This window comes from Haliea atlantica, from assembly GCF_054779855.1.
In genome coordinates this window covers 1-56,051 of the sequence record NZ_BAAGXL010000027.1, presented here as the reverse complement: position 1 = coordinate 56,051, position 56,051 = coordinate 1, and the positions used below count along the sequence as shown (strand labels likewise).

Here is a 56,051-nt window from a genome sequence, read left to right as displayed (position 1 = left end):
CGCCAGACCCGGGGTCTGGATATCAGCTCCACCTTCGGGGCCGATCCCGCTGACCCCACGGGCTGGCAGATCGAAACCTTCGGCGAGGTCAACCAGAAGGTGCCGGCGGAGGAAATGCGTTTCCTGGTGCACTGGGGCGCACGTCTGTTCAAGGACATGGACGAGGTGCGTGTCGCCTACGATCACACCGACGACATCAACGCCGAGATGGCCCTGAACCTGCTCATGGACGACATGCGCAAGCGGGGCATCCAGTTCGAGGAACCCAGCGACCCGATGCAGGACCGCAGGTTCATTGCTCTGCTGAGTCAGGTCTACGACATTGGTGGCCCTACCAACATTCCGGCTGACGCGACGGACGAGGCGGCATGAACAGCGGCCTGCGGCAGTCGCGGTATATGATTAGTGGTAAGATAAACGGCTCGCTAAATCCATTTGTTATTAGATAATCAGGAGTAAAACGGAATGACCCAGGGCATGGATGTATTCAAGGGCGGCGTCGCCGTCATCACCGGCGCCGGCTCCGGCATTGGCGAAGGCCTGGCGCGGCTGGCGGCGAAGCAGGGGATGCGGGTGGTCCTGGCCGATGTGGCGATGGAGCGTGCGGAAAGCGTTGCGGAGGAGATTCGCGCGGCTGGCGCCGAAGCCCTGGTGGTACACACGGACGTGTCCGAGCCCGAAGCCCTGGACCGTCTGGCCGCGGTCACCCATGAGACATTCGGCGATGTCACCCTGCTGGTGAACAACGCCGGTATCGAGACCCTGGGCTTTTGCTGGGAGCTGCCGGCGGCGGTCTGGGAAAAGACCCTCAACATCAATATCCACGGTGCCATCCACGGGGTGCGCGCCTTCGCCCCGCGCATGCTCGAGGCGGGCAAGCGCGCCTGGATTGCCAATACCGCCTCAATCGGTGGCCTGGGCATGATGCCGATCCAGACCTCCTACGTGCTGAGCAAGCACGCCATACTGTCTTTCAGCGAGTGTCTCTACCTGGAGATGCAGGTGAAGAAGGCGCCGATCCAGGTCTCGGCGATTCTACCGGGGCCGGTGGCCACGCGGATCTTCGAGGATTCGAAGACCGGTGAGGACCCGGTCAATGCCCACCACCGGGAGATCATGCGCAACATGCTGAAGGCCGATGGCATCAGCGGTTACGAGGCTGCCGAGCGCATCCTGCCGCAGCTGGCCGACGGCAAGTTCTGGGTCTCCACCCACCCGGAAATCACCGCGGAGTTTGCCGCCAACCGGGCGCAGCACCTGTCCAGCCAGGCGGATCCGATGTTGCCGCCGGAGGTGCTGGCGGGGCTTGGCGTGGGCTGATGGGTCAGATCAATTTGCCACGGGGCCTGCTTTCAACAGTAAAACAGGCCCCGCTGGCCCAGCGCGGGCAGCGAGAAAGGACGCTGTTCAGCCCAGCGCCGGGTCTATCAGCACCTTGCAGTGAGGTGATGCACTGCGCAGCGACTCGAAAGTCTCCGGTAGCTGATCCAGGCTGACCGTGGCGGTATGCAAGGGCTGTGGCCTGGCTTCACCCCTGGCAATCGCGCGGATGACCGCCTCGAAATCCGACTCGTCGTAGGCCTGGCTGTAGCGGATGGAGACTTCCTTCAGCAGTGCGGGTAGGGGCGAGAAACTGTCGTCCTGCAGCACCACGCCCGCCACCACGATGCGGCCGCGAATCCCCACCAGACGCACGGCTTCCCGCAGCATCCCCGGCACGCCCACACATTCAAAGACGACCTGCGGGTTGCCGCCCGTGAGCCGGGCGAAGGCCTCTGCCGGATCCTGCTCTGCCGGATCAATCACTGCCGTGGCACCGACCTCCCGTGCGCGTTCGCGCCGGGTGGGGAAGCGCTCGCTGACGACCACTTGCCGGGCCCCGGCCATGCGCGCGAACAGGGTCACCGCGGCGCCGATGGGGCCGGCCCCGAGCACCAGCACTGAAGCGCCCTTGATCGACTCCGCCAGGCGCACCGCGTGGTAGCCCACCGAAAGGGGTTCGATCATGGCGCCCTCCTCAAAGCCGACACCCTCGGGCAGTGTCTGCAGCATGTCGGCGGGTACCCGCACATACTCCGCGTAGGCACCCGGGTGGTCGAGGGAGGTGCCGGCAAAGACCACCGACGGGCACAGGGCGTGGTGGCTACCGGCGCAGGCTTCACAGTGGTGGCAGACGTGCAGGGGCAGCGCCGTCACCCGCTGGCCAGAGCGCCAGGGGCCGCCCACGTCGTCGCCGAGGGCGACAATGGTCCCGGCGAATTCGTGCCCCATGATCAGCCCGGGCGGCATCACATCCGGATATTCCGTCATGTGCAGATCGGAACCGCAAATGCCCGCTCGGGCCACCTGCAACACCACCTCGCCCGCGGCCGGGCGGGGGTCGGCAACCGTCTCTATCGACAGGGGCTGGCCGGCCTTGTGAAATACCGCAGCGCGCATGACACTCTCCTTGCCTGATGGCTGTCAGATATCCGGGTGAGCGTATTCCGGGATTTGTGGGGGTGGCAGTTGTTCCTTGCCGTCGAGACTGTAGACCGGGAGCTTCTCGCGATAGGGGAAATGCAGGCTATGGGTGATAAGCCCGGTGCGCTCTGCCGCCGGCAGGTGACTCATGGCGAGGACGGTCTCGGTGAGGTATTCCACCGGTTCAGTGGGGTAATCCTCTGGGGTAAAGCGGTCTGCTCCCGGGGTACTGATCGCGGTGCTCGGCCCGACAACGTTGACGGCAATATTGTCATGCTCCAGCTCGGCGGCCAGGCCCTGGCTGAAGCGGTTGAGCGCCAGTTTGATTGCCGCGTAGATAGTGGCACCACCCAGGCGCTCCCAGTCGCCCCAGGGCTGAATCGGTCGCTGGGCGGTGACTGAGCCGATGTTGACGATCCAGCCGGCGCCCTGCTCCCGCATGACAGGGATGGCCTTCTGGCAGAGGATGAAGGGCGCCCGTAGGTAGTGCTGCACCGTGAGATCGAAGGTCTCCAGGGGCATGTCCTCCACCCGCGCGTAATGGGCGATGCCGGCATTGTTGACCAGGATATCCAGGCGACCGGCAGCCTCGACCGTGCGCGGCACCAGGGTTTCCAGATCCTCAACCGATTCGATGTCAGCGCGCAGGGCAATCGCCTTGCCACCGTTCTGTTCGATCAGGGAGACGGTTTCCGCCAGCGTGCCGGGAAATTCCGCCGACTGGTCGACACTGCGGGCGGTAACCACAACGGTGGCGCCGGCGCTGGCCAGTCGCTGGGCAATGGCCCGGCCGATGCCACGGCTGGCGCCGGTGATCAGGGCAACCCGGCCCTGCAGGGTGTTGGCTGCAGACATGAAAGACTCCTCGCTATGTGATGAGTTGGCGGTGGCAAAGATCAGTCGCGGCCGACGATCGTCGATTCCAGTGGGCAGAAGGCATGACACAGTCCTGTATCCACCACCCAGGCGTCTGGAAACTCCGGGTCGAAGCGCCGGTCCACCCAGCCCCAGTGGTAGGGGTGCAGCAGGTATTCGCCCATCAGATCATTGATGGTGGTGTACTCCTGCTGCCAGACATGGGTCCAGTGCGTGCCCGGGGAGGTCACGCGGCCCAGGCGCCAATTGCGGATCCCGCGCATGTAGCGCGGCATGCCGAGGGTTTCCTTTTCGAATTTAGCGACCTCTTCCGCCGCGGCACCGTCGCGGATTTGCAGCATCAGTGTGCGCCAGATGCCTCCTTGGATGTCGGGCTCGCGCAGGCCCTGCTCAATGGTCTGGTACTGCACACCGTCGGTGCGTTCAAAGCCGGGGACGCCGCTGAAGTCGATGGGGCGATCGGCGCTGTCGGCCTCGCGCAGCAGGTCTACGGTCAGCTGCCCCGCACCCCAGCAGCCCTCGAGGTTGAGGCCCACATGCCAGGATTGCAGGCCCGTTGTGTCAGCGAGCTGGCTGCGGATGGCGGCGTCAGCCTGGGCGGTATCGGCGCCCGGCTTCAGGTGAATCTGTAGGGTCTCGCAGATGCTCATGCGTCCTCCAGTGGCTGTGGCAGTGGCTGGGTGGCATCACCCATGACGTGGCGGCGGCGCTCCCGGCAGAGCTGATCGACCTCCGCCCAGAAGCGCATCACACCCTCATCCGCGGTGCCGCGCATCGTGTAGTAACCGTAGGCGTCGGTGACTTCCCACAGCAGCCAGAGCGTGTTGTTCTGACTCTCCAGCTGTACCGGTGGTGATACCCAGCGCTGCTGCAGACTGAGTGTCTGACGGGCGGGCAGACCGGGGAGATAGTGCTCCTCCAGTAACTGCAGCACCTGCGCGATGGCATCGGGTGCGAGGACGATTTCGTCCAGAATGTGTATCGTGCTCAAGCCGTTCTCCTTGTGGTCAATGGGGTGTCACGCCTGGCGCTCGTCGTGCACACGGCGTCAGGCGGCCAGCTCCTGGCCCGGCCCCGGTGCTTCCGGCGGGTACTGGCGCGGCGCGCCGACATCGTATGCGCGGGTTAGCAGGCCGATGAAAGCCGTGTCCCGCAACGGGTCGCTGGGCGGGTCGAACTGGTGGCCCTGGCGGCGCAGGTCGGTGATCAGCATGTCGAAGACCTGCTCGTGGCTGAGATCATCGGTTTGCTCCATCACCATCACCAGTTCCTCTTTGTCCTGGTAGATCTCGGCGCTCCAGTGGATCAGGAAGCGGAATTCCTCGGCGGGTATGCGCTGTACCACCTGGTCGCCCGTGGTGATTTGCCAGCCGTCTGGGGTCTGCGGGTCCGCACCGAGGAGGGACTCAAAGGCCAGCCCGGCCGGCTTTCGCTCGGCCCGGGGCCCGCAGGCTTCACCGCGGTGGTACATCATTTCGTTTTGCACCACCACGCCGCGGTTCCGCATGGGGGCCGAGACCCGCTTGGGCGCCTCCAGGGGGCCCTGTGGCCAGTAGGTGAACCCGCCGCCGATTTGCCCCGGATAGAACCAGGTGATGACCTGGGCGCGCTTCATCAGCCAGTGGTCAAACAGCCCGGACTTGGTCATGGTGTTCATCAGCCAGATCGGGGTGTTCTTCTGGTTGATGCCGCGGAACTGGGTGGCATCCAGGTGTGCCGGGTCGTGGCTGTCACAGGGGCCGTTGATGTTGAACAGCATATTGTCGGGGCGCGCGTACTCGGCCTTCCAGTAGTCCCTGACCAGGTCCAGGAACTTGCTGTTGAAGAAGCAGTCCTCCAGCTCGGGGTAGAGACAGGTGCCGTGCTTGGCGAAGTAGCCGCGGAAATTGCTGGTCAGGAAATGATCAAAGCTGGGTTCGACACCCTCCGGCAGGGCGCCGGACAGGGTGGCTACCACCTCCTGGGCCGAGGCGAAGTGCTGGGCCAGGATCAGCTGCCAAGGGCCGCGGTCGCGCACCACACCCAGCATGCGCTGGTACTGGTTTTCACTGTAGACCCCATCGAGGATGCGGGGCTCGGCTACGGGGCGGATACGGCTGGCAATGGCCTGCTGCTCTGGGTTCATGCGGGTCACCGGTTTTTTATGCAGTAAATTTATGGGTAATATATTCCAATAATAACTTATCTGTCATTAAATGTGCATTGCGGTGATGGGGTTGTCCAGCGGACCGAGCCTTCCTGAATGCCGCGAACTGTTGATGACAGTTTCCGATAATATTTTTCTGTGTGGAGTGACACCATGGCTGACAACGCATTCGCGTCCCTGTTTACCAAACTCATCGTCGATGACGAAGAGAAAATGACTGATTACTACTGTGCCGTCTACGGCCTCAACGTGGTCGCGCGCGTGGGCGGTGATGCCGGTGGCATGGGCGAGCCCTTCCGCGAGGTCATCCTGGGTACCGGCGAGGCGATGGATGGGGGCCAGACCCTGGTCATGTTCAACTTCCTGGATCGGCCCAAGCCCCGCGACCAGCAGGTCATCCTGGGTTTCGTGACCGACGACCTGGACGCCCTCAAGGCACGCATTGTCGCCAACGGCGGCAAACCGCTCGGGGATATTTTTGAACAGACCGACCACGGTGTGCGCGTGTTGTTCGCCGAAGACCCCGAGGGCGCCCTGACCGAAAATGTGCAGATGCTGGCGCACTAATCGCGCAGCGCGGCATCCGGCGAATACAGGCTGGCCAGGGTCTCGGGAGAGCTCTCGCAGACCTCGGCCAGCAGGTCCGCGGACAAGCCCACACCCGGGGGTGGCTCCAGCCGGGTGATCGCTTCTGAGGCATCGTCCAGCCACAGGCTGAGCATGGCCGCCCAGGGGAAGCGCTGCTCGCCCTCGGGGTAGTGCGGCGTGGTGTAGTCGACACTGATCCGGCTCAGCCCGTGGTTTTCCGCCAGCGCCTGGGCCCAGCCGGCGATGACCGAGCGGAAGGCGGTATCGTCACCCTGGCGTTGTAGCAGCAGTATCTGTCGCCGCCGGCCCGCCGGCGTCACCTCGCGCGCCGGACCCACCAGTATCAGTTCTTCCGCCGCCGCCGGGCGGATCAGTCGCTGGTTCATAAAGGCGCGTTCGTCGGCATCCAGAATCTCTCTCACCCGCCCGCTGTGAACGCCGGCGACGTCGGTGCTGTCGTCAAAGAAGAACTCGGTAATGACGTCGAAATCGACCGGTTCATCGCTGGCCAGCAGGTGATTGCGCACGTACTTGGCGAAGGGGAAGTAGCGGCTGCCCAGGGGGGCGTGGCGATTCTCGTAGTACTCGCGGAAGGCTTCGCGGGTCGTACCGGGCTTGCGCGACAGCAGGCAGACGGATTTCATGAATGATCCTTGTCAGGGTCGCGCGACTGGCGGCGACTATCGTTATCTTGTTTATAAACTATATACTGTTTGGCAATTACTGCGCAGCGCTGTCGGTAAAAAGCGCTCCGGCGATGCTCGCAGCCCGATAATCAACCATAACAGGGGACAGGACAATATGCAGGAGATGCGATTTGACGGCCAGGTCGCCATTGTGACCGGCGCCGGCGGCGGCCTGGGGAAGGCCTATGCGTCGCTGCTGGCCGAGCGCGGGGCCCGGGTACTGGTCAATGATCTGGGTGGCGACTTCCAGGGTGGTGGCGGCGACGCCAGTTACGCCGAAGCAGCCGCGGAGGCGATCCGCGCCGCAGGCGGCACGGCCGAGGCCAACACCGACAGTGTGGCCAGCTCAGTGGGCGCCCGCGCCATTGTGGCCGATGCCATGGAGCGCTGGGGCCAGGTGGACATCCTGGTCAACAACGCCGGCATTGTCAGCGGCGCCGGGCTGCTCGAGGACATCACCGACGAGCAGTGGGCAAAAGACATGGCGGTTTCCGCCAGTGGCACCTTCTATCTTTGCCGCGAGGTCTGGGCGCACATGAAGCAGCGCGACTATGGTCGCATCGTCAACGTATGCTCCGGTTCCTGGTTCGGTATGGGCAGTGGGGTGCCCTATCCAGCGGCCAAGGGCGCGGTCTGGGCGATGACCCGGGCATTGGCGTCCGCCACGCGCGCCCAGGGCCAGAACATCGCGGTCAACGCCATCATGCCGATCGCCGGCAGCCGCATGACTGCCCTGATGGGCGAGCACATCGACGCCCTGATGCAGCGGGATTTCCCGCCTGCCGCGGTGGCGCCGGTGGTGGCCATGCTGGCCCACGCATCGGTGCGCTGCAACGGCGAGATGTTCAGTGTGGGCGGCGGCGGTTATGCGCGGGTATTCGCCGCGGTCTCCGAAGGGTATCGCGGCACACAGAAGGACTGGAGTATCGAGGATGCTGCCGCGCACTTTGATGAGGCCATGCAGACCGAGCGCTTCCGCGTGCCGGCGGACTCCATGGATGATGCCGAGATGTACCACTCGGACGTGCCCTGGAGTGCCTTCCGGGAGTTCATCCAATAACGCGGATATGTGGCCCGCGTGCTAGTACTACAGCCCTGCGGCCTCGCCCAAGGCCGCACCCTCTCGCTGAATTGAAGGAGCTTCTGGAATGATCCGAGCGTTGGCTGTCAGCGTCTTGCTGCTGTCGTCACTATGGTCCGGCCCGGGTCGGGCGGAACAGCCCGCGCACGAGGTGACGGCAAGTGTGCATGCCGATATTGCCAGCGCCGCTGCCTGGCAGCTCCTGCAGGACTTCTCCCTCGCCCACCACTATGTGCCGGATATCGTGCGCACCGAACTGGTATCGGTGCAGCCCAACGGAGTAGGCGCCCACCGGCGCGTGCATGCCGCGGGTGGCGGCTACACGGATGAGACCATCATCGAATGGGATCCGCCGCGGGGCTTTCTCATGCGCCTGCACAAGGGCGAGGAGCCGCTGATGCCCTTCGCACTTTCCCGGTTCCGCTACCAGCTGACCCCGGAAGGTGAGGGTACCCGGCTCACCCTGACCCTCGTCTATCGCATGCGCTGGGGGCTGCCGGGCGAGAAACTGGGCCAATGGTTCATTGCCGACAAGGTGGCGGAGACGGTCGCCCTGACCGCGGCGGGCATGAAGCATTTCTACAAAACCGGCAACGCCGCGACCGATGCCGACCGCCAGCGCTGGCTTGCCGAGGTGCGTATGCACTGAAGGGCTGTCGAAGTCGCGAGGCGCCGCCGGTTAGCGGCGGTGCTTGCTATTAACTTCTAGATAAAATAATGTTCACATTTTCCAGTTGGTATCCGGGCCCCAACAGCCCGGCAGGGGATGATCGTTGATGAAAACCGCAATCACCGAGCTGCTTGGCATTCGCTACCCCATTATCCAGGGCGGCATGATGTGGGTGGGGCGTGCCGAGCTGGCCTCGGCGGTTTCCAACGCGGGGGGGCTGGGTATTCTGACGGCCCTCACCCAACCGAGCCCCGAGGCCCTGGCAGAGGAGATTGCCCGCTGCCGTTCGCTGACTGACAAGCCTTTTGGGGTCAACCTGACGGTGCTGCCCACCGCAAACCCGCCGCCCTATGCGGACTATGTCGATGTGATTGCGAGCAGTGGCCTGAAGGTGGTTGAAACCGCGGGGAATGTGCCGGCGGAATTTTTCGAGACCTTCAAGCGCGCGGATATGCGGATTCTGCACAAGTGCACGGCGGTGCGGCATGCCCTGAGTGCCGAGAAGAAGGGCGTGGATGTGGTGAGTATCGACGGCTTTGAGTGTGCGGGGCACCCGGGTGAGGATGATATCCCCAGCCTGGTACTGATTCCTGCCGCAGTCAGTGCGTTGAAGATTCCCGTGATCGCCTCCGGTGGTATCGCCGACGGTCGCGGCATGGCGGCGGCGCTATCCCTGGGCGCCCAGGGTGTCAACATGGGTACCCGTTTTATGCTGACGCGGGAGGCGCCGGTGCACGACAACATCAAGCGGGCAGTGGTGCAGGGCACGGAGAAGGACACGCTGCTGATCTTCCGCACGCTGCGCAATACCGGGCGCGTGTTCCGCAACGCCATATCCGAGGAAGTCGTCAGTCTCGAGCGGCGCCCGGGTGGCTGCGAGTTCAAGGACATCCAGCACCTGGTAGCAGGCGCTCGCGGGCGGGCCGCACTCGAGTCCGGTGCGGTGGATGACGGCGTAGTCTGGGCCGGTCTGGGCATCGGCCTGATGCAGGATATCCCCAGCTGTGACGAGCTGCTTGAAAGAATGGTCGCCGAATGCCGGGAGCATTTGACCCGGGCGCTCGGCTGGGTGGCCTGAGGGGATAAGGGGGCCCCACAAGCCGCGTGCTGGCGGTTTGTGGGGGGCTAGCTTTGGTAAAGCGCGCTGTGTGCCAGGCGCAACTCCCGTTTCAGAATCTTGCCGGAAGGGTTGCGCGGCAGATCGCTCGCAAACACGACCCGTTTCGGCACTTTGAAGGCTGCCAGCCGTTCGTGACAGAAGGCGATGACCGCGGCCTCGTCGGGGCTGCTGTCGGGTTTCGGTACCACCACGGCAGTCACCGCCTCCACCCAGCGCTCGTGGGGCAGACCGATGACCGCAACCTCTGCCACCCAGTCCAGCTGGTAAATGGCTTCCTCAACTTCGCGTCCGGAGACATTCTCACCGCCGGTCTTGATGATGTCTTTCTTGCGGTCGACGATGGTCAGGTAGCCCTCCTCGTCGAGGGTCGCCAGGTCGCCACTGTGGAACCAGCCGCCGGCAAAGGCCTCGGCCGTTTTCTCCGGATTCCTGAAGTACTCGGTCAGCAGCTGCGGTGAGCGGTGAACCACTTCACCGATCTCGCCGGGTGCCACGTCTTCGCCGGCGTCATTGACCACACGGGTTTCCACATGCAGCACGGGCCTGCCCGCGGAGCCGGCCTTGCGCAACTGGTCCTCGGGTTTCAGGATGGTTGCCGTGGGGGCGATCTCCGTCTGACCGTAGAGGTTCCACAGGCGCAGTTCAGGCAGGCGCCGCTGGATTTCCCGCAGGATCTCCACCGGCATGATGGAAGCGCCGTAATAACCCTTGCGCAGGGCGGACAGGTCGGCAGTGTCGAAGCCCGGATGCCGCAAGAGCGAGATCCACACCGTCGGGGGCGCAAAGAAGGAGGTGACCCCTTCGCCCTCCAGCAGCTTCAGCAGATTGTCCGGGTGATTGTCGGCGGTGATGATATTGCTGGCGCCGACGTGAATCGATGGACCCAGGAAACAGTCCAGCTGGGCACAGTGGAAAAGGGGCAGGGCGTGCAGCAGCACATCGTCGCCGGCCACTTCGGCGTCAGCCAGGATACTGCCATACTGCCACAGCACGGCGGCGTGGCTGAGCACAGCGCCCTTCGGCGCGGACTCGGTGCCGCTGGTGTAGATGATCTGCGCCGGGGTAGTGTTGTCGATACTGGGTCGCTGGGTCAGGGCCGGCCCGGCGGCCAGGGCATCCAGCGCCTCGAAGCCGGCGGGTGGGGCGCTGCCGAGGGCCAAACTGTAGCACTTCTCCACCGCCGGGCACTCGCGCGCCGCGGCCAGCGCCTTGTCCGCCTCGGTGTCACCCACGAACAGCAGCTTTGCGCCGCTGTGGTTGATGATGTACGCGGCTTCTTCGGCATTGAGCATGAAATTCACCGGTACCAGCACCGCACCGCGGGCAGCGATGGCGTAGCGCAGGGCCGCGAAGGCATTTGAGTTGCGCGAGAGAATGGCCACCCTGTCACCGGGCTCGACGCCCTGGGCGGCGAGCCCGCCGGCGAGGTTCAGACAGAGGTCGTTGAACTCCCGGTAGGTCCAGTTCTCACCGTGCTGCCGGATGGCCAGCTTGTCGGGATGTCGCGCCGCGGTACGGCGCAAGGTGTCGTACAGGGACTGCTGGCGCAGATTATCAGCGTGCATGGGTTACCAGACCTTTCACGGTTGTTCTGTCGGTGGCCGGCCGCGACTCATGCGGCATCAATGTACAGCGGGGTTACCGGCGCCTCTTCCGGGTACTGCATCGGGCCACCGGTATCATAGGCGGCATTCAGCGCCTGGATGAACTCGCCGTCGTGTAGCGGGTCCGAGGGCGTCTTGATGTCGATGCCCTGGGCGCGGACATCGTCGATCATCATTTCGATGGCGCGCTCCTGGGTCAGGTCGTCGCTGCCGTCCATGTTCTTCTTCAGCTCCTCGAAGTCCTCGAACACCTCCGCGGACCAGTGCACCAGGAAGCGCAGTTCGCGGGTATGGTGGCGGGCGATGACGCGATCACCGGTCTTCAGCAGCCAGTGGTCGCGATCCGCGGGGTCGCCGCAGAACACGCTGTCAAAGGCCAGGCCGTCGGGGCGTTGCTGCGCCAGCGGGCCGTTGGCTTCGCCGCGGTGGAACATCATTTCGTTCTGCACCACCACGCCACGGTTGTAGATCGGCGGCTGCAGGCGCTGGGGTGGCTGCATGGGGCCCTCGGGCCAGAAGGTGAAGCCGCTGTCCGGGCAGTGGGAAAACCAGGTGATGACCTGGGCCATCTTGATCAGGTAGTCCTTGAACAGTCCGGACTTGCCCATCACGCTGCACAGCCAGGTGGGGGAGTTCTCGTAGCGAACCCCGCGGAAGCTGGGGCTGTCCAGGTGCCCGGGGTCGGTGTTGCCGCAGGGACCGTTGACATTGAACAGCATCATCTGGGGCTTGGCGTATTTTGCCCCCCAGTAGTCCTTGGCCATGTCCAGGAAACGTTCGTTGTAGAAGCAGTCGTGGATCTCCGGGTAGAGCGCCGCCGAATAGTTGGCGTAGAAGCCGCGGAAAGTGGGGGTCATGAACCAGTCCAGACTGATCTCCTGGCCTTCCGGGGAGCCGCCGGACATGGTGGCCAGCAACTCCTGGGGCGAGGCGAAGTGCTGTGCCAGAATCAGCTTCCAGGGGCCGTGGTCACGCACCACCCCCAGCAGCCGCTCGAGCTGGTCCTGACTGTAGACGTTGTCGATTTCCCGCGGCGGGGAGGCCGGGCGCAACACCCGGGCCAGAGCTTCCTTACGTTCCTGCGTCATCATGGCAAATAGCCTCTCGCGCGACTCTTGTATGTGTATGTGCCCGGGCGCCGGCGTGTCGCGTTTCCGCGGCGCGCCCGTAGGCTGTGGATCTGCAATTATATTATAGCTAAGTAAATAGAATCGAGTTGATCCAGATCAATGGCACAGTATTAGCTTATTACTAATATAAATGCAAATTCATTCTTCGTGAGAGGCGCCGTGATGACTCAGCGCATGCAGGAACCCGGGCGGGTGCAAGGCCTGCCAATTACCGACCACCAGGGCCTTCAGCAGGCCCTGCAGGAGGCCAATCTGCCTTCGCTCCTGATGGTCTACGTGCAGCTTAGCGGTGACGAGGCCATGCTGGATGCGTTTGCGTCCCATCTGCAGTCCATCTACACCACGGAGGTGAGCGAAGTGCCCGAGGACCTGGCCACGGACCTGCGCCAGCGCCTGTTCGCCCTGCTCACGGCGGAGGAGCCGATCAACGAGCCGCCCCTGAGTACCGACTTTGTGCGGCACATGATGAGTGTCAGTGTGGGGGAGGCCGTGGACCCGGAGCTGGTGCCCGTGCTCTATGACCAGATGGGCTTCGAGCGACCGGTGCCTCGCAAGGAGCAGCCCGGGCGCCCGCAGCCGCCGGCGGACTTCCGGGTGCTGGTGATCGGCGGTGGCATGAGCGGGATCGCTGCGGGGGTGAAGCTGGGTGAGGCTGGCTACAATTATGTGATCGCGGAAAAGAACAGCGAGCTCGGCGGAACCTGGTGGGAGAACCGTTACCCCGGTGTCGGCCTCGATACCCCGAGCCACTTCTATGCCTATTCCTTCGCACAGAGCCCGGACTGGAGTCACTATCACCCCAAGGGTCCCGAGATCGAGCGCTATCTGCTGAACGTGGCAGACCAGTACGGCGTGCGCGAGCGAGTGCAATTCAATACCCGGGTGACGGCGCTGCGCTGGGACGAGCACGCCAGCCTGTGGCGCGTCAGCCTGGAGAGCCAGGGCGAGGTGAGCGAGGAAAGTTTCCAGGCGGTGATCAACGGTCACGGCATTCTCAACCGCTGGCGCATGCCGGATATCCCCGGGCTGAAGGATTTCCAGGGCGTCGCCATGCACACGGCTGGCTGGGACCCGGAAGTGGACCTCAAGGGCAAGCGTGTGGCCATTATCGGCACCGGTGCCAGTGGCGCGCAGCTGGCGGTGGCGATAGCGCCCGAGGCCTCTCAGCTGACGGTATTCCAGCGCTCCCGCCACTGGGTGATGAACAACCCGGAGATTCACCTCGGGGTGACCGAGGGTGTGAAATTCGCACTGCGCCACATCCCTCACTACATGGAGTGGTTCCGCTTCCGTGTGTACTGGTTTACCGGCGACGGTTTGTACGGCAATGTGCTGCGAGACCCGACGTGGGAGGACCAGAGCCTGTCGATTTCCGCCCAGAATGACGGTGCCCGCCAGTACGCGCAGGCCTACATGCAGCGGAAATTCGCCGATCGTCCGGATCTGCTGGAAAAGATGCAGCCCGACTACCCGATCTTTGGCAAGCGTATCGTGCTGGATGCGGACGGTGGCTGGCTGGATACCCTCAAGCAGCCCAATGTCAGCCTGGAAACGGCCGGTATTGAGCGCATTGTCGAAAACGGCATCATGACCCGGGATGGCCGGCTCATCGAAGTGGATGTGATTGCCCTGGCCACGGGCTTCGAGCTGGCGCCGGCCCTGGGCAGCATGCAGGTCTTTGGCCGCGGCGGGGTGGAAGCCGGCGCGGTGTGGGGGCGGGACGAGGCGCGCTCCTACCTGGGTATCATGGTGCCCGGCTACCCGAACTTCTTCATGACCCAGGGCCCCAACAGTGCGCCCAACCACGCCGCCGGGGTCAATATGGTGATCGAGTCCCAGGTCAACTACATCATCGAGGCCCTTGATCTGCTGGTGGCGCGGGGTGCAAAAGCACTGGAGCCGACGGAGGCCGCCTACCGGGAGTGGAACGAACGGGTGGATAGCCAGATGCAGAACATGGTGTGGCTGCACCCGAAGGCCAGCAGCTATTACCTCAACAGCAAGGGCCGCAACTGGGTCTCCTGCCCCTTCCGGCTGGCGGATTACTGGTCGATGGTGCGGGAGCCGGACCCGGAGGCGCTTGTGCTGAAGTAAGTGCCCGCCTATCCGCACGGCAATCGGTCTTCGGGATCCGAAGCACAGTTTTTGCTGGAAACTTTCAAAATCTGAAAGTATCTTGCATTTATGGAAACGTTAACCCGCATCATCAGCAGCGCTGGCTTGCGTGGCAGGGTGCTCAACGAGCACCAGCTGGCCCGTTTGGTGGAGGGTACGCCGCAGCGACGCTATAACCTGGTCAACCGAGCCCTGCGTAGCGGGGAACTGGTGCGCCTGAGACGGGGGCTGTACCTCGTCGCAGCTGATGTCTCGGGTTCCTGGCCACACCCCTTCGTGGTCGCCGAGAGCCTTTCGCCCGGTGCCTATATCTCGCTGTTCAGCGCCCTTTCTTACCATGGCTGGGTTCCCGAGTCCGTGCCGGTCACCCAATGCATCACCCCGCATGCGCGCCGCAGCGAGGTTTCCAGCGCGGAAATGGGGGAGTTCCGCTTCTATCCCCTGGCGATCAGGCACGGCTATTTTCTCGAGGGGGTAGAGCGCCTGATGCTTTCGGGCTCTCCGGCACTGGTGGCTAGCCCCCTGAGGGCCTTGCTGGACGACTTCTGTCTGCGCAAGCGAGAGTGGACGAATATCGTCCAGCTGACTGAAGATCTGCGTATCGGGGAGGACGTGGTGCGGTCGATCGACAGGCGTGAGCTGGAACGCCTGCGGCCGGTCTACAAACATCGCCGCATGCAGCGGGTCATCGACGGACTGAGCGGGGAGATCGGCGAATGATTGCACTATTACAGCAACGCCTGGCTTCCTACCGCTGTACTGACGCCCGCGGTGAGGAGCAGGCGCTCAAGGAGATTCTTCAGGAGCTGGTGCTCTATGGGCTTTGGCGAGCGGACTTTTTCAGCATTGCTGCCTTCCAGGGCGGCACAAGTCTTCGCATTCTCCATGATCTGCCACGTTTTTCGGAAGACCTGGATTTCATACTGAAGGTTCCGGACCCCGACTTTGCATGGCCGACATATTTTGGCGCGCTCGAGGAGGTGCTGGCGGAGTTCGGCGTCGAGGCAGAGCTGCTCGACCGCGGCAGGGCAGACCGTGCAGTGCGTCAGGCCATGCTCAAGAACAACTCTATTGGGCATCAACTGAATCTTGGCTTTGTCGATGCCCGCGATGGGCGAAAGCTCAAGGTCAAGTTGGAAATCGACAGCAACCCGCCGCCGGGTTCAGACTTTTACTACCGCTATCTGGATTTCCCCCTGGACTTTGAAATCTGCTGCCAGGATCTGTCCAGCAACTTCGCCCTGAAAATTCATGCATTGCTGTGCGGGCCCTATGTGAAAGGGCGCGACTGGTTTGACCTGGCCTGGTACGTGCGCCAATCGGTGCGCCCGAACCTGCCACTGCTCTCCGCGGCCCTGCAGCAATACGGGCCCTGGCAGGGCCAGGGGGAAGAGGTTGGTGCCGCCTGGCTGGAGGTCGCGCTGAAGGAGGTGGTAGACCGGATAGACTGGCGTCAGGCGGCGTACGATGTCGAGCCGTTTCTTTCACAGCCGGAGCAGCGCAGCCTGTCCCTGTGGAGCGCCCGATTTTTCCACGACAAGGTGGAGCGTCTTTGTCAGGCAGGGGAATAATCCGGCTTGGGGGCGCAGGCACAGCCCAGACCGTTTTGTACTCCTGGCTGATCAGGCACCAGCGCCAGCCGACAGCGACTGGCGGTAGGCGCGGGGGGATATCCCCCCGCTCCAGCGCTTGAAGGCGGTGGTGAAGTTGCCGGCTTCCGAATACCCGAGCATAGTGGCAACTTCGGTGATGGAGAGCTTGCGGTTGCGCAACTGCTCCCGGGCCTGCTGGAAGCGGACATCCTGTTGCAGCTCGGTGAAGCTGGTCCCGGTCTCCTCGAGACGCCGGCGCAGCGTGCGCGCCGAGGTGCCCAGTTGCCGGGCGATGGATTCAATGTCCTGCAGGTAGCCAGGTCGCTGGAACAGTTCGTCGCGTACCCGTCCGGCAATATCCCGGTTGTCGGCCAGCTCCGAGAGCTGCCTTTCGCACTCCCGGACACAGAGCTCGAAGGCGGCGGCATTGCGGTAGGGGTTGGGGCGGTCGAGCTGTTGCGCGGAAAAGGTGACACTGTTGCTGGGAGCACTGAACTCGACCGGGCAGCGAAAGAAGTCTTCGTAGGCCCGCGCGTGACCGCCGTCGCCGTGTTCGAAGGTCACTTTCAGCGCCGTGTGCAAATCATCCATGGCAGTGCCGCGTGCGCCGATGGCGGAAGAGGCCAGGTCGCGATCGGCGAAATAGGTCTTGAGTACAGGGTCGAGATTGAGGCCGGTCGCGGTGAACTGGAGTATGCCCATGCCGTCCCTTTCCATGAAGTGCAGGGCCTGGAGGGTGTAGGTCAGCCGGTCAAAGCGGTCGGCGAGCCGCAGGCTGGTTCGAATATCCGGGGCGGCCATCATGGCGTAGCCAAACATGCCGTAGGCCTGGAGCGGAAACAGGGCTGACATCTTCAGGCCGAGTAGCGGATCGTCCATGATTTCTATCAGGCGTCGGTAGAATTGCAATTGCCGGTGCATGCTGAAGGCCGCATTTTCCCGGCCAAAGTCGAGGGGGAACTCCCGCCACAGGCTATCGGGAATGGGCATGCCCAGGGTGGGCATCAGTTCGCGGGCGATCCGGATGCCGTTGATGTGGTGGTCGGTCGCGTACATGGCCCCTTATGCCCAGTAGATGCAGGAAAATACCGATCAGATTCGGGATAGTATGCGGATGATGGCCGATATTCAAAAGTTGTTGTCCTCTCGCCACATGGCAAAATGCGCAGCAGTGAGTAGAGTTCCCGGTATCCCGCACTGGAGCGCCCCGCCTGCCCGTGCAAGATAAGAACTGTCTGGGAGAACATGCCATGAACATGAGTGTTTCAGGGAAGGACCTTCAGCCCACGGGGGCCTGGACGACGGAGGGTCGCCAGCCCCGCATTGCCATTATCGGCGCGGGCTTTTCCGGCATCGGTGCCCTGATCAAATTGCGCCAGCAGGGCTACACGGACCTGACCTGTTTCGAGAAGGCCGGGGAAATTGGCGGCACCTGGCGTGACAATCACTACCCCGGCCTGTCCTGCGATGTGCCCTCCCACTTTTACTCCTACTCCTTTGCGCTGAACCCGGACTGGAAGCACCGCTTCTCCTACGGCCCGGAGATCCTGGCCTACATGAACCAGGTGGCCGACAAGTACGGCGCGAAGCGGGATATTCGCTTCAACTGCGGAGTCAGCGATCTGACCTACCTGGGGCCGCAGTGGCAGCTGACCACGGAGCAGGGTGACGTGGAGCGCTTTGACCTGGTAATTGCGGCGACCGGGGTCCTGGTCAATCCGGCCTATCCGGATATCCCGGGGTTGGACAGCTTCGCCGGGGAGCAATGGCACTCGGCGCGCTGGCGTGACGACGTCCCCCTGAAGGGCAAGCGGGTCGGCATTATCGGTACGGGCTCAACCGCCTGCCAGATTGTCGGGGCGATTGCCGGAGACGTGGGGCACCTGGATGTCTTCCAGCGTACACCACACTGGATCACGTCGATGCCCCAGAAGCAATATTCCGCCACCTGGCGATTCCTGTTGCGCAGGGTGCCGGGCCTGCAATTGGCGATTCGCAACTTCATGCGCTGGCTGATGGAGCACACCTTTGCCCGGGCCACCCTGGGCGATGAAAAGCAGCAGAAACGGGTGCAGGATGCCTGCCTGGCCTTCCTGAAGGAGCAAATTCCCGACCCCGAACTGCGCGCGCGGGTAACCCCCGACTACAAGGCCACCTGCAAGCGCATGATCATGTGCTCCGACTACTATCCCGCGCTGCAGCAGGACAATGTCGAGCTGGTCACCGAGCGCATCGATGCAGTCGTCCCGGGGGGCGTGAAGACAGGCGATGGCAAAGTGCATGAGCTGGATATTCTGCTGCTGGCGACTGGCTTCCACGTGTCGGATTTCATTCTGCCGACCCGGGTCACTGGTGAGAATGGCCTGGAATTATCCGCGTTCTGGCGGGAGGCGCCCCGTGCCCATCGCGCACTGACCTTCCCGGGTTTTCCGAACTTCTTCATGCTGGAAGGCCCAACCGGCGTATTTGGCAATACCTCGCTGATCGACATTTCTGAGCATCAGATTGACTGTGTCATCGCGATCCTGGACAAGATGAAGCGCGACCAGGTGGCTGTGGTCGCGCCGAAGCAGGAAGCCTACGAGGCTTACAACCAAGCAATGTCCCGGGATATCGGCAAGTCGACCTGGGCGACCGGCGGCTGCGACAGCTGGTACCTGGATGCAACGGGGACGCCGAATATCTATCCCTGGCTGCCGCAGCAGTACCGCGAAGACATGCTCAATCCGGATTTCAGCGAGTACCGCTTCGAGCCGTTGAAGGTAGCGGTGTAACGGCGGAGCGGGGCCGGGTTGCTGTCGGCCCCCGCGCATGTGCTTTACTCCGGAAGGTCGGGTACCCAGGCGACGCCGTTGATGTGGCCGCCGCCATCGACATACAGGGTATTGCCGGTCATGTAGCGGGCGTCCTCGCTGGCCAGGAACGCCGCTACACCGGCAATATCCCGTTCCGGGTCGCCCATCCGCCCCATCGGATTGGCGGCTTCCATGGCCGCAGCGAGTTCCGGCTGGGCTTCCCGGAAGCGACTGAAAGCCGAGGACACGGCGGCCGGGCAGATGACGTTGCAGCAGATGCCGTAGGGGGCCCACTCCCGCGCCGCGGAGCGGGTGAGGGTGCGCAGTGCCTCCTTGCTGATGTTGTAGCTGGCGGTGCCCATGTGGGCGTTGACGCCGTTCAGCGAGCAGATATTGATGACACGGCCCCAGCCGCGCTCGCGCATGTGCGGGTAGGCGGCGAGCATGGACCACTTGCCGGCCCAGAAATTCATCCGCAGATTTTGCTCGAAGTCCTCGTCGGCTTTCTGCTCCAGGCGTTCCGGGGGCTGGCCGCGATAGGCGTTGTTGATCAGGATATCGACGCTGCCCCAGGTGGCCACGCAGTGGGCGACCATGCCCTCGACGTCCTCCCGCCGGGTGACGTCGACGTGGCGGTACTCGGCCTGGCCACCGGCATCGCGGATCGCTCCCGCCACCGCCTGGCCTTTCTCGTCGTCGATATCGGTGACCAGTACCGCCGCGCCCTCTCTGGCCAGGCGCTCGGCCATGGCGCGGCCGATGCCATCACTGGCGCCGGTGACGATGGCGCTGCGCCCTGTCAGTTTCTTCTCTCCCATGACCCTTCCTCGGTTCGGTGTGATTATCGTCTGTGGATGACCTGTGTCGCGGGCGCTGCCCTGATCTCGCTCACCGCGCGCGACTGTGTCAGTCAGTGTGAAAGCCGTTCCAGTGGAGCACTTGCTCAACCGGTCGCCGCCAGGCGGGCCTGAAATCGGTGCCCAGGGTGTAGGCAACCGGAAACAGACCGGCCTGGGTGTGGTCCTCGGGGATGCCCAGCAGCGCGGCCATCTCGGCTTCCCGGTTCAGGTGGCCGGTGGTCCAGGCACTGCCCAGGCCCCGCGCGCGCAGGGCCAGCATGAAGCTCCAGGCGGCCTGGAGGATGGAGCCCCAGAAGCTGGCCTGGGCAAACACATCCAGGCCTTCGGGGCGCCCGCGAATGACCGGTACCACCAGCGCCGGTACCTCGGCCATGTGGTCGCGCAGGTACTGCACGGAGTCGCCAACCCTCTCGAAACCGGGCACGGCGGCCCCGACATACTTGTCCCCCACGGCACTGCCCAGGGAGCGCACATAGTCCTCCAGTGCGGCATCGTAGATACCTGCCATCCGGGCAATGGTCTTGCGATCATCCACCGCGATGAAGGACCAGCGGTTCAGGTTCGAGCCATTGGGCGCCTGCAGCGCCAGCTCCACGCACTCGGTGATGATCTCCCGGGGAACCGGGCGGCTGAAATCCAGGCGCTTGCGCACGCTGCGGGTGGTGGACAGGACTTGGTCCGGTGTCAGGTTCAGCATGGTGCCGCCTCGCGTAGGGTAGCCTCGCTGTGGATCATTCGGTCTCGCGCTCCCAGATCAGCACCGCCCGGGTGCCGTGCTCGTTGACGGCAGTGGCGGATAGCGTGAGCCGCGTGCCCTCCAGCGCGTAGCGCCGGGGGAATTCACTGCCCGCCCAGGCCAGCACCGAGGCACCTTCCAGGTGGTGGGTGACCAGTTGCTGTGCACTGTCCACGCTGTAGCGGCCGAAATAACTGGAGTAGCAGGCGTAGGAGAGCGCCAGGTCCGGGCTGACCCCCGGCGGCAGTTGCTCCGCAGCTGGCGGCTGGGTACCGGGCTGTGACAGGTGCACCGACATGTGGCCGCCGGGACTGTAGACCAGCAGGCCGGCGGGCTGCTCGCCCATGGGATGAATCACGCTGCCGTCGGGCTGTTCCAGCTGGTAGGCCTTCAACAGCCAGCAGCCCACTAATCGCTGTGTATCAGTCATGTCGAATTACCACCTTGCCAATGTGCCCGCGCCCGGCGAAATAGCGGTAGGCCTCGGGTGCTTCGTCGAAAGGGAAGACCCGGTCGATATGCGGGCGCAGCTGGTGCAGGCTCACTGCCTGCAGCATGTTTTCGAGATCCGCCAGGCTACCCATGGAGTTGGCGAACAGTGTCAGGGCCTTGTGGATGATCGGGATCATGTGCAGATAGTCCACGCTGCCCATACCTCCCACAATGCCGATCAGGGCCAGCCTGCCGCCGGGGCGCACGGCCTTGATGGATTCCGGCAGGGTGCCGGGGCCACCGAGCTCCACCGCCAGGTCGACGCCGCGGCCGCCGGTCAGTTCGACGACGCTGTCACCCCACGCGGAATTTTCCCGGTAATTGATTACCGCGTCGGCACCCCGCTCGCGCAGAAACTCGGCCTTTTCCGCCGTCGAGGTCAGGGCAATGGCCCGGCAGCCCGCCAGTTTGGCGAACTGCAGCAGAAACAGGGCGACACCGCCGGTGCCCTGGACCAGCACGCTCTCCCCCGGGGCGCAGACCCGCCGGTGGGGTGGCCCGCCCATGATGCTGTTCCAGGCGGTCAAGCCGGCGCAGGGCAGGGCGGCGGCCTCCTCGTCGCTCAGGTGCTCCGGTGTCGCCGCCAGCCCGGTCTCGGGCACCAGCGCATAATCCCGCAGGGTGCCGTCGATCATGCCACCCAGCACCGCACCGTAGTTCGGCGGGCGCAGCTCGCCGGCCAGCCAGTTCTGGTGGGGATTGGCGATGACGCGATCACCCGCCTGCCAGCGCTGGACGCCCGGGCCCACCGCCGCGACTTCGCCGGCACCATCCAGCAGGGGTATCAGGCCTTCGGCATGGGGCATGTGCCCGGCGAGAAAACTGAGATCGGCATAGTTGAGTGCGCTGGCGCGCAGGCGCACCAGCACCTGGCCGGGACCGGGTTCGGGGGTGTCGGATTCGCGTTGCGCCAGCCCGAGGGCGGCGCCGGGAATATCCAGGGTGGGCGCCTGGGCGGAAAGATGGTAACTGTGCACGGAAACGGGATCCTTTTGATTATGGCAATTCCATGGCGCTGCCGCTGCCCTGAGGTCTGCACGATCAGGGAGCCGTCCAACACGCATGATGTCAGTCGAAGCTGGACAGGCGCTCGTCCACCACGAACATGCGGGTGCAGCTGCGGTCCAGGAAGTTCTCCTCGTCCTCGGCGATGGCCTGTGCCACCTCGGGGCGGGCGTGCAGGGCCATCGCCGCATCATAGGCGGCGCGATCCGGGAACCATATTTCGGTGATCACATCGAAATCGCGCGCCGCGGCACCGGCATTGATAAATGCGCCTTCGGGCTCGACGAAATTGCGCCGGTAGCCACAGATCTGGGGCAGCAGGCTGCGGATCAGCGGAACGTGGTGGTTCTCGTAGTAGTCGATAAAAGCCTCGCGCGAGAGGCCGGGCTTGCATTTAAGAAGCGCAATGGTCTTGAACAAGGTTGATGAACTCCTCGTCTTATTGTCATGGCGATGCGCCCGCCGCCGCTTGCGCCGGGCGAGCGCTCCGTGATCACTGCGGCACGGTCAGGGGCTGACCCATGTCCGCAAAGATCTTCGCCATGGTACCACCGGCGAAGGCCCGGCGCTGCCGGTCGGACAGTCCTGCGAGCAGGGCCCCGTAGTGTTCCGCCGGGTCGGTGAAGCCCTCGAAATGGGGGAAGTCGCTGGAGAAGACCAGCATCTCCTCGGGCAGATCTTCCATGATGCGCAGCAAGGGGCGGTCGTTGCCGCCATCCAGAGGCGTGGCCTTGACGTTGCGCGCCAGGTATTCGCTGGGTTTGAGCTTCAGTGTTGATTTGCCCAGGAAGAGTTCTGCCACCGGCGACACGCGGTCGTCGATTTCCCGGTACATGAAGGGCAGCCAGCCCGTGCCGACTTCCGCAAGGAGTACTGTGAGGGTGGGGAAACGCTCGAAAAGGCCGCTGTAGATCATGCCGTTGAGGAGGGTGGTGGGGGCCACGTGGCGGTGGGCGCCCCCGAGCATGCGCAGCAGGGTGGTGTCCCCCCCGGTATTGGCCCAGCCGGGATCGAAGCGCATGTGTTCGAAGCCCGTGTGCATCATCGGCACCATGCCGTTGTTGACGGCGGTATCCCAGATCACGTCCCAGTCCGGATGCATGGGTGGCACGCCGTTCACCGGATAGGCGGGGATCAGGAAGATCCGGCAGCCGCGCTGGCGCATGCGCTTGAGCTCAGCAGCGGCCCAGTGGAGGTCGGTGTAGTCGACCGCCGCCACCGGCAGCATGCGCTCGCCACCTTCGTCGCAGGTATCCGCCAGCCAGTTGTTGGCGGTGGCGGTAACCTCCTGGCGCAGGCCGACATCGTCGATGGCGCTGCAGTAGGAAATGCCCGACAGACAGATGATGTTCTGCACGTCGATACCCTGGGCATCCATCCACTGCAGCCGGGCCTGGGCGTTGGCGGTCTGCATCTGGTTGCGCCCCTCGAAGGCCTTGCGCCGCTCCGCCTCTTCGGCCTTTTCCTTGCCAAAGAGAATCGCGGCGCCCGGGGGAACCAGATCTTCCATCGGCGGGCGCTTGTCCTCTGGTACATCGTGCAGAAGATCGCCGCAGATGCTGTCGACGGCCAGCTTGCCGGGATTCACCACCGGCAGGCGCGCCTTGAGGTCGGGGTAGGGTGCCAGCCAGTCGTCGCCGGGTTCGAAATGGGCGTCGACATCGATGACCGGTGCGCCGTTCAGATTCAGGGCGCTTTTCAGTCTTCCCGTTTCGTTTGTCATGGTGCTGCCTCGCAGTGTGTTATCAGGTTCAGATGTGCATGATTTCGGCGGCGGCCGCGCCGAAGAACAGTTCCCGGGTGCGCGGGTCCACACCCTCCAGCTGCGAGTCGTAAAGTGCCACGGCTTCCTGGTGCCCCTCGATATGCGGAAAGTCGGAGGAGAACACCACCAGCCCCGGGGGTATCCGCTCGATGGTGGGCCGCAGACGATCCTGCTGATGGACCACCGAGACCCGGACCTGGCGCTGCATGTACTCGCTGGGCTTGAGGGGCAGATCGTAGGGCGCCATCGTGAGCATCTGCGGGCGTTCGTTGTCGGCAGCGGCATCGATGCTTTCGAGGAAGTGAGGCAGCCAGTCGATACCCAGCTCGGACACCAGGATTCCCAGTTTCGGGTAGCGCTCCAGCACGCCGCCGAAGATCATGGCGCCCAGGGCCATCTGCGGAATCATTTCCCGGGCCAGGGAGGCCTGGCGGTAGAAGGCGGCCATGTCGCCACCATTTACCGCCCAACCGGGATGCATGGCGGCGCGGGCGCCGCCGACGTGAAACATGATGCTGACCTGCAGTGCCTCGGCCTCGGCCCAGAAGCGTTCAAAGTCGGGATGATTGAGGGCCTTGCCACCGTGGGGGTCGGCCTTGACGAAGGCCACCCGGGAGCCCTGTTTGCGCAGTTCGCGCAACTGGCGCAGGCTCCAGTCGACATCCGACAGGTCCACCACCACGGCGGGAATCAGCCGCTCGGTGTGTCCGGCCAGGCGCTCGGCCGCCCAACGGTTGTAGGTGTCCAGAGTGTCCAGTGCCAGCTCCGGGGCATTGCGCACGGCATTGCGGTAGGGGTGGTAACCCAGGGTGGGCAGGATCACCTGCTTCTCGATCTCGCGCGCGTCCATCCAGGCCAGGCGGGCCACAGGCTCGCTGGCCGCAGGCAGGAAGGCGCCGGCTTCCACCGCCACCGGTGGCGGCTCGCCGCCATTGATGAATCGATCGTAGCTCTCGCGCACGAACTCCGGCACCAGGCTCATCGGGTCCGGACGCATGGCGGGCGGGATGGAGGAGAACAGGTCGCCCACCACCACATCGAGAAACTTTTCCTCCACCGACATTTTCGGCAGCTTTGCTGCGAGCGTCGGATTGGCCTGCTCGAACCAGTCGGCGGGTTCCTGGAAATGGCTGTCCACGTCGAGGATGCGCATGCTTTTTCTCCTGGTGCCAGGAGCACCTGTCTATTATTGGTTTATGTGTAAGTTAAATAAAACAGGGGGGCTTGTAAACCGCGCAATGCAGGCAGGGGAGAAGGGCATCGCGGTGCCATCCTGACAGCGGGCGGGCATCCGCGCACGGAAAAGCCCAGTGAGGTATACCCACCGGGCTGTGCTCAGTCGGGCTACGGTCAGTTGGGCTGCGCTCAGCCGGGCTGCTGTATCAGCCCGAGGCCTTTAGTCACTGGACGCGTTGTAGAGCGTGGTCACAGTGTCGGCAGCAAAGACGCGGCCCTCGAAGAGCTCGACGTCGACCTGTCCGGACACCGACACGATGTCACCCACTGCCAGTTGCTGATAGCCCTGGTCATCCAGGGGGTTGTAGGGCATCTCGTCCACATGCACGGTCAGCTCCGCGGTGCCCTTGTCCAGGGTAAAGGTCATCGCCTCGGGGTCGACGCTGGCCACACGCCCCTGCAGCGTCGCGGCGGAAATCACCACCGGATCGATATCCGTCAGGATATCCTCCTCGTCGAAACTGCTGGCATAGAAGGTGGTTCCGATGGCCTCGACATGGACGCTGGCCGCCTCGATCGTGGTGGTCTCGTAGAAATCGTCGTCGATAAAGCCGGATACGGTGACACGGTCGCCGGCCACCAGCTTGTAGGCGTCGGCATCGCGATCGCCGTCATCCATTTCCACGACCACATTGCCTTGGCCGTAGTCCAGGGTGAAGGCATTAGGCGTGACGCTGACGACGGTCCCGTCCAGGCGGATCCAGGTGTCATCCGGCTGGGTATAAGGGCTTTCGGCCAGTGCCGAGGGAGCGAGAAGGGCGGCAGTAATGGACGCTGTCAGCGCAAATTGTCTGGAACGCTGCATGGAATCCTCCTGTCATTCTTGCGAGTGTCAGGCGATTACATCTGGTGGGATGGCCGACACCGGGAAAAGTTCCCGGCGTCGACCCGTCCGCTGGCGCTCAGCCCTGGGCCAGGTCCCGGTAGGCTTCCGCCACCACCCGCGGGCGCATGTCGATATTGATATGCGGCGGCCAGTACTGCACCAGGAAGAGCAGAAAGAACTTCCGCGCGGGGTCGATCCAGCAGGCGGTGCCCGCGGCTCCTGGCCAGCCGAACACACCCTGCGGCGCCTCGCCGTCTCCGGTCTGAACAGACACCGCGGCGCCAAAACCCACATTGGGCCAGGTGTAGCCCAGGGGCAGTTCGATATGATCGACTCCCTCAGGCAGCAGGTTGGAGCGGGCCAGGCGGGCGGTCTCCGCCTGCAGCAGGCGCACGCCGTCGAATTCGCCATCGTTCATCAGCGCGGCGGCAAAGCGGGCGTAATCCCGCGCGGTGGAGACCAGGCCACCGCCGCCGGAGGGCAGGGCAGGTTTCGAGTAAACGCTGTCTTGCGGGTCATCCACGAGCTGCCAGCCCTGCTCCCCCTGTTCCGCCAGGGTGGTGAAGCGGTGCAGCTGGTCCTCGGGTACCTGGAAGCCGGTATCCGCCATGCCCAGGGGCTCGAAGATGCGCTCTTGCAGGAAAGTCTCGAAGGGCATGCCGGAAACGCGCTGGATGACCAGGCCCAGCAGGTCGATTGCCAGGCTGTACTCGAAGCGGGTGCCGGGGTCGGTGGCCAGGGGCAGGGGGGCCAGGCGCTCGGCAAACTCCTCCAGGGTCGCCGCCGGCGGTAGTTGCCCCTGGGTGGGGCCCCAGTTGCGGGTACCGGGTACCAGGCCGTGCTGCAGGTAGAGCTCGGCCATGTGATCGCCGGCATTGTGGTAACCAAAGCCGGCGGTGTGGGTCAGCAGGTGGCGAATGGTGATTGCGCGTTTTGCTGGGCGGGTCTGTGCCGGGTCGCGGTCAAGCATGACCTGCATGTCGGCAAAGGCGGGCAGGATCTCGGCGAGGGGCTGGTCCAGGCCCAGCTTGCCTTCCTCGATCAGCATCATTGCCGCGGTGCCGGTAATCGGCTTGGTCATGGAGAAGATACGGAAAATGCTGTCCGGCTGAACCGGCACCTCGCTGTCCCGGGCCAGGGTGCCGCTGCAGTGGTAGTGGATCTCGCCATCGCCCAGGGGCCAGGCGAGGGCGACCCCCGGGACCAGCTCGTCGTGGATGAATTGCTGGACCAGCTGTTCAGTCCCGGGCAGTGTTGAAGGGTGTGCAGGCATCATGCGCTCCTATTATTCCTCGGCCAGCCAATCGCCATAAAACGGGGGCATGGACGAAGCCCGGGCCGTGAAGGCCGGTTTGCGCTTCTCCAGGAAGGCCTGAACGCCCTCCTTGCCGTCGCCCACGCTGCTGTAGAACATGGACAGGGATTCGATGCGGTGCGCCTCCAGAGGTGACTCCAGGGCCGCGTTGCGGTAGAGCATCTGGCGGATCAGGGCCACGCTGACCGGTGAGCGATCGGTGATCAGGCTGCGGGCAAAGCTGCAGGCGGTCTCGAGCAGCGCTTCCGGGCTGGTGACCTCGCGCACCAGGCCCTTGTCGCGCGCTTCCGCGGCGTCGAAGATGTCGGCGCGATACAGCCACTCGAGGGCCTGCTCCATGCCGACAATGCGCGGCAGGAACCAGGTGGAGCAGGCTTCGGGGGTGATGCCGAGGCGACCGAATACAAAGCCCATGCGCGCCTTTTCCGAGGCGAAACGGAAATCCATCGGCAGGGTCATGGTGGCGCCGATGCCCACGGCGGCGCCGTTGATGGCCCCGACAATCGGCTTGCGGCAGGCGAGCATGGCCAGGGCCACCCGGCCGCCGGTGTCGCGCACCCCTGTCTCGATGGCGGTGTCATCCAGGCGCTCGCGCAGATCTCCCAGGCCTGGCTGCTGACTCTCGTCGAGCCCGAAAACATTGCCGCCAGTGGACAGGTCCATGCCGGCGCAGAAGGCCTTGCCGGCACCGGTGACCACAATCACCTGTACGCTGTCGTCCTCGCTGGCGCGGTTGTAGGCGTCCACCAGCTCGTTGGCCATCTCCACGGTGAAGGCGTTCATCTGCTCGGGACGGTTCAAGGTCAGCAACAGCAGGCCGTTGTCCACCTCATAGCGCAGGGTTTGATAGTTCATTATGGGCTCCTTGGATTGCTTCGGGGGACTGGTCTTCGCGGGTTGGCCGGTCCAGACTGTCGGCTCCCCCGCCGGCGTGGTCCGGCTCGCCGGGCATGATGCTTGAGGGGGCAATATAAATTACCTCTAATATAAATGTAACCGCGGGGCCGGTCGTATTTCCGCCTGGTATCGGCCCCCGCAAGCACAGGAGAATACCGTGACCGTCAGCCGCGAAGAAACCCAGCGTATTATCGACCGTCACCGCGCCGCCGCCGGCGGCATGATGATGCGGCGTGATTATCTCGTACCCGACTGCTTCGAGGAGCAGGCGGCGCGCCTGGGTGAGCGCAGGGCACTGGTCTACGAGGGGGAGGTGGTCACCTGGGCGCAGCTTGAGCAGCGCTCTGCCCACTACGCCCGTGTCGCCCTGGGGCTCGGCCTCGAAGCGGGGGATGTGGCGGCGGTAATGATCGAGAACCGTCCCGAGTTTTTCTACGCCTGGCTTGGCCTGGCGCGGATCGGCGTGATTGTTGGCCTGATCAACACCTCCGCGGTGGGCACTGCCCTGAGTCATGCCCTGCGGGTCACCGGCGCGGGCCTGCTGTTTATCGGCGATGAGTGCATGGCGCAACTGTGCAGTACCGATGACCTTCCCGCAGAGCTGTCGATCGTCCGCATTGCCGATGCGGCCACGCCGGACGCGGTCAGTCACCCCGCGGCCCGGGATCTGCAGCAGCTGCCTGCCGCCGCGGCGCCGGCGGACGGTTTCAAGGCACTGCGCGCCGGCATCGACAAAATGCGGCCGTGTTTCTATATCTTTACCTCGGGTACCACCGGCCTGCCCAAGGCGGCCCTGATCAGCCACGGCCGTTTTCTCTCGGTGGGCGCGGGCTGGATGAGTGTGGTCGAGCTGGGTCAGGAGGATGTCTTCTACTGCGCCCTGCCGCTGTTCCACGGCGCCGCGCTGATGTCGCTGTACAGCACCGCCCTGCAGTGTGGCGGCGCCGTGGTGGTGCGGCGACGTTTCAGTGTGTCGCGCTTCTGGCCGGACGTGCAGCAGTGGGGTGTGACGGTGTTCCAGTATGTGGGCGAAGTGGTGCGCTACTTGGTCAATGTGCCACCCGTGCCCGAGGAAAAAAACCACAGCCTGCGCATGATCATGGGCTCGGGAATCGGGATCGACGTCTGGCAGCGCTTCAAGCAGCGCTTTGGCGAGCATGTGCTGGTCATGGAGGGCTGGGGCGCCACGGAGTCCAACGCCAACATGACCAACTTCGACCAGAAGCCGGGGGCCTGTGGCCGCATTCCCTTCCCCGAGCAGAGCCATGTCCGCCTGCTGCGCTACGATCAGGGTGCCGACGAGCTGATGCGCGACGAGCAGGGGCATTACATCCTCTGCGGGCCGGGGGAAGTGGGGGAGCTGCACGGTCAGATCCGTCGCGGCAACGGCGAGTGGGTGGCGCCCTTCGAGGGCTACACCACCCAGGCGGATACCGAGGCCAAGATTCGCCGGGACGTGTTCGAGCCGGGGGATGCCTGGTGGCGCTCGGGGGATCTGTTCCGCTTCGACGAGGACGGCTACTTCTATTTTGTCGACCGCATCGGCGATACCTTCCGCTGGAAGGGCGAAAATGTTTCCACCACCGAAGTGGCCCAGCAGCTCTCGGTCTACCCGGATACGGAAACCACCAATATCTACGGCGTGAAGGTGCCGGGCCACGAGGGGCGGGCCTGCATGGCGGCCCTGGAGCTGAAGCCGGGCCACGACTTCGACCCGGATGCCTTTTACCGCTGCGCAACGGAGAACCTGCCGGCCTACGCCCAGCCACTGTTTGTGCGCATTCTGCCGCGCCCGGAGGTGACCGCCAATTTCAAGTTGCAGAAGGTGCGTCTGCGCAACGAGGGCTTTGACCCGACGGTGGTGGAAGATCCGCTCTACGGGCTGGATCGCGAGCGGGGGACCTACACGCGGCTGAATGATGATTTGCTGGCGCGCCTGACGAGCGCCTGAGGGGATAGCGCGGGCAGCGGTGAACCCGGGGCCCGCGTTGGGAAGCGGCGGCGGCCCCGGATCCGGGAGCAGCCGCCGTTGTGCAGAGCGGGCGGGAGCTTCAGCCCGCTTTCTGCTGCTCGATGAATTCGTCCAGTACCTGGTAGAGGTACTGGCAGTCCTCCTCGGTCATGGTCGGGTGGCAGGGCAGCATGAGGCCCTGGCGCATGACCTGCTCGGCGTTCGGGTAGCCGGCGGGGTCGAGGCGGAACTCGGCATCTTTCATCATCGGTTGCAGGGCCACATGGCCGGAGAAAATCACCCGGGTGAAGATGCCGGCGTCCTCCAGGTGCTCCTGCAGCTTGCGGCGGCTCCAGCCCAGTTCCGGGCGCAGCATCACCGGGTAGCAGATCCAGGTGGTGAAGACGTCGTCCGAGACCCGCGGCTTGATGAAGTACTCGCTGCGGCTGTCCATGTAGTCATCGTGACGGCTGAAACGGGCCTGGCGCAGGCGGGTGAACTCATCCAGCTTGTTCAACTGCTCGTGGCCGAAGGCGGCGCCCGCTTCGTTGGGAATGAAGCCGTAGCCGAGTTCCTCGAAGATGAACATGCCGTCGTATTCGATGTCACCCAGGTCCTCCAGGAAGCGGCCGTCGCTGTCCTGCTGGCGGGTGCCGTAGAGGTACTTCTCCGAGGAGCGGCCCCAGGCGCGCAGCATCAGGGCGCGGTCCCACAGGGCGGGGTCATTGACCGCCACCAGACCGCCGTTGCCCAGGCAGGTGATGATGTGAAAGATGGAGAAGCTGGTGACGGTGATGTCGCTGCGCTTGCCGGGTGGCGTGCCGCGGTAGGTGCCGCCGAGGGTGTCGCAGCTGTCTTCGATCAGTTTCAGGCCGTGCTTGTCGGCGATTTCCCGCAGGCGGTCCCAGTCGGGCATGCCACCGACCAGGGAGGGCACCAGCATGGCCTTGGTCTTCGGGGTGATGTTTTCCTCGATGCGGTCGATGTTGATCTGGTAGGTGTCGGGCTCGACGTCGATCAGCACCGGCACATGACCGTTCATCACGATGCTGGAGATGTCGGTGCCGAAGGTCAGGGTCGGGGTGATGATCTCGGAACCCGGGGGCAGGTCCAGCAGGCGAATGGCCAGCAGCAGGGCGGAGCTGCCGGAGTTGACCATCACGCCGTAGTCCTTGCCCAGCAGATTGGCGCAGCGCTTCTCGAAGGTGGTGACATTCTCGCCGACCACCATGCTGGTCTGCATGACATTGACCACGGCATCGACTTCTTTCTGGTCGAGCATGGCGCCGCCGTAGCGGATCTCGCGTTTGGCTAGTTTCATGATTATTCCTCGTCCTCGTGCGGAGAAAGTGCAGGGCATGCTGCCACTGTGCCCACAGACTATACTGCGGCGGCTGCTCGAGGAGAGGACCAAAGCCGGCAGCAGGGGGACATTTTTTTGCAAGAGCGACAACGCCCAGCATTGACCGAAGCGCGGGAGGGCCTGGCTGCCGACTGTGCCGGCCTGCCCGAGGGGCTCGGCGCTTTCGTCGACGCTCTGGTACACGAATATGTCGCCAGCGGCGGGGACATGGCGGAGCTTGGCGACGGCCGGGCCACGACCCTGGACGCGGCCCTGGGTATCCTCGAGCACTGCATCACGGCGCTCTCCGAGCGGGCCAACCGGGAGGGTGAGCTGCCGCCAATGAGCAAGGAGGAGGTGGACATGCTCTGTTACTGCGTGATCACCTGTCGCACCCTGCGCGAGGCCATCGAGCGCGCGTCGCGCTTCTGCGCCATGCTCGGTGGTCGCGGCGCTCAGTTGTCGCTGGCCGTCAGCGGCGGTCGGGCGCGTTTCCACATGGCCACGCGGCGTTTGCGCGACAGCCCCAGTGCCCTGCTCACGGATCTTTTTGGCCTGGCGTTCTACCGGCGACTGTTTGCCTGGCTGATCGGCAGCACCCTGCCAATCCAGGGCTATGCGGTGTATGCCAACCAGGTAATGGAGCGACAGGTCCTGGAGGGCTTTTTCCTGCAGCCACTCACCTTCGGTGCGCCGGACAACAGTTTTGATTTTCCGGCGCCCTTGCTGGATCGACCCGTGGTGCGCGATGCGGCCGATCTGCGGGAAGTTCTGGCCGTATTGCCCTTCGACCAGCTCTTCGAGCCCGGCGGGCAATGGCGCTTCCGGGACGCGGTGGCGAGCATTATCCAGACCCAGCTGGTGCGCAACAGGCGCCTGCCCAGCCTCGATCAGATTGCACGTTTCTTCAATACCAGTCCGGCGACCTTTCACCGGCGACTGGTACAGGAAGGGACGACCTATGTCGGGATCAAGCGGGAACAGCGGGAGCAGCGGGCGCGGGCCCTGCTGCGGCACGGCGATGCCAAGGTGGGAGACATCGCCGCGCAGCTCGGCTTCAGCGATGTGCGCGCCTTTCGGCGGGCCTTTGTCGACTGGACCGGTGAGACGCCCCAGGGCTGGCGCGCACGGCACGCCGGTCCCGGGTAAAGTGCTGTATGCAGAGCCTTGTCCGGTCGCCGGCGGGTCGTGCCGGCGCCGGACAAAGCGTCAGCTCAGCCCTCAGTCACCGAAACGCCAGGTGGCGGTCACGCCCACCGTGCGTGCGGGGATCACGGTCACGTCACTGTAGCCGGAGAACAGTGTCTGCGCGGGCGCACCCGGCAGCACCGCGTTGGTACCCGAGACCGCGTGGCTCTTGCCCAGGGCATTGGTGGCTTCGCGGTCAAACAGGTTGCGTGCCCACAGGGACAGCTCCCAGCGCTGGTCCGGCGCCTGCAGTCCGGCGTAGAGGTCCCAGGTGCTGTAGCTCTTCACCCGGTAGCCGTCATAGAGTGCCGGGTTGAAGGCGGCGTTGTCGTCTTCGCGACTGCCGACGTAGCGCACCAGGCCGCGGATGTAGGCGTCGTTGCCGGCAACCAGTCCCGGGAAGCGGTACTCGCTGCTGACGGTGGCGCTCAGATTTGGCGCGGTGCCCATGCGGCCGTCCGTGCTGCAGGTGCGCAGCTGGCTGCCCGGGTTGGCGGCATCGCCGAAGTTGCCGCAGGGGACTGAGGCATCGTCGAACTTGCTGTCGTTGTAGCTGCTGGAGAAGAACAGGTCCCAGTTGTCGGCGAGCATGGCGCGCCCTTCGAACTCCACGCCGCGGATGACGGCATCGGCGTTGAAGTTGGTGCCGCCCGAGAGCGCGGTATCCAGCACGCCGTCGCCGTCGAGGTCGAGCACCGTGCCCTCGTTGCGCTGAATGAAGCCATCGAACTGCTGGTAGTACGCCGCGCCGCTCACCTGGAGGCGGTTGTCCGCGGAGACGTACTTGAAACCCAACTCGATGTTGTCGCTGGTCTCCTCGTCATAGGTGATCAGCGAGGGGTCGATGCCCACAGTGGGCTCCATCACCGAGCCGCCGGGGCGGTAGCTGCGGGCATAGCTGCCGTAGACCATGACCTCGGGTGTCATGTCCCAGGACAGGCCCAGGCTGCCGGTTACCGCTTCGTCGGTGTAGGTCTGGAATTGCTCCGGGATGCTCGCCAGCACCGTGCCCCCGGGCAGGACAAACTCGGGGCTGAAAACCACGTCACTGCCGGCCAGCGTAGTGACATTGCGGAACAGTTCGTTGCGCTGCCAGCGAAGGCCGGCGCTGGCCTGCAGGGTGTCACTCAGGTTGAATTCATTGGCCACGAAGAATGACTCGGTCTTGTTGTCCGCGGGTGCCAGGGACAGCGAATCGACCAGGCCCAGGGTGGGCATGCCGGGCACCCCTGGTTGGCTGGGCAGCACACCGGGAATGCGCGAGAACAGCGTTGGCGAGAAGCGCGTGTCGGTGGTGTCGGTGACACTGTCGAAGTAGTAGGCGCCGATGATGTAGTCCCAGAAACCGCCGAAGTCACTGGCCAGGCGCAGTTCGTGGCTCCAGGTTTCATAGCTGCTTTCCGTGACCGTGGGCAGGGGGAAGTCGGGGAAGATGTTGCCGAAGTCGGTATCCCGCTGGCTGGACTGCCACAGGTCCAGGTAGCCACTGACCAGGGTCAGGGTGTGATTGTCCAGGGCGTAATTGACGGTCAGGTTGGTCATCTGGTTGCGGCGGAAGACGCTGGCGCTGGCGTCCTCCAGGGAGCGCCGGTCATTGCCTGCCAGTGTCGGGTTGCCGTTCCCCAGCAGATCGCGGCCTTCCACAGTGGTCAAGGCGTCGGCGTCGACTTCCAGGTAGTCATAAGTCAGTGACAGATCCAGGCGGTCGGTGGGCGCGGCGAAGAAGCTGATGCGGCCGCCCTGGGTGCGGGAATAGCCTTTTTGTCCCGAGGCGGCACTGCGGGCGTCGCGGTCTTCGTCGGAATACACGCCGGCAATCCGCACCCCGGCCATGCCGTCCATCAGCGGCAGGTTCACCGCGCCCTCGGTCAGGCTGTTACCGCCGCTGACCAGGTTCTGGCGCAGATAGCCGTGCACGCCGGCACCGTCGGCCTGCTGGGTGTGGATCTGGATGGCACCGGAGGGCGAGGTGGCGCCCTGGACGGTGCCCTGGGCGCCGCGCAGCACTTCGATACGGCTGATGTCGTAGAGCTGGGCGAAGGCGGCATTGGGGTAGACCTTCAGACCGTTCCAGTAGGTCACCACGGTGGGTTCGGCGCTGGAGTCAGGGTTGTAGGGCGCGCCGCGCAGGCTGACGCTCCAGGAGCGCGGTGTGGCGGTTTCCAGGTCCAGGCCCGGCGCCATTTTCTCCATGTCCTCGAACTGGAAGATCTTGAACTCGTCGAGCTGATTGCCGGTGACCACGTTGACCGTCTGGGCCAGGTCGGTGACCAGCTCCGAGCGCTTGGTGGCGGTCACCACGATTTCCTCCAGCTGGGCTGCCGCGGTGGGGGCGATGCAGGTGGCGGCGATGGCCATGGCCAGCTTGTGTCTTTTCAGCCCGGCGCTGATGATACTTTGAGTACTTTGGCCGGAACGAGCGAAAGCGGGACGATTCATCCAATGGGTCCTTCTGCTTGTGGTTTTTGGGAGGACGGGCGGACTGCCCAGATTTCTGAGTGACTTATATTAACAATATATTACACATAATTTATTAGTCAGGTAAGCCCGGCGTGCGACTTCGGGCTGTCGGGCTGGAAGGGGCCGCGGGGTGTGGTGAGGGAAGCTGGCGTTGAGGAATTATCCGCGCGTGCGCACGGCGATACCTTCCAGCAGGACTTCCACGGTCTGGTTGAACAGCTCTTCGCTGTTGTCGGGGCCGAGTCTCGGTAGGAGTTCCTCCAGCTGCCTGCGGTCTCCCTCGGACAGTGCGGTCAGCGCGTCCCGGGCATCCTGCCGGTGCACCGGGCTGACCACGGCGTCGTGTTGCAGCTCCACCATGACCAGGCCGGCGACCCCGCGGATAAAGCTCTTGAAGGCAACAAGCAGAGCTTCGTCGCGCAGGCCGCTGGCGCGCAGCAGGCGCAAAACCGGGAGGATGACCCGGAACCAGCCGGGCGGTACATAGGGGCTCATCTGCATCAACAGGGCGATGTGGGGGTACTGCAGGTAGCGGGCACGTACGGCCTGGGCCCAGCGCTGCAGGTTGTCGCGCCAGGGCCCCGCTTCGTCGATGCCGCTGAGGTCAATGCCGTTGGCCACCTCCATGGCGGCGGCCTTGAGTAGCTCCTCCTGGCCGGAAAAGTAGGCGTAGAGGGCGGCCGGGGTGATGCCGAGACTCTGCGCCAGGCGGCGCAGGCTGAACTGATCGGGGGGCAGTTCGGCGAGCAACTCCAGGGTGCGCTGGACGATCTTCTCCCGAGACAGCGAGGGCTTGCGCCCCCGCGCCGATGTCTGTGTCGCCATGTTGTCCCCCTCCTGGGCCATGTGCCGACTGCGATCCACCCTTTGGGTGGTGCGGCCGGTACAGTCGCCTGAACCGTTTTTTCTTGACCTGACTCGCGCCCGCCTCTTATTCTGAACGGCGTTTACTAAATAATGTTAACAATGATCCAACATGCCTGAGAGTACTGCAAGCACCGATCTCCCTGCGAGTGGACAGGCGGCTGCCGCACGCCCCCTGGACACGGTGCAGACGAGCAGTTTGCCGGACCCGGAACGCCATGCCCGGTTTATGGCCGTGATCGCCTTTGTCGCCCAGAACACCGCGGTTGGCCTGTGCTACGGCTCCTTTGGGGTGCTGATTCTCGAGTTCGAGCGGCATTTCGCCGTGGGTCGTGCCCAGGCGGCACTGGCCTTTTCCCTGGTGGTGCTGGCCACCGGTCTGGTGGCGCCCTTCATCGGCAGCCTGCTGGGGCGGATCTCCATTCGTCCGGTGATGATGAGCGGCGCGGTCCTCGCCTCCCTGGGCTTCGCCGGTATGACCCTCACGGACAGCTACCCGGTCATGCTCGCCTGTTTCGGCCTGCTCATCGGCCCCGGGGTCAGCCTGCTGGGCAATATTCCCGCGATCACCCTGGTCAACAACTGGTTCACCCGCCGTCAGGGCTTTGTGCTGGGGCTGGTGATGATGCCGGTGGCAGTGACGCTGGTGCCCCTGGCCGTGGTGAAGCTGCTTCCGGTGCTGGGCTTTGAGGGGCTGCTGTGGCTGATTGCGGCGGGATACCTGGCGGTTTTGCCCCTGCTGCTGTTTGTGGTTGATCGCCCGCAACACCTCGTGGGGGCCGTCGGGAGCGACGCGGAGAAGCGGAGAGCTGCGGGCGGGCAGGGCGTGAGTAGCAATCCCCTTCTGCGCGATGTGCTCGGGCATCCCGCATTCCTGCCCCTGGTGCTGGCGACAGGTCTGATGATGGGCGCCGGCATCGCCAAGAACACCCATATGGTACCCCTGCTGGTGGAGAGTGACTGGTCGATGGAAAAGGCCACTCTGCTGCTGGCTATTTCCGGCGGCTCCGCGGTGATCGGCTCGCTGTTGCTGGGCACCCTGGCGGACCGCTTCAATGCGGCGGGGGTGCTGCTCGGCAACGCCCTGCTGCAGATGGTGGTCTGGCTGATCCTGATTGCGCCGGTCTCCTACCCCCTGCTGGTCCTGGATGCTGTACTGATCGGTATCTGCCTGGGGGGATTTGGTACCGCCAAGGCCGTCGTCGTGGTGCGCATCTTCGGCCAGCAGCGTTTTGCCTTTGTCAGCGGTCTCACCGGCCTGACCACGCTGCCCTTTCTGTTTGGTCTGTCCCCGGTGGTCGGTCTGGTGCGGGAAATGACCGGCAGCTATGTGGCTCCGGTGAGTCTGATGATTGGTGGTTTTGTGATTTCCGCCGCCTGCCTGGCCCTGGTGGGGCTGCGCGAGCGCCAGTACGCGCTGGCGGCCAATTGACGTGTTGAATCAACATTGGAGATTAATCCCATGAACAATACCCTGATTCGCGGTGGCTCGGTCATCGATGGCACTGGTGCACCGGCTTTTGCCGCGGACGTGCGGGTGCGCGACGGGCGCATCGCCGAGGTCGCCCCCGGGCTGCAGCCGGAGGCCGGCGAGCAGGTGGTGGACGCCAGCGGCTGCTATGTGGCGCCGGGCTTTATCGAAACCCACACCCACTTCGATGCCAACATGTGGTGGCAGCCGGACCTGGATCCGCTGCCGGGTTACGGTGTGACCACCACCATCCTCGGCAACTGTGGCTTCACCGCTGCACCGGTCTCCGACGACGAGGCCGTGCGCATGGAGATGGTGAATATCTTTTCCTTCTTCGAGGACATCCCCGTGGCGCCCTTCCTGGAGCACCTGCCCTGGGATTGGCGCAGCTGGCCCGAGTACAAGGCGTCCATGACCAGCAAGGTCAAGGTGCCGGCCAACTACGGGGCCTTTGTCGGGCACCTGGCCATTCGCCTGGTGGTGATGGGCCTGGAGGCCTGGGAGCGCGCGGCGACCCCCGAGGAAGTGCAGCGCATGTGCGACATGCTTGACGAGGCCCTGGCTGCCGGTGCCCTGGGCATGTCCTCCAACCTGCTGGATCACGACGGCCAGGATCGCCCGGTCCCCACGCTCAAGGCCGACGATGCGGAGTGGGAGGCCCTGCTGGATGTCCTGGCGAAACATCCCGGTGCCACCCTGCAGGTCATCGTGGACACCTTCATGCGCAAGACCGCGCCGCAGTCCATCGAACGTATCGACCGGCTGATTGGCGACCGCCCGATCCGCGCCCAGGTGGCCGGCATGGCGCCGACCCTGACCTTCCAGAAGGACATCGAGGAAAAGGTGGGTCCCCTGCGGGAGCGCTTCAAGCAGGAAAAGCGGGACATACGCGCCGGCTTTGCCCATGTGCCGCCGACCAGCGTAATCAGCATCAAGAAGTCCCTGATCTTTGCCCAGTCCAATGACTATGTCTGGCACGAGGTCGTGCTGGCGGAGAGCGAGGAGGAAAAACTCCGACTGCTGCAGGACCCCGACTGGCGCGCCCGTGCCCGGGCCAGCTGGGACGAGAAGGTCTGGAAGCATTCCCCCTTCGCCAACCCCCAGAGTCTGCTGTTGATCAACTCGGAAAACGGCGTTGGGCCCACTGACATCTCCCTGGCCGAGTATGCCGAACAGCTGGGTGTGCATCCCTCGGACGCCATGGCCGAGTGGCTGGTGAAGAACTCCGTGCACTCCACCATTCACATGGCGCCTTTCCCCCAGGACGAGCAGATGGTGGTCGGCCTGATCAAGGACCCCTGGACGGTGCCCAACATCTCCGACGCCGGCGCCCACGGTCAGATGCTCTGCGGCGGTGGGGAAAACATCCGCCTGTTGAGCTACTACTGCCGCGAAAAGGGCTGGATCAGCGTGGAGGAGGCGGTGCACGCCCAGACCGGCAAGATTGCCGACTTCTTTGGTCTGCAGGACCTGGGCAAGATCCAGGTCGGCAAGCGTGCCGACATCACCGTGTTCAACCTGGATGAGGTCGATCGCCGGCCGATGAAGAAGGCCTTCGACGTGCCCGACGAGAACGGCGGCACCACCTGGCGCTTTACCCGCGACCCGGCGCCGATGCGCCTGACCATGGTCAATGGCGAGGTGACCTTTGCCGAAGGTCGCCCCACGGGTGCCGCTCCCGGTGAAATGCTCAGTCCGGCTGCCGCCTGAGGCAGCCACGACCGATCCCAACAGACGAATCGAGGTACCCACAACATGACGGACAAGAAAACCCCCTACCTGATGAAGGGCGTCAGCCAGCCCGTTTCCGAGAGCTCGATCCTGCTCAGCTCCTCGAAGTATTTGAACGACGCGCGGGTGCGTGACGCGATTGCCCTGCGCATGCTGGGGCGCACCGGGCGCGACCTGCCTTCCACCTACTCGCTGCCGGCCCTGTTCGAGGCCCTTGGCGCGGTGGAGGACCCGGAGGAGATCCAGCAGCTGTTTGATGAGGAAAAGGCCGTCAATCCTGCCTTTGCCAAGTGGCTCTCCGAGCGCTATCTCTCCACCATGGAGCGCGACGACTTCAAGGACTACCCGCCGGAGACCGTGGGGGGGATTTACTACCGCTATCTCTACGACCGCCAGTTCGAGCCCAACATCATTGAGCTGCACGAGCCCCGCAGTGACATGGAATACTGGGCGATGCGCAGCTCGCAGATTCACGACATCTTTGAGCACATTCTCGCCGCGGCCCCCTTCGACATCATCAACGAGATGGTGCCCACGGCGATGAAAATCACCAATACCCACAAGCACCTGGGTCCAAAACTGGCGGGCAAGCTGACCATCATCAACAGTACCCTGTTGACGGGTCAGCTGATGCGCACAACGCTGCACTATCCCGAGTGCATGCAGGCGATCGTCGAGCGCATGGAGCGGGGGCTGCTGATTGGGCGGACTTCCGAGCCATACTTCATGCTCAAGTATGAAGACATTCTGCATTTGACCCCCGAGGCTGCTCGGGAAGCCATCGGCATGCGCAATGTGCTGGCGGTGGATTACCCCGAGCTTTCCAATGTGATCAGCGAGGGGGTGTATTATGAGGAAATGGAGGAGATGAAGGTCCGCGCCCGGCAACGGGAGGCCGAGCGGGCTGCCTGATTGTACTGCCAGTTTCCGGCAGTTGATGGATAATGGCCCTGGGCCCAGGGTGCCCGACGGTGTATCGGGTACCCGTTGATAACCAGATATAAATTATAAATGACTGGAGAAAAGCATGAGAGCAACGTCCCTGCCTGTTCGCGCCATGGTATCCGCCGTAGCCTTGGTCATCGGCGGTAGCGCCCTGGCCCAGGAGGCTGCTCAGCGCAGTACCGCCCTGGAAGAAATCATCGTTACCGCGCAGAAGCGCGAGGAAAATCTGCAGAACGTACCGATTGCCGTGACGGCCCTCAGCAGTGACACGCTGAGTGATTTTCGGGTGACCAACCTTGAGGGACTGAGCAATCTCGCGCCCAACCTCAACATTGTCAATCAGGGCCGCAGTACCATCCCCCAGATCAATATTCGGGGTGTCTCCTCCGGGGTGTCCGATGCGGCAGTGGATCCGAAGATTGCTACCTATCTGGATGGTGTTTACATCGGGCGCACCATCGGCTCCATCTTCGACCTTGCCGACATCGAGCGGGTGGAGGTCTTGCGCGGTCCCCAGGGCACCCTGTTCGGTCGCAACTCCACCGGGGGGGCCATCAGCATCACCACGGCGGCGCCCACGGGGGAGTTTGGCCTCAAGCAGGACATTTCCATCGGCAACTACAGTGCTTTCCGCAGTCGCACAACGCTGAATTTGCCGGCCATGGGGCGCCTCAGTCTGAAGATGAGCTACCTGCATGACGAGATGGACGGTTACACGAAGAACCTGATAGCGGGGGACAGTGTCGATCTTCGCTTGCGTGATCCCAGCATGGGTGTACTCACTTATGCCAACGAGCTGGGTGGCAAGGAGGCCGATGCCTTCATGCTGGGTGCCCAGTTCGAAGCCAGCGACAGCGTGCTGATCGATTATCGCTTTGACCACACCGACAGCAAGACCGTGGGTGCTCCCGTGCAGCAGCTGGGCATCGTCGGTGCCACGGCGCCGCTGGTGGCGGGCATCAATGCCTTTCAGCCGCTGTTTGGCGGCATCACCAACCTCAGCACTGAACCGCTGAACCGTGTTGCCAATGCCACCAGCGAAGAGCCGCTGCGCATCAGCGGACACAATCTCACCTTGAGCTGGGAAATCAATGACCAGCTCAGCTTCAAGAGCATCACGGCCTACCGGGAAATGAAGCAGCGCCCGTCCATCTACGACCTCGGTGGCACCGGTGGCTGGAAATTCACCACGGCGCAAATGGGCGCGCTTTTCGCTGGTGATGTTGCCGGAATTCTCGCCAATCCGCCGGGCCCTAATGACAGCTTTTTCACTCTGCTTACCGCGCGTTCACTGGAGCAGGACCAGGTCAGCCAGGAGCTGCAGCTGACCTGGACTACAGATCGCCTGACGCTGGTCACGGGCCTGTTCTACTTCCAGGAGGAGTCGGAAGCGCACAACGTGCTGGGTGTGCTGCAGCCGGTGGAAAACGGCGTGGTCGTGCCGTCATTCCTGGACCCCATTTTCGGCAATGGCGTAAACACCTCGGCGACTGACAACGAGTCCATGGCTGCCTTTATCCAAGGCACCTACTCGGTCACTGACAAGCTGGATCTCACCCTCGGGCTGCGCCGTACCGAGGACGAACGCGAGATCAACCTGATCGAGACCGGCGCGTCCGCCGGCGCAGGTGATCTGGGCGAAGGGGTCTACACCCTGGATTATGGCCAGACCAACTACACGGTCGTACTGAGTTACAACTGGACTCAGGACGTCATGGGTTATGCCAAGGTGGGCACCGGCTTCTCCGCCGGGGGTATCATGAATGGCATTGCCTATGACCCCGAGGAGATGACCAACTACGAGGTGGGTCTGAAGTCACAGTTCCTCGACAACCGCCTGCGCGTCAACGCAGCGGCCTTCTTCATGGACTACGAGGATCTGCAGGTACAGACCTTCAACGATGGCAAGCAGCGCTTCGAGAATGCCGGCCAGGTGGAAATCACCGGGGCGGAACTGGAAGTCGATGCGATCCTGACCGATGGCCTCACCTTGAGCACGACCCTGGGCTGGTATGACCTCGAGTACAAGGAGTACCTGCGCAATGGTGTCGATATTGCCGACCAGGTGCGCCCGATCCGTGCGCCCGATCTCAACGGTCGCATATCGCTGGACTACGAGTTTCCGCAGCAGCTGGCCGGTGGCAACCCCTTCGCTCGCCTCGATGCGCGCTACCTTTCCGAGACCGACAACGTGGCTCTCGCCACCGGTTTTCCGGAGGCGGACAGGTTGTCGGTGCGGGATGCCTACTGGATTCTCGATGCACGAGCCGGCCTGGCGGGCATTGCCACCGGTCCCGGGGTAATCAACGTTTCGGTGTGGGCCAAGAACCTGCTGGACGAGGATGATATCAACGTGTTCGGTAACGAGGTCATCAACATGACAGCGGTTTACAACATGCCGCGCACCTTCGGCATCGACTTTACGCTCGAGCTGTAACCATCCCGGCCCGACCCGACAGCGGGTCGGGCCTCTCCCCGCCCATTCCTTGCGGCAACCGGGTTCTCCGGTTGCCGGCTTTACTTTGAGCTCCCGGACCGTCAGGTCTTCCCCTTCTGGGCGCTTGCGACTCGGCCCGGACTTTAATATATTATGAATAATTAAATAATAAGCAAGACAGCCGAATGGCTGCGGCCAGTTTCCCTCAAGCCCTGTTTTACCTTTGCCTCTGGATTGCCCAATGACCGAGATTCCCCAACTGCGTTCCACCGCCAACGACTTGTCGGTACTGCCCATCCGCGACCACGAGGGCCTGCGGGAAGTGCTCGCCGGGGCGGATGTACCCACTTTGTTGATGGTCTACGTGCACCTGTCCGGCGATACCGCCGAACTGGATCACTACGCACCATACATTCACCCACAGATGGCGGGTGGTGCTGCGGTCCCCGAGGCGCTGGCCGAGGCCCTCCGGGAGAAGCTGCAGGCGCTGCTGACCCAGGATCCGCCGCCGCGTCCGCTCGCACATGACGAGAAGACCCTGCAGCGCATGATGAGTGTCTGCGTGGGTGAGCCGGTTGCCGACGAATTTGTGCCGCTGGTGCTGGAGCAGTCGGGTTTTACCCATATTCCCGGCCAGGACCCGGTACCTTACGGACAGCCGCCCGAGGGTTTCCGTATCCTGATCATCGGTGCGGGGCTGACCGGTATCAATGCCGGCGTACGCTTCGCCGAGGCGGGCTATGATTACGACATTGTCGAGCGCAACCCCGAGGTGGGAGGCACCTGGTTCCACACCCGCTATCCCGGCCTGGCGGTGGATACGCCCAGCCATTACTACTCCTACTCCTTCGAGTTGAATGGTGACTGGAAGCACTGGTTTTCCCGGGGCCAGGAGAACCAGGACTACCTGGTGCATACGGCGGAGAAGTTTGGCATCCGCAAGCGGGTGATTTTCAGTACCGAGGTGGTCAGCTGCACCTGGAACGAGAAAACCGGCCTGTGGGATGTTCTCACCCGTTCCCTGGCGGATGGCAGTGAAACCCTGCGCCACTACAACGCGGTCATGACAGCCGTGGGTTTCAGTACCCGCCCCAAGCCCTTCAATATCCCCGGGCACGAGAGCTTTCGCGGCGAAAAGATGCACACCGCACGCTGGGACGACAGTATTGACCTGGCCGGCAAGCGCGTGGCGGTGATCGGCACCGGCGCCAGCTCCATGCAGGTTTCCCCGGAAATGGCGAAAATCGCCGCGCACCTGACCGTCTTCCAGCGCTCGAAGCACTGGGTGATGCCCATCGCCAACCTCAACGAGAAGGTCCCGGAGCCGGTCTGCCGGGCCATGCGCGAGATTCCCCATTACGCCCAGTGGTGGCGCCTGCAGACCTACTGGAATGCCTCGGACAACTGGTACAACAACGTGCTGATCGACCCCGAGTGGCAGATGCCGGAGGTCTCGGTGAACGCCACCAATGAGCAGATTCGCCAGTACCTGCTGGGCTATATCGACGAGAAGCTGGCGGGTCGCCCGGACCTGAAGGAGAAGGTGACGCCGGATTACCCGCCCGGCGGCAAGCGCTTCTGCATGGACAATGGCTGGTTCGACATGCTCAAGCGTGAAAATGTGAGCCTGGAGACCGATGGCATCGAGCGCATTGTGGAAAACGGTATCATCACCGCGGACGGTCGCCTGGTGGAACTGGATGTGATCATTTTCGCCACCGGCTACCAGCACGCCAAGATGCTCTCCACGGTGGAAGTGACCGGCCGCGATGGTGTCAGCATCCGCGACCTCTGGGGCGAGGAGGATCCCCGGGCCTATTACGGTCTGCTGGTGCCCGGCTTCCCCAACCTGTTTGTCGGCTCCGGTCCCAACAGCGCGCCCAATCACGGCGGTGGGGTGAATATCCTGGCGGAGAGCCAGATCCATTACATTCTCGCCTGCCTGGACCTCATGCATCAGCGTGGGGCGAGCACGCTGGAAGTGACCCGCGAGGCGCACGATGCGTACAATGACCAGCTGGATGCCAAGCTGAAGCAGATGATCTGGGGCCACCCGCGGGTCAAGAGTTATTACCAGAACAGCAAGGGGCGCCTGTACCTGTCCAGCCCCTGGCGCCTGGTGGATTACTGGAACATGACCCGGGAACCGAAGCCCGATCATTTCCTGCTGGACCAGGCGCCGGCAGGTGAACAGTCACGCGCGAGGGCAGTCGGCGAGGAGTGAGTGCGAGCACGCAGCGCATCCTCCCGGTGCGCCACCATCGAGAGCCTGGGAGGGCCGTGAGATCATGTCAGATAAACCGATGAACGAGACCGAAATCAGCCAGCGCCTGGCGGCGCTGCCGGGCTGGGAGCTGCGCGAGGGCAAGCTGGCTCGGGATTTCCAGTTTGCCGATTTCAAGGCGGCTTTCGCCTTCATGAGCCGCAGCGCCCTGCAGGCGGAGCAGATGAATCACCATCCCGAGTGGTTCAATGTCTATAATCGGGTATCGGTGGCGCTGACGACCCACGACGCCGGGGGTATCACCGAACGGGATTTCACCCTGGCTGGCGCCATGCAGGACTACGCGGCAGCGCTGTAAGCACTGTCCGCCTGCGTCACAGCCGCCGAGCCCAGGTTGTTCTGGGCCTCAGGTTTTCGCGGCCAGCAGTGCACCCGCCAGCTCGCCCTGGTCTATCAGGCTCTCGATGAGCGCGCGGATCTGCGCTGCCACGCAGAGGGTAGCGCGACCGGGAGGCAGTCCCGGGGCCTGGGCCAGCACAATCTGTCGCATCAGCCGCGGTCCTTCCACGGCGGTGGCGGACAGGCGACCCGTCGCGACATCCTCCCGCAGTGCCGAGGCCGGCAAGATGGTGTAACCGAAGCCGGCCGACACCAGCGCCTTCATCACCCGGAAGGAATCCACTTCCATGGCAACCTGCAGCGTTCTTCCTGCCTGGTGGGCGGCGCTCTCGACCCGTCCGCGCAGGCCGTGCCCGGTACTCGGCAGCACCAGTGGCAGGTCGCAGATGGCCTGAATGGTGCTGGGTCGCTCGCGGCTGAGCTGTCCCGGCGGGCCGGCCAGATGCAGGGGCTCGTAGAACAGTTCGCGACTGGGGCAGTGGAATTCGCTACCTGGGCCATACATCAGCGCCAGGTCGATATCGCCCCGGTAGAGCCAGTCCAGCAGGTGACCCCCATAGCCGTCTACCAGGCGCAGGGAAATATCCGGGTAGGCCTGCTGCAATTGCAGGGCGAGGCGAGCGGCGAGCAGGTCGCTGACCGAAGGCACCATACCCAGGACCACGCGGCCGGCGGGGTTGGCTCCGGCGTCCCGCGCCTCATCAATGGCGCCCTCCAGCTGGCGGACCGGGCCGCGTACGCGCTCCAGGAGCTTCTCGCCTTCGGCGGTCAGGCTCATGCCCCGGGCGTGGCGGTCGAACAGCGGTTGGCCGACGGCTGCCTCCAGCAGCTGGATCTGGCGCGACAGGCCCGGCTGGGACAGCTGCAGGCGATCGGCCGCCCGGCTGAGGGTGCCGCTCTCGGCCACCGCAATAAAGGATTTCAGCTGGCGCAGGTCCATGGCGGTGTTGTCTAGCGCTTGCTGAAGGCCTCCACCGCGTCCCGGTGGGCATCGGTGGTATGCATCAGTGCCTGAATGGCCGCGGCGGTTTCCAGCAAAGTGGCCAGGCTTCCCTGGCGGCCCTGGACCAGCAGGCGCTTGGTTTGCTGCACCGCGTGGGGCGGGTTGGCAGCGATGCGCGTGGCCAGGGCGCGGGCCTCCTCCATCAGCGATTCCTCGGGGACCACCCGGGACACCAGCCCGCAGGCGAGGGCCGCCTCGGCGTCCAGCATGTCGCCGGTGAAGGCCATCTCCGCGGCCTTGGAAAAGCCGACGATGCGCTGCAGCAGCCAGGCGCCGCCATCGCCGGCAATCAGGCCGAGCTTGACGAAATTCTCCGAGAAGCGCGCGCGGCTGCTGGCGATGCGGATGTCGCACATGCAGGCGAGGTCGCAGCCGGCGCCCATGGCGGCGCCGTTGACCGCGGCGATTACCGGCGTCTTCAGCTGTTCGAATACCAGCGGAATGCGCTGGATGCCGCGCTGGTAGTTGGCGGGGGTGTCGACCGGATCCGCCGCCGCCAGGCTGTCCGGGTTGTCGGGCAACATGGTCTTGATATTGCCGCCCGAGGAAAAGGAGCGGCCGGCGCCGGTGAGGATGATCACTCTCACCTCGGGGTCGGCGTCCACCTGTTGCAGAGCCGCCACCAGGGCGTCAACCGTGGGCCGGTCGGAGATCGGGTTGTGCAGCTCCGGCTGGTTCAGGGTCAGGGTGGCGATGTGCGCGTTGATGTCGATCAGTACCAGGGACATTGGGGCTTCCTTTGTTAGAGCGCCGGGGCGAGTTTTTCCTGCACGGTGGCGTAGAGGCGGTCGGTGCCGTCCAGGCAGAAGGTGCCCAGCTGCCGGGACCAGTAGCTGTCGGATCCGCAGCTGCGGCGCCCGGCCAGCAGGCGCTGGGTCCACAGCTGCAGATCGTACTCCTCGGTGACCCCGATGGCACCGTGGACCGCATGGGCGACGTCGGCGGCCGGTTGCGCCGCTTCGCAGATGACCACGCGCCCGGCGGCGACATGGGCCGGGTCAAGCAGCAGCCGACCTTCGTTGAGGCGGGCACCACCGGCGGCAACCGAGAGGGCCACCACGGCACTGTGGCCGTGACCGGTCATCACGCTGATCTGCTGCTGCAGGGCCTGGAACTTGCCGATGGGGCGACCAAACTGCTGGCGCTCGTTGGCGTAGTCGACGGTCATTTCCAGCAGCCGCTGCAGGGCGCCAACCATCCAGGCACTTTCCATGAAGGCGCCCAGCGCGAGCTTGTCGACAGCAAACCCGAAGCGCTGCTGGATCGGCCCCAGGCTCACCTGCGCACCCTCGCGGCCGGTGACCGGGCGGAGCAGGGTTTCCTCCCCGCTGGCGACAATGACTGCCTGTACACCGCGCAGGGCCGGTTGCAACAGCAGGGCGCTGTCGCCGCTCGCGTCCAGTTGGGCCAGCGCAATGGCTTGCTCTGCCTCGCTGTCATCGATGCCGAGGGCCGCACGGATCAGCAGGGTGTCGATAAAGGGCAGTGCCAGGCCGTGATAACCGGCAGCCTGCAGCACTGGCAACGCCTCGGCCAGTGACAGGCCGACGCCGCCCGCTTCTTCCGGCAGCAGGGCATTGAGAAAGCCGGATTCCACCAGGGCTTTCCAGGTGTCGTCGATGTTCTCTTCCCGCTGCTGGGCGCGCAGGCCCGCGCCGTGGCAAAGATCCCCGAGCAGGGTGTGAATCGCGTCTGCGTAGAGTGAAGTCATCAGCGTAACCCCATGCCGCGCGCGACCATGCCGCGCAGAATTTCCCGTGTACCACCGCGCAGTGAATAGCTCGGTGCAATCGCCGCAGTGTAGGCCAGGGTGCGTTCCAGCTCCGCAGGCAAGGGCAGCTCTGGTCGGCGCCCCAGGGCGTCGCTGATCAGCGGTGGCAGCGACTGCTCGAAGCCGGTCCCCACGTCCTTGAACAGCGCGGCCTCGATGACCGGGCTCTCCCCCTCGGCCAGGCGACCGGTCACGCCCATCGAAAAGGCGCGCAACACTGCCAGGCGCGCGGCGAGACGCCCCGCCAGTTCCTCGTCGGCGCTGTCGTGGCCATGCTCCCGCAGCCAGTTGATCCAGCACTCCAGCAGCATGATGGCGGAGAGGATGCGCTCGGGGCCGCTGCGCTCGAAGGCCAGCTCGGCATTGACCTGCTTCCAGCCGGCGCCTTCTTCACCAATCAGGGCATCCGGGGGCAGCTGGACGTCGTCGAAAATCACTTCGTTGAAGTGGGCATCACCGGTCAGGTCGCGGATCGGCTCCACGGTCACACCGGGCAGGCTGAGGTCGATGATGAACTGCGACAGGCCCTCGCGGCGATCCTCCGGCCCCCCGGCGGTGCGGACCAGTGCGATCATGTAATGGGAGTGGTGGGCCATGGTGGTCCAGATCTTGCGCCCCTTGAGCTGCCAGCCCCGCTCGTTTCGGGTCGCCCGGGTCTGCACGCTGGCCAGGTCGGAGCCGGAAGCCGGCTCGCTCATGCCGATGCAGAAGTAGAGTTCGCCGCGACAGATGGCGGGAATGTACTGTTGGCGCTGGGCCTCGGTGCCGAACTTGAGGATCAGCGGCGCGCTCTGGCGGTCGGCGATCCAGTGGGCGGCGACGGGGGCGCCGTGGGCCAGCAGCTCCTCGACCACCACGAAGCGGGCGAAGGCGTTGCGGCCAGCCCCGCCGTACTCGCTGGGAATGGTCAGGCCGAGCCAGCCGGCGGCGCCCAGTTTGCGGGAAAACGCGGCATCGAAACCCATCCAGGAACGGGACAGGATATCCGCGGGCAGGTCGGGGAGGTGCTCCGCGAGAAAGGCGCGGATCTCGCTGCGCAGGGCCTCGTCCTCTGGTGGAATGCGCGCCGGGCGCGGCCACTCAAGCATGGGGTTTCTCCGTATCGGTCGTTGGCAGGTTGGGTTCCGTCGAGTCCCCCAGACCCAGCTCCGCCAGCACCTCGGCGGTATGCTCGCCGAGAGCCGGCGGGGCAGCGCGATAACGGGGTGGCGTGGCGGAGAGTCGCAGGGGGCTGGCCACCTGGGGGATGGACGCCCCCTTGGGCAGGGGCATGTCCAGGCGCATGTCCCGGGCCAGTACCTGGGGGTCCTCGAAGATCTTGTCGATGCTGTTGATCGGTCCGCAGGGCACCGAAGCGGCCTCCAGCGCGCGGAACCAGTCGTTACTGCGGCGCTGGTGCATCAGGGGCTGGATGACCTCGGCCAGGGCCTCGCGGTTGGCCACGCGATCGGCGTTGCGGGCAAATCGCGGGTCCTCGCTCAGCGCCGGCACGCCGGCCTCGCGGCAGAAGGCCGCGAACTGTCGATCATTGCCCACGGCGAGGATCAGGTAGCCGTCGGCAGACTCGAAGACCTGGTAGGGGGCGACATTGGGGTGGGCATTGCCCAGGCGCACCGGTGTCTTGCCGGAGACCAGGTAGTTCTGGGCCTGGTTGGCGAGCAGGCTGACCTGGCAGTCGAGCAGGGAGATGTCCAGGTGCTGGCCCTCCCCGGTGCGCTCGGCGTGGCGCAGGGCCGCGAGGATGCCGATGGTGGCATAGAGCCCGGCGGACAAGTCCGAGGTGGCCACCCCCACTTTCATGGGCTCGGCACCGGGCTGGCCGTCCGGCTGGCCGGTGATGCTCATCAGGCCGCTGCGGCCCTGGATCAGGTAGTCATAGCCCGGGCGCCTGGCATCGGGGCCGGTCTGGCCAAAACCGGTGACCGAGCAGTAGACCAAGGCGGGGTTGACCTGGCGCAGGCTGTCGTAGTCCAGGCCGTATTTGGCCAGCCCGCCGAGCTTGAAGTTTTCCACCAGCACCTGGCTTTGGGCGGCCAGGCGGCGCACCGCCTCCTGCCCCTCGGGACGGCTGATATCGAGGGCCACCGAGCGCTTGTTGCGGTTGGCGACGAAGTAATAGGCGGCATCGCGGGAGCCGTCCTCCCGTTCGACAAAGGGCGGCCCCCAGCCGCGGGTGTCATCGCCGCCCTGGGGGTGCTCGATCTTGACCACCTCGGCGCCCAGATCGGCCAGGATCTGTGTCGCCCAGGGGCCGGCCAGTACCCGGCTGAGGTCGAGAACGCGCACGCCCGCCAGGGCGCCCGCGCTGGGTAGTGCTGTCGTCAAAGTAGCCTCCCGGTCGTCGGGGAAAGCGCCATGCTAGCACCGGGGGGAGCGGTTTAACTATCAGCTTTTGTTATGCCTATTATGCGACATATCCAGGAAACTTAAGGTTTGTAGTCGGGGGCGGCGCGCTTGTTTACAGGGGGGTGACCGCAATCTTCGGTGCCACCTGCTGGAAGAAATTCTTCAGCGTGCGCCAGCTCAGTTCGGTTTCCAGGCCGCCCACCAGGGGGTGCAATACCAGGGCGTCGTTGTCCGCCATCTGCGGCGCACGGGCAACCACCTCCTCCGCCTTGACGACCTGGTAGGTGCCCAGTGCTTTCAGTGCGTCGGCATCCATGGCGCTGCTGAAGAGCATGTCCAGGTCGGTACTTTCCTGCCATTTCGCGTAGCAGTTGGTTTCATAAAGCGCGAAGGGCGCCAGGCGTTCCCAGTCCGCTTCGGGCTGGTCCGACACATAGAGGAAGGAGAAGGGCATTTCCGCCTGGAAGCGCGGGGTCTTGCCCAGGTGCTGGCACTCCGCGACATAGATATCATTCAGGTGGGGCATGCCGCCGATGAAGCCGTCCCCTTCCCGGGCTGCGCGTCGCGCCGCCGGGGCCGAGCTGCCGCCCATGTAGATTGTGGGGTGGGGTGACTGCAGTGGCGGCGGGGTGATGCGCGCGGGGCGACTGCGGTATTCGAACGCGTCGCCGCTCCAGGCTTTCTTCAGGGTCTGTACGCCCTCCTCCATCAGGGCGCCGCGCTGCTTGGGGTCGACCCCGAACATGGTCATTTCGCTGCTGACATAGCCGCCCAGCAGAAGCACCTCGGCGCGGCCCCGGCTCAGCTGGTCCAGCACGGCGACATCCTCGGCGACCCGCAGGGGGTCATTGAAGGGCATCAGCACATTCACCTGCAGGCGTACATTGCGCGTGACACGCGCGGCGGCGGCCGCCATGGCCACCGGGCTGGGCAGGTAGCCGTCGGCGCTGCCATGGTGCTCGCAGAAGTTGATGGTGACCGGGAAGCCCTGGGCGTCGATCCAGGCGATCTGCTCCAGGGTCAGGTCGTACATGTCGGCAAAGGACAGGCGGGTAGTTTCCGCGGGTGCCCGGCACTCGTATTTGATCATGACGGAAGGCATGGGGTTCTCCTGGTCGGGTCAGGCTTCGTCAGGGACGTTGAAGTAGGTCTGGTAGCGCTGGTAGAGCTGGCGCTTGCGGGCATTTTCCCGCTGCTCCCCGAGGCTGTACTGGTGCTTGCCGAATTTGCCCTGTGGCTTGCGCGCGAGGTAGGTCTGCATGGCTTCCCGTGCCGTTTCGTCCAGTGACTGACCCATGTCCCGGTAGAGGGACTCGAGCGCTGGCAAGGGCTGGCGCACCAGGTCGGCGTAGAGGAAGTTGTGCACTTGGCCTCGCGACACCGAGCCCTGCTCCAGCAACTCGACGACCGCATCCAGCCGCGCGGCGCCGGCTTCCGGGGTCATCAGGTTCTCGAAGGCGCGGGCATCGAAGGCCTGGCTGCTGCGCATCCAGTAGAGGGTGCCCAGCAGGTTGGTCACCGAGGCCTGGGCCACGATGGGGTCGCGGTGGGTGATCACCACGCGCGCGTCGGGGAAGGTGTCGAAGACCACCGGCAGGTTGCCCAGGTGGGAGGGCGCCTTTAGCAGCCAGTGGCGTCGGGGGTTCTTCCACTGCAACAGCTTGAGCATGCGCCGGTAATAGGCGTAGGCGGGCCTGAGGTCCTGCTGGTAGTACCAGGCGTTATAGCTGGGTATCTGGTACTGGCCGGGCAGGTTCTCCGACAGGAAGGTGCAGCTCATGGCGACGATGCACTCGTTGGGAATCTCCGCGCCCATCTCGTGCATGGCGGCGTAGGTGGGGACCACCCGATTCCACTGGGTCACCAGGTGCTGGCAGCGCTCGATACGCGGGTCGCTGTGGTAGCTCGCGGCTTCCGGCGGCGGGTAGGGGAACATGATTTCCCAGTTGCGCGGCGAACCGAACTGCGGGTCCTGGCTGAGCAGCTCGAACAGGATCGAGGTGCCGGAGCGGGGCAGGCCGGTGACGATCACCGGCTGGTCGATCACTTCATCCTCGATTTCCGGGTGCTTGGCGTAGGCTGCCTCGATGCCCAGGCGCGCCTCCAGCCAGCGCAGGATATCGGAGCGGGTCATCAGCCGGCCGAGCAGGTGCAGCTCCGCCTCTTCGTCGAGCGCCTGGAGGAAGACGTGAAAACCCTCCAGCCAGCTGTCTTCGCCGAAGTCGTCGAAACCGGTATTGCGGCGCGCTGTGGCCATCAGCTCCTCCGGCTCCAGGGGAACCAGGCTGCGGATGTCCATGTGCCGCCCTTCGTCGATGACCTGTTGTACCCAGTCGGGGCGTGGCGGGGGTGTCCACTGGCTCATGGCATCCAGGCCCCACCGCTGACCGATACCATCTGGCCGGTGATGTAGCCGGAGCGCTCGCTGGCCAGGAACAGGGCCAGCCAGGCGATGTCCTCGGGGCGACCGAGCCGGGGAATGGGCAGGCCGCTCATGTTGTAGAGGCTGCCTTCCTCCAGGGCTTTTTCCATGTCATCGGGTTTGCCCATGGTCTCGAAGCCGAAGCGGTTCCAGAAGCTGCCTTCACCCACCTCGCTCTCGTCCCGGGGCACGATCCAGCCGGGACAGATATTGTTCACCCGCACGCCCTTGCGCGCCCATTCCCAGGCCAGGCCCTTGCTGAAGCTGTTGACGAAGCCCTTTACACCGCCGTAGTGCACGATATTGGCGGCGGCCTCGCCGAGCAGCGAGGAGTTGGAGGAGACATTGATGATGCTGCCGGTCTGGCGCGAGAGCATGTCCTCGGCCACTGCCTGGCAGCAGTTCACCACGCCATCGACGTTGAGGGCGATTTCCCAGCGCCGGGCGTCCGCGTCCAGCTTCTCGAAATCCGAGGGGTGGGCGACGCCGCCGGCGTTGTTGACCAGCACATCCACCGGACCGAAGGCTTCGCGGGTTTTTGCGACCATGGCGTCCACGCTGGCGCGGTCGGTGACGTCGGTCTTCACCGCCAGGACCTTGCCGGACAACCCCATCTCCGCCGCCTCGGCGGCGAGCTTTTCGCCGGTGGCCAGGTCGCGGGAGGCGCTCACCACATTCAGGCCCTCGCGGGCGAATTCCAGTACCAGCCCGCGGCCGATACCGCCGCTGCCGCCGGTGATAATGGCGGTCTTGCCTTGCAGTTGCAGATCCATGTTCCTGTCCTCGTCGTCAGTCTCGCAATCATGTTGTGACAGCCCAGCCCGGATTCGCTGCCGCTGCAGTCGGGTCGCTGTCGTGGTTGTTACACCCCAAAACGCTGAATCACCCCGCGCCGCCGGGCGGCGATCTGTTCTGCCCGCTGCTCGGCGGTGACTGTCCTTGCCCCGGCGGGCAGGTGTTGATCGAGTTCCTTGAGTTTGACCTGGGTCGCCTGGGGAATCGGGTAGTGGTCGGCCTGCATCCAGCGCACGGTCACGTAACCTTCCTGGAAGCCCGCCGGGTCCAGCCAGTTGGCGTGACCCGTGTCGACGTGGGAAATCACCAGGATCAGTTCACCGTTGTCTTCCAGCTGCGCATAGTGGCAGTTGGTGTTGCTGAGGATGCTGCGATAGTCCATCGAGCACCACCAGTAGTTGCCGAACTCCACCGCCCAGTAGTGCGCATCCGGCGGGGTCACGCGAACCACGATGGCCTCGTCCGCCGGCAGCTGCCAGTAGGCGATCAGCGGTTCGCCGCCGGGCGTCACGTCGAGGGCATTGTCGTCCAGCTGCCGATAGGACAGGAAGGTGTTGGGCTGTACCTTCCAGCGCTCGATCATGTCGGCCCAGTAGTTGAGGGAGTCGCCCACCCAGCGCGACACGGTATCCAGGCCGCGATGCAGGCGCTCTGGATCCATCACTGCCTTGGGGGCGGGCTCACCGCTGATGCGATCGATGCTGGCGTGCATGGGGCGCTCGTTCTCCCAGTCGGCAAAAAACTGACGGAAGGTCACCCGGAAGGTGTTCGGCGTGGTTTTCAGCCAGTTGCCGGGATGCGGATCGGGGCTGCAGATCAGCTCAAAGCTGCCGTCCTCTTCCACCTCGAGGTCCTGGCTGAAGAGGGAACTGGCGACACCGCCACCCCAGGGCGTGTTTCCGGTTTCCACCACGGTGACGGCAAAGTAGCGCGCGCTGCCGCGATTGCCGTGAATACGGTAGGTGTCGGTGCCGTTGATCGGCGCGCCGACATAGACCGCGTCCGGGTTGTCGCCGCCCTGCTTGCGAATGGGGTCGAAGTAGTGGAGCAGCTCCGGGTGCAGGGGGTCGTCGTTCTCGAGGAAGAACTGCATACCGAGACCGATGTTCTGTGCCAGACAGCGGAAGCCGGCGCTGCGACTGAGATCGCCCGCCGGGACGCCGTCGCGAAAGGGAATGCGGCCGGCGGCCTTGAGCTGGTCGCAGAACTGGTCCCAGGCCTGGGTGAGCAGGGCGTCGTCGGCGCTGTAGTCGCGTTCGGTCATGGTTGTGGCTCCCGTGTCAGGTGGTCGAGGGTGCGGTCGATGAGCGATGTCAGGTATTTCCGGCTGTAGTAATGCGGGTCGAGCAGCGCGCCACAGGCGGCGCCGGCCATAAGCAGCCCCAGGTCGGTGGCGATCTGTTCCGGGTTGGACAGAGATGGTATCTCACCGTTGTCTTGTGCCGCGCGCAGGTCCTGCAGATAGCGTCCGCGGGTCAGCTTCAGTCGAGTCTGCTGCTCGCGCCGCGTTTCGGGATGAATCGCGGCCACACTCCAGAAACACAGGCGGATTTTCCAGGCCTGCCGGGAGTCCCCCTCAAGTGGCAGTACGCAGCGGAGTCTGGCTCGCAGGGCGGAAAGGCCTGTCAGTCCAGCGGTCAGTTTTTTTTCGCGGGCCAGATAGCGAACGTTGACCTGCTCCAGGGCGGCTTCGATGACTTCGTCCTTGTTGGCGAAGTAGTGCTCGACGATTCCCTTGGAAACGCCGGCAGATTGCGCGATGACCCGCATGGTGGTGCCTTGCAGACCCTGAGCGGCTATGCAGCTGGCTGCTGCCGCAGCGATCATGGCACGGCGCTGGTGGTGGTCGACCTGCTTGGGCATTGAGAATAAAAGCCTGCTTTGCATCGTTTGGTGAAAGCTTGCGCCAGCCCACGTTATTTTGCAAGCCATATGGCTTATAAAAATTTTTTGTTGAATATCTGCCGGACAACCGGTGGCCGCATTACGTTTTTGAAGCTCGAACCGAACCAAAGACCGCGGCCACGGCTGTTCAAGGCCGCGGAATCGTGTCCTTCAGGCCTGGTATATCCCTTTGCAGGAATCAGGCGATACACGCATGTGATGAAGTGGCAGGTCTGCTGAAGCTATCCACGCTTCTGGAGCGTGGATCATACATTTGCACGATGTCGGAGCCCGTTGATTACAGCAAACTCTGGGCGTTCCCGGTCATTACACAAGGGGGATGAGATCCTTGCACTCTCATATCAGTACTGTTCATGGCCATGCTTAATTGATAATAAGGGGAAAGTTTATGCAACAAACAATGTTTAAGCCTAAATCAATGGCTATCGCCATCTCGGTTTGCCTAAGCTCGGGTTTGCCAGGCTTTGCCATCGCCCAGTCTGCAGGTGCACTGGAGGAAGTAGTCGTAACCGCTCAGAAAAGAGAGGAGAGTCTTCAGGATACGCCTATTTCCATTACTGCTCTGGGCTCAAGTGCCATTGAAAAACGCAGCATCACCAACACGGGTGACCTGATGGGAGAAATTCCCGGAGTAGCGGGCTTCGAATCACCCGGTTCCAAAGGTACGGTCGGCCTGACTATACGCGGCATGGCCAGTGGAGCTCCGCAAAATCTATCTGTGGACCCGGCCATTGGCATTTACTAACTTTTTCATTAGTAAAGCGACAGGTGTTTGATATACTTGCGGCATGAAATGCAC

General features: G+C 64.1%; 51 protein-coding genes (1 of these 51 running past the window's edge). 19 read left to right on the top strand and 32 right to left on the bottom strand.

Translation table 11 applies throughout. From position 1 onward, the window contains the following. Both ACYVGS_RS16905 and ACYVGS_RS16900 read left to right on the top strand, forming a co-directional pair. Positions 1 to 372, top strand: partial view of a hypothetical protein gene (locus ACYVGS_RS16905; protein WP_460589867.1) — the 3' end only. It extends 687 nt beyond the left edge of the window; the window shows 372 of its 1,059 coding nt (coding positions 688-1,059); its start codon lies beyond the left edge, outside the window; its stop codon occupies positions 370 to 372. 93 nt (positions 373 to 465) lie between these two features. After that, positions 466 to 1,320, top strand: a complete 855-nt coding sequence (locus ACYVGS_RS16900) for an SDR family oxidoreductase (RefSeq protein WP_460589866.1) — start codon at positions 466 to 468, stop codon at positions 1,318 to 1,320. Between the two features lie 87 nt (positions 1,321 to 1,407). Here ACYVGS_RS16900 and ACYVGS_RS16895 read toward each other — a convergent pair whose 3' ends face one another. Genes ACYVGS_RS16895 through ACYVGS_RS16875 form a run of 5 tightly spaced genes read right to left on the bottom strand, consistent with a single transcriptional unit; the run spans position 1,408 to position 5,464 of the window. Beyond that, positions 1,408 to 2,439: a zinc-dependent alcohol dehydrogenase gene (locus ACYVGS_RS16895; protein ID WP_460589865.1), complete on the bottom strand. Its 1,032-nt coding sequence runs from the start codon at positions 2,437 to 2,439 to the stop codon at positions 1,408 to 1,410. A 24-nt stretch (positions 2,440 to 2,463) separates the two neighbouring features. Beyond that, complete coding sequence (locus tag ACYVGS_RS16890) at positions 2,464 to 3,318, bottom strand: Rossmann-fold NAD(P)-binding domain-containing protein (RefSeq protein WP_460589864.1); 855 nt, start codon at positions 3,316 to 3,318, stop codon at positions 2,464 to 2,466. A 41-nt stretch (positions 3,319 to 3,359) separates the two neighbouring features. Beyond that, the gene (locus ACYVGS_RS16885; protein WP_460589863.1) at positions 3,360 to 3,989 is read right to left on the bottom strand and encodes a Dabb family protein; all 630 of its coding nucleotides are present in this window, start codon (positions 3,987 to 3,989) and stop codon (positions 3,360 to 3,362) included. Continuing rightward, complete coding sequence (locus tag ACYVGS_RS16880; protein WP_460589862.1) at positions 3,986 to 4,330, bottom strand: hypothetical protein; 345 nt, start codon at positions 4,328 to 4,330, stop codon at positions 3,986 to 3,988. The genes ACYVGS_RS16885 and ACYVGS_RS16880 overlap by 4 nt, the downstream gene beginning before the upstream one ends. A 57-nt stretch (positions 4,331 to 4,387) precedes the next feature. After that, on the bottom strand, positions 4,388 to 5,464 hold the full coding sequence (locus ACYVGS_RS16875) for a hypothetical protein (RefSeq protein ID WP_460589861.1): 1,077 nt from the start codon (positions 5,462 to 5,464) through the stop codon (positions 4,388 to 4,390). A gap of 174 nt (positions 5,465 to 5,638) precedes the next feature. On the opposite strand from ACYVGS_RS16875, the gene ACYVGS_RS16870 reads away from it, so the two are divergent. Next, on the top strand, positions 5,639 to 6,052 hold the full coding sequence (locus ACYVGS_RS16870; protein WP_460589860.1) for a VOC family protein: 414 nt from the start codon (positions 5,639 to 5,641) through the stop codon (positions 6,050 to 6,052). Here ACYVGS_RS16870 and ACYVGS_RS16865 read toward each other — a convergent pair. Next, entirely contained in the window at positions 6,049 to 6,717 is a 669-nt protein-coding gene (locus ACYVGS_RS16865) for an EthD domain-containing protein (RefSeq protein ID WP_460589859.1), read from the bottom strand. The two genes, ACYVGS_RS16870 and ACYVGS_RS16865, sit on opposite strands and share 4 nt — an antisense overlap. Before the next feature lie 157 nt (positions 6,718 to 6,874). Here ACYVGS_RS16865 and ACYVGS_RS16860 point away from each other — a divergent pair, with 157 nt between their 5' ends. The 3 genes from ACYVGS_RS16860 to ACYVGS_RS16850 all read left to right on the top strand — a co-directional run bounded on the left by ACYVGS_RS16860 (position 6,875) and on the right by ACYVGS_RS16850 (position 9,588). Next, entirely contained in the window at positions 6,875 to 7,819 is a 945-nt protein-coding gene (locus tag ACYVGS_RS16860) for a Rossmann-fold NAD(P)-binding domain-containing protein (protein WP_460589858.1), read from the top strand. Positions 7,820 to 7,907: 88 nt separating this feature from the next. Continuing rightward, positions 7,908 to 8,489 carry an SRPBCC family protein gene (locus tag ACYVGS_RS16855; RefSeq protein WP_460589857.1) on the top strand — a complete coding sequence of 194 codons (582 nt, stop codon included), beginning with the start codon at positions 7,908 to 7,910 and terminating at the stop codon, positions 8,487 to 8,489. A 127-nt stretch (positions 8,490 to 8,616) separates the two neighbouring features. After that, positions 8,617 to 9,588, top strand: a complete 972-nt coding sequence (locus tag ACYVGS_RS16850; RefSeq protein ID WP_460589856.1) for an NAD(P)H-dependent flavin oxidoreductase — start codon at positions 8,617 to 8,619, stop codon at positions 9,586 to 9,588. A gap of 47 nt (positions 9,589 to 9,635) precedes the next feature. Here ACYVGS_RS16850 and ACYVGS_RS16845 read toward each other — a convergent pair whose 3' ends face one another. Further along, positions 9,636 to 11,195, bottom strand: coding sequence for a fatty acyl-CoA synthetase (locus ACYVGS_RS16845; RefSeq protein WP_460589855.1), 1,560 nt, complete (start codon positions 11,193 to 11,195; stop codon positions 9,636 to 9,638). Between the two features lie 47 nt (positions 11,196 to 11,242). Continuing rightward, positions 11,243 to 12,325 carry a hypothetical protein gene (locus tag ACYVGS_RS16840; protein WP_460589854.1) on the bottom strand — a complete coding sequence of 361 codons (1,083 nt, stop codon included), beginning with the start codon at positions 12,323 to 12,325 and terminating at the stop codon, positions 11,243 to 11,245. Between the two features lie 201 nt (positions 12,326 to 12,526). On the opposite strand from ACYVGS_RS16840, the gene ACYVGS_RS16835 reads away from it, so the two are divergent. The 3 genes from ACYVGS_RS16835 (at position 12,527) to ACYVGS_RS16825 (ending at position 16,050) form a co-directional block, all read left to right on the top strand. After that, positions 12,527 to 14,458 (top strand): flavin-containing monooxygenase, encoded by a 1,932-nt coding sequence (locus ACYVGS_RS16835; RefSeq protein WP_460589853.1) that lies wholly within the window; start codon positions 12,527 to 12,529, stop codon positions 14,456 to 14,458. A gap of 90 nt (positions 14,459 to 14,548) precedes the next feature. Then, positions 14,549 to 15,199, top strand: coding sequence for a type IV toxin-antitoxin system AbiEi family antitoxin domain-containing protein (locus ACYVGS_RS16830; RefSeq protein ID WP_460589852.1), 651 nt, complete (start codon positions 14,549 to 14,551; stop codon positions 15,197 to 15,199). Beyond that, positions 15,196 to 16,050, top strand: coding sequence for a nucleotidyl transferase AbiEii/AbiGii toxin family protein (locus ACYVGS_RS16825; protein ID WP_460589851.1), 855 nt, complete (start codon positions 15,196 to 15,198; stop codon positions 16,048 to 16,050). The genes ACYVGS_RS16830 and ACYVGS_RS16825 overlap by 4 nt, the downstream gene beginning before the upstream one ends. A 51-nt stretch (positions 16,051 to 16,101) precedes the next feature. On the opposite strand, the gene ACYVGS_RS16820 is transcribed toward ACYVGS_RS16825, so the two are convergent. Next, positions 16,102 to 17,127: an AraC family transcriptional regulator gene (locus ACYVGS_RS16820; protein WP_460589850.1), complete on the bottom strand. Its 1,026-nt coding sequence runs from the start codon at positions 17,125 to 17,127 to the stop codon at positions 16,102 to 16,104. A gap of 194 nt (positions 17,128 to 17,321) precedes the next feature. Between ACYVGS_RS16820 and ACYVGS_RS16815 the strand changes: the two genes are divergently transcribed. Next, positions 17,322 to 18,845, top strand: a complete 1,524-nt coding sequence (locus tag ACYVGS_RS16815; protein WP_460589849.1) for a flavin-containing monooxygenase — start codon at positions 17,322 to 17,324, stop codon at positions 18,843 to 18,845. Positions 18,846 to 18,889: 44 nt separating this feature from the next. On the opposite strand, the gene ACYVGS_RS16810 is transcribed toward ACYVGS_RS16815, so the two are convergent. The 10 genes from ACYVGS_RS16810 to ACYVGS_RS16765 all read right to left on the bottom strand — a co-directional run bounded on the left by ACYVGS_RS16810 (position 18,890) and on the right by ACYVGS_RS16765 (position 27,956). Beyond that, on the bottom strand, positions 18,890 to 19,684 hold the full coding sequence (locus tag ACYVGS_RS16810) for an SDR family NAD(P)-dependent oxidoreductase (RefSeq protein WP_460589848.1): 795 nt from the start codon (positions 19,682 to 19,684) through the stop codon (positions 18,890 to 18,892). An 88-nt stretch (positions 19,685 to 19,772) separates the two neighbouring features. After that, positions 19,773 to 20,423: a nitroreductase family protein gene (locus ACYVGS_RS16805; protein WP_460589847.1), complete on the bottom strand. Its 651-nt coding sequence runs from the start codon at positions 20,421 to 20,423 to the stop codon at positions 19,773 to 19,775. 34 nt (positions 20,424 to 20,457) lie between these two features. Beyond that, positions 20,458 to 20,892 carry a lipocalin-like domain-containing protein gene (locus tag ACYVGS_RS16800; protein ID WP_460589846.1) on the bottom strand — a complete coding sequence of 145 codons (435 nt, stop codon included), beginning with the start codon at positions 20,890 to 20,892 and terminating at the stop codon, positions 20,458 to 20,460. Further along, on the bottom strand, positions 20,885 to 21,931 hold the full coding sequence (locus tag ACYVGS_RS16795) for a zinc-dependent alcohol dehydrogenase family protein (protein ID WP_460589845.1): 1,047 nt from the start codon (positions 21,929 to 21,931) through the stop codon (positions 20,885 to 20,887). The genes ACYVGS_RS16800 and ACYVGS_RS16795 overlap by 8 nt, the downstream gene beginning before the upstream one ends. Positions 21,932 to 22,022: 91 nt before the next feature. Then, the gene (locus ACYVGS_RS16790) at positions 22,023 to 22,379 is read right to left on the bottom strand and encodes an EthD domain-containing protein (RefSeq protein WP_460589844.1); all 357 of its coding nucleotides are present in this window, start codon (positions 22,377 to 22,379) and stop codon (positions 22,023 to 22,025) included. A gap of 73 nt (positions 22,380 to 22,452) precedes the next feature. Further along, complete coding sequence (locus ACYVGS_RS16785; protein WP_460589843.1) at positions 22,453 to 23,682, bottom strand: amidohydrolase family protein; 1,230 nt, start codon at positions 23,680 to 23,682, stop codon at positions 22,453 to 22,455. A 28-nt stretch (positions 23,683 to 23,710) separates the two neighbouring features. Next, positions 23,711 to 24,877, bottom strand: coding sequence for an amidohydrolase family protein (locus ACYVGS_RS16780; protein ID WP_460589842.1), 1,167 nt, complete (start codon positions 24,875 to 24,877; stop codon positions 23,711 to 23,713). A 243-nt stretch (positions 24,878 to 25,120) separates the two neighbouring features. After that, positions 25,121 to 25,765, bottom strand: a complete 645-nt coding sequence (locus tag ACYVGS_RS16775) for a DUF5666 domain-containing protein (protein WP_460589841.1) — start codon at positions 25,763 to 25,765, stop codon at positions 25,121 to 25,123. 97 nt (positions 25,766 to 25,862) lie between these two features. Then, the gene (locus ACYVGS_RS16770) at positions 25,863 to 27,062 is read right to left on the bottom strand and encodes a serine hydrolase domain-containing protein (RefSeq protein WP_460589840.1); all 1,200 of its coding nucleotides are present in this window, start codon (positions 27,060 to 27,062) and stop codon (positions 25,863 to 25,865) included. A 9-nt stretch (positions 27,063 to 27,071) separates the two neighbouring features. Then, on the bottom strand, positions 27,072 to 27,956 hold the full coding sequence (locus tag ACYVGS_RS16765) for a crotonase/enoyl-CoA hydratase family protein (protein WP_460589839.1): 885 nt from the start codon (positions 27,954 to 27,956) through the stop codon (positions 27,072 to 27,074). 199 nt (positions 27,957 to 28,155) lie between these two features. Between ACYVGS_RS16765 and ACYVGS_RS16760 the strand changes: the two genes are divergently transcribed. Next, a complete protein-coding gene (locus tag ACYVGS_RS16760; RefSeq protein ID WP_460589838.1) occupies positions 28,156 to 29,949 on the top strand; it encodes an acyl-CoA synthetase family protein in 1,794 nt (597 codons plus the stop codon). A gap of 100 nt (positions 29,950 to 30,049) precedes the next feature. On the opposite strand, the gene ACYVGS_RS16755 is transcribed toward ACYVGS_RS16760, so the two are convergent. Next, positions 30,050 to 31,270: a DegT/DnrJ/EryC1/StrS family aminotransferase gene (locus ACYVGS_RS16755; protein WP_460589837.1), complete on the bottom strand. Its 1,221-nt coding sequence runs from the start codon at positions 31,268 to 31,270 to the stop codon at positions 30,050 to 30,052. Positions 31,271 to 31,387: 117 nt separating this feature from the next. On the opposite strand from ACYVGS_RS16755, the gene ACYVGS_RS16750 reads away from it, so the two are divergent. After that, a complete protein-coding gene (locus ACYVGS_RS16750) occupies positions 31,388 to 32,440 on the top strand; it encodes a helix-turn-helix domain-containing protein (protein WP_460589836.1) in 1,053 nt (350 codons plus the stop codon). Between the two features lie 72 nt (positions 32,441 to 32,512). Here the strand turns inward: ACYVGS_RS16750 and ACYVGS_RS16745 are convergent, their stop codons facing one another. Further along, the gene (locus ACYVGS_RS16745; protein WP_460589835.1) at positions 32,513 to 34,837 is read right to left on the bottom strand and encodes a TonB-dependent receptor; all 2,325 of its coding nucleotides are present in this window, start codon (positions 34,835 to 34,837) and stop codon (positions 32,513 to 32,515) included. Positions 34,838 to 35,098: 261 nt separating this feature from the next. Further along, on the bottom strand, positions 35,099 to 35,764 hold the full coding sequence (locus tag ACYVGS_RS16740; RefSeq protein ID WP_460589834.1) for a TetR/AcrR family transcriptional regulator: 666 nt from the start codon (positions 35,762 to 35,764) through the stop codon (positions 35,099 to 35,101). Positions 35,765 to 35,915: 151 nt separating this feature from the next. On the opposite strand from ACYVGS_RS16740, the gene ACYVGS_RS16735 reads away from it, so the two are divergent. From ACYVGS_RS16735 to ACYVGS_RS16710, 6 genes are all read left to right on the top strand, one after another. Next, on the top strand, positions 35,916 to 37,235 hold the full coding sequence (locus ACYVGS_RS16735) for an MFS transporter (RefSeq protein ID WP_460589833.1): 1,320 nt from the start codon (positions 35,916 to 35,918) through the stop codon (positions 37,233 to 37,235). Between the two features lie 30 nt (positions 37,236 to 37,265). After that, positions 37,266 to 38,984, top strand: coding sequence for an N-acyl-D-amino-acid deacylase family protein (locus ACYVGS_RS16730; RefSeq protein ID WP_460589832.1), 1,719 nt, complete (start codon positions 37,266 to 37,268; stop codon positions 38,982 to 38,984). A gap of 45 nt (positions 38,985 to 39,029) precedes the next feature. Then, on the top strand, positions 39,030 to 39,917 hold the full coding sequence (locus tag ACYVGS_RS16725) for a Coq4 family protein (protein WP_460589831.1): 888 nt from the start codon (positions 39,030 to 39,032) through the stop codon (positions 39,915 to 39,917). A 115-nt stretch (positions 39,918 to 40,032) separates the two neighbouring features. Next, positions 40,033 to 42,387, top strand: coding sequence for a TonB-dependent receptor (locus tag ACYVGS_RS16720; protein ID WP_460589830.1), 2,355 nt, complete (start codon positions 40,033 to 40,035; stop codon positions 42,385 to 42,387). 241 nt (positions 42,388 to 42,628) lie between these two features. Further along, entirely contained in the window at positions 42,629 to 44,611 is a 1,983-nt protein-coding gene (locus tag ACYVGS_RS16715; protein ID WP_460589829.1) for a flavin-containing monooxygenase, read from the top strand. A gap of 64 nt (positions 44,612 to 44,675) precedes the next feature. Further along, positions 44,676 to 44,969 (top strand): 4a-hydroxytetrahydrobiopterin dehydratase, encoded by a 294-nt coding sequence (locus ACYVGS_RS16710; protein ID WP_460589828.1) that lies wholly within the window; start codon positions 44,676 to 44,678, stop codon positions 44,967 to 44,969. A gap of 48 nt (positions 44,970 to 45,017) precedes the next feature. Here ACYVGS_RS16710 and ACYVGS_RS16705 read toward each other — a convergent pair whose 3' ends face one another. From ACYVGS_RS16705 to ACYVGS_RS16660, 10 genes are all read right to left on the bottom strand, one after another. Then, positions 45,018 to 45,950, bottom strand: coding sequence for a LysR family transcriptional regulator (locus ACYVGS_RS16705; RefSeq protein ID WP_460589827.1), 933 nt, complete (start codon positions 45,948 to 45,950; stop codon positions 45,018 to 45,020). Between the two features lie 11 nt (positions 45,951 to 45,961). Further along, complete coding sequence (locus ACYVGS_RS16700; protein WP_460589826.1) at positions 45,962 to 46,741, bottom strand: Clp protease/crotonase-like domain-containing protein; 780 nt, start codon at positions 46,739 to 46,741, stop codon at positions 45,962 to 45,964. Between the two features lie 14 nt (positions 46,742 to 46,755). Next, entirely contained in the window at positions 46,756 to 47,724 is a 969-nt protein-coding gene (locus ACYVGS_RS16695) for an acyl-CoA dehydrogenase family protein (protein ID WP_460589825.1), read from the bottom strand. Then, positions 47,724 to 48,872 (bottom strand): acyl-CoA dehydrogenase family protein, encoded by a 1,149-nt coding sequence (locus ACYVGS_RS16690; protein ID WP_460589824.1) that lies wholly within the window; start codon positions 48,870 to 48,872, stop codon positions 47,724 to 47,726. The genes ACYVGS_RS16695 and ACYVGS_RS16690 overlap by 1 nt, the downstream gene beginning before the upstream one ends. After that, positions 48,865 to 50,109 (bottom strand): CaiB/BaiF CoA transferase family protein, encoded by a 1,245-nt coding sequence (locus ACYVGS_RS16685; RefSeq protein WP_460589823.1) that lies wholly within the window; start codon positions 50,107 to 50,109, stop codon positions 48,865 to 48,867. The genes ACYVGS_RS16690 and ACYVGS_RS16685 overlap by 8 nt, the downstream gene beginning before the upstream one ends. A 133-nt stretch (positions 50,110 to 50,242) precedes the next feature. Then, a complete protein-coding gene (locus ACYVGS_RS16680) occupies positions 50,243 to 51,232 on the bottom strand; it encodes an LLM class flavin-dependent oxidoreductase (RefSeq protein ID WP_460589822.1) in 990 nt (329 codons plus the stop codon). An 18-nt stretch (positions 51,233 to 51,250) separates the two neighbouring features. After that, a complete protein-coding gene (locus tag ACYVGS_RS16675) occupies positions 51,251 to 52,495 on the bottom strand; it encodes a sulfotransferase family protein (protein WP_460589821.1) in 1,245 nt (414 codons plus the stop codon). After that, complete coding sequence (locus tag ACYVGS_RS16670; protein ID WP_460589820.1) at positions 52,492 to 53,325, bottom strand: SDR family NAD(P)-dependent oxidoreductase; 834 nt, start codon at positions 53,323 to 53,325, stop codon at positions 52,492 to 52,494. Before ACYVGS_RS16670 ends, ACYVGS_RS16675 begins: the two co-directional genes overlap by 4 nt. Positions 53,326 to 53,414: 89 nt before the next feature. Then, entirely contained in the window at positions 53,415 to 54,611 is a 1,197-nt protein-coding gene (locus tag ACYVGS_RS16665; RefSeq protein WP_460589819.1) for a DUF1214 domain-containing protein, read from the bottom strand. Then, positions 54,608 to 55,210, bottom strand: coding sequence for a TetR family transcriptional regulator C-terminal domain-containing protein (locus tag ACYVGS_RS16660; RefSeq protein WP_460589818.1), 603 nt, complete (start codon positions 55,208 to 55,210; stop codon positions 54,608 to 54,610). Before ACYVGS_RS16660 ends, ACYVGS_RS16665 begins: the two co-directional genes overlap by 4 nt. Before the next feature lie 430 nt (positions 55,211 to 55,640). Between ACYVGS_RS16660 and ACYVGS_RS16655 the strand changes: the two genes are divergently transcribed. Continuing rightward, a complete protein-coding gene (locus tag ACYVGS_RS16655) occupies positions 55,641 to 55,997 on the top strand; it encodes a TonB-dependent receptor plug domain-containing protein (RefSeq protein ID WP_460589817.1) in 357 nt (118 codons plus the stop codon). The last annotated feature ends 54 nt before the right edge of the window (positions 55,998 to 56,051 follow it).

Excerpts from the sequence above, each read along its gene's own strand:
- ACYVGS_RS16900 (WP_460589866.1), top strand. The coding sequence starts at position 466 with ATGACCCAGGGCATGGATGTATTCAAGGGCGGCGTCGCCGTCATCACC.
- ACYVGS_RS16895 (WP_460589865.1), bottom strand. The coding sequence starts at position 2,439 with ATGCGCGCTGCGGTATTTCACAAGGCCGGCCAGCCCCTGTCGATAGAG.
- ACYVGS_RS16890 (WP_460589864.1), bottom strand. The coding sequence starts at position 3,318 with ATGTCTGCAGCCAACACCCTGCAGGGCCGGGTTGCCCTGATCACCGGC.
- ACYVGS_RS16885 (WP_460589863.1), bottom strand. The coding sequence starts at position 3,989 with ATGAGCATCTGCGAGACCCTACAGATTCACCTGAAGCCGGGCGCCGAT.
- ACYVGS_RS16875 (WP_460589861.1), bottom strand. The coding sequence starts at position 5,464 with ATGAACCCAGAGCAGCAGGCCATTGCCAGCCGTATCCGCCCCGTAGCC.
- ACYVGS_RS16870 (WP_460589860.1), top strand. The coding sequence starts at position 5,639 with ATGGCTGACAACGCATTCGCGTCCCTGTTTACCAAACTCATCGTCGAT.
- ACYVGS_RS16865 (WP_460589859.1), bottom strand. The coding sequence starts at position 6,717 with ATGAAATCCGTCTGCCTGCTGTCGCGCAAGCCCGGTACGACCCGCGAA.
- ACYVGS_RS16860 (WP_460589858.1), top strand. The coding sequence starts at position 6,875 with ATGCAGGAGATGCGATTTGACGGCCAGGTCGCCATTGTGACCGGCGCC.
- ACYVGS_RS16855 (WP_460589857.1), top strand. The coding sequence starts at position 7,908 with ATGATCCGAGCGTTGGCTGTCAGCGTCTTGCTGCTGTCGTCACTATGG.
- ACYVGS_RS16850 (WP_460589856.1), top strand. The coding sequence starts at position 8,617 with ATGAAAACCGCAATCACCGAGCTGCTTGGCATTCGCTACCCCATTATC.
- ACYVGS_RS16845 (WP_460589855.1), bottom strand. The coding sequence starts at position 11,195 with ATGCACGCTGATAATCTGCGCCAGCAGTCCCTGTACGACACCTTGCGC.
- ACYVGS_RS16840 (WP_460589854.1), bottom strand. The coding sequence starts at position 12,325 with ATGATGACGCAGGAACGTAAGGAAGCTCTGGCCCGGGTGTTGCGCCCG.
- ACYVGS_RS16835 (WP_460589853.1), top strand. The coding sequence starts at position 12,527 with ATGACTCAGCGCATGCAGGAACCCGGGCGGGTGCAAGGCCTGCCAATT.
- ACYVGS_RS16830 (WP_460589852.1), top strand. The coding sequence starts at position 14,549 with ATGGAAACGTTAACCCGCATCATCAGCAGCGCTGGCTTGCGTGGCAGG.
- ACYVGS_RS16825 (WP_460589851.1), top strand. The coding sequence starts at position 15,196 with ATGATTGCACTATTACAGCAACGCCTGGCTTCCTACCGCTGTACTGAC.
- ACYVGS_RS16820 (WP_460589850.1), bottom strand. The coding sequence starts at position 17,127 with ATGTACGCGACCGACCACCACATCAACGGCATCCGGATCGCCCGCGAA.
- ACYVGS_RS16815 (WP_460589849.1), top strand. The coding sequence starts at position 17,322 with ATGAACATGAGTGTTTCAGGGAAGGACCTTCAGCCCACGGGGGCCTGG.
- ACYVGS_RS16810 (WP_460589848.1), bottom strand. The coding sequence starts at position 19,684 with ATGGGAGAGAAGAAACTGACAGGGCGCAGCGCCATCGTCACCGGCGCC.
- ACYVGS_RS16805 (WP_460589847.1), bottom strand. The coding sequence starts at position 20,423 with ATGCTGAACCTGACACCGGACCAAGTCCTGTCCACCACCCGCAGCGTG.
- ACYVGS_RS16800 (WP_460589846.1), bottom strand. The coding sequence starts at position 20,892 with ATGACTGATACACAGCGATTAGTGGGCTGCTGGCTGTTGAAGGCCTAC.
- ACYVGS_RS16785 (WP_460589843.1), bottom strand. The coding sequence starts at position 23,682 with ATGACAAACGAAACGGGAAGACTGAAAAGCGCCCTGAATCTGAACGGC.
- ACYVGS_RS16780 (WP_460589842.1), bottom strand. The coding sequence starts at position 24,877 with ATGCGCATCCTCGACGTGGACAGCCATTTCCAGGAACCCGCCGACTGG.
- ACYVGS_RS16775 (WP_460589841.1), bottom strand. The coding sequence starts at position 25,765 with ATGCAGCGTTCCAGACAATTTGCGCTGACAGCGTCCATTACTGCCGCC.
- ACYVGS_RS16770 (WP_460589840.1), bottom strand. The coding sequence starts at position 27,062 with ATGATGCCTGCACACCCTTCAACACTGCCCGGGACTGAACAGCTGGTC.
- ACYVGS_RS16765 (WP_460589839.1), bottom strand. The coding sequence starts at position 27,956 with ATGAACTATCAAACCCTGCGCTATGAGGTGGACAACGGCCTGCTGTTG.
- ACYVGS_RS16755 (WP_460589837.1), bottom strand. The coding sequence starts at position 31,270 with ATGAAACTAGCCAAACGCGAGATCCGCTACGGCGGCGCCATGCTCGAC.
- ACYVGS_RS16745 (WP_460589835.1), bottom strand. The coding sequence starts at position 34,837 with ATGGCCATCGCCGCCACCTGCATCGCCCCCACCGCGGCAGCCCAGCTG.
- ACYVGS_RS16740 (WP_460589834.1), bottom strand. The coding sequence starts at position 35,764 with ATGGCGACACAGACATCGGCGCGGGGGCGCAAGCCCTCGCTGTCTCGG.
- ACYVGS_RS16735 (WP_460589833.1), top strand. The coding sequence starts at position 35,916 with ATGCCTGAGAGTACTGCAAGCACCGATCTCCCTGCGAGTGGACAGGCG.
- ACYVGS_RS16730 (WP_460589832.1), top strand. The coding sequence starts at position 37,266 with ATGAACAATACCCTGATTCGCGGTGGCTCGGTCATCGATGGCACTGGT.
- ACYVGS_RS16725 (WP_460589831.1), top strand. The coding sequence starts at position 39,030 with ATGACGGACAAGAAAACCCCCTACCTGATGAAGGGCGTCAGCCAGCCC.
- ACYVGS_RS16720 (WP_460589830.1), top strand. The coding sequence starts at position 40,033 with ATGAGAGCAACGTCCCTGCCTGTTCGCGCCATGGTATCCGCCGTAGCC.
- ACYVGS_RS16715 (WP_460589829.1), top strand. The coding sequence starts at position 42,629 with ATGACCGAGATTCCCCAACTGCGTTCCACCGCCAACGACTTGTCGGTA.
- ACYVGS_RS16710 (WP_460589828.1), top strand. The coding sequence starts at position 44,676 with ATGTCAGATAAACCGATGAACGAGACCGAAATCAGCCAGCGCCTGGCG.
- ACYVGS_RS16705 (WP_460589827.1), bottom strand. The coding sequence starts at position 45,950 with ATGGACCTGCGCCAGCTGAAATCCTTTATTGCGGTGGCCGAGAGCGGC.
- ACYVGS_RS16700 (WP_460589826.1), bottom strand. The coding sequence starts at position 46,741 with ATGTCCCTGGTACTGATCGACATCAACGCGCACATCGCCACCCTGACC.
- ACYVGS_RS16695 (WP_460589825.1), bottom strand. The coding sequence starts at position 47,724 with ATGACTTCACTCTACGCAGACGCGATTCACACCCTGCTCGGGGATCTT.
- ACYVGS_RS16690 (WP_460589824.1), bottom strand. The coding sequence starts at position 48,872 with ATGCTTGAGTGGCCGCGCCCGGCGCGCATTCCACCAGAGGACGAGGCC.
- ACYVGS_RS16680 (WP_460589822.1), bottom strand. The coding sequence starts at position 51,232 with ATGCCTTCCGTCATGATCAAATACGAGTGCCGGGCACCCGCGGAAACT.
- ACYVGS_RS16675 (WP_460589821.1), bottom strand. The coding sequence starts at position 52,495 with ATGAGCCAGTGGACACCCCCGCCACGCCCCGACTGGGTACAACAGGTC.
- ACYVGS_RS16670 (WP_460589820.1), bottom strand. The coding sequence starts at position 53,325 with ATGGATCTGCAACTGCAAGGCAAGACCGCCATTATCACCGGCGGCAGC.
- ACYVGS_RS16665 (WP_460589819.1), bottom strand. The coding sequence starts at position 54,611 with ATGACCGAACGCGACTACAGCGCCGACGACGCCCTGCTCACCCAGGCC.
- ACYVGS_RS16660 (WP_460589818.1), bottom strand. The coding sequence starts at position 55,210 with ATGCCCAAGCAGGTCGACCACCACCAGCGCCGTGCCATGATCGCTGCG.
- ACYVGS_RS16655 (WP_460589817.1), top strand. The coding sequence starts at position 55,641 with ATGCAACAAACAATGTTTAAGCCTAAATCAATGGCTATCGCCATCTCG.